We start from the raw sequence: 56,728 nt of genomic DNA on the forward strand, positions 1-56,728 counted from the left end.
GTCCACACGGGACGCCAACCCATCCGAAATGCCCGATTGACGCCTTCCGGATCGTTTCTGTAGGTCCGTGAAGGGCCCCTTGAGGGAATCTGATTCCCTCAAGGGGTCCTTCACGGACTTGAAAGCGACGCCGCTCCCCTGCGGGGCAATGCCCTGCGCCACCCGGAGGAAAGTTCGGCGGCCGAACGATGCGCCGCCCGTCGCGACCCGCGTAGGCAAGCGGCCAATACTGTCTCACTAGGAGTCCGAAGGACGGGAAAGACCAGGCAGATCGCCTGGCTAATGCACATCCGGGGCGGTTTCGCACCGCTGGAGTGAGCCTTCTCCCACGATCCGGACGCCCTTGGACCAGGTTCGGCTCGCGTGGCAATCTGAGCCGGTGAGTCCTGCCGGTGTCCTTCTCGTGGCGCGCCGCCACGTCGACCTTCTCCGGGTCGCGAGCGCGCTCTGCCGGCCTGTTCGCTGACTCCCGCCGAAGCCTGCCCAGCCCACCACCTGGACCACCGGCCCGCTCTCGCCCCGCATCGACGCCGCGGCGGAGCCGCCTCGACCACCCCGCCCGGAGGATCTTCATGTCCGCACCCACGCGTGAAACGCCCGCGAAGGGCCGCGCGCCCCGGCCGCGCCAGAAGCGGGGCGAGGGTCAGTGGGCGCTCGGTTACCGGGAGCCGCTGAACCCGAACGAGCGCTCGAAGAAGGACGACAGCCCGCTCAACGTCCGCGCCCGGATCGAAAACATCTACGCGCACCGGGGCTTCGACTCCATCGATCCCGGCGACCTGCGCGGCCGGTTCCGCTGGTTCGGCCTCTACACCCAGCGCAAGCCCGGCATCGACGGCGGCCGCACCGCGCTGCTGGAGCCGGAGGAGCTGGACGACCGCTACTTCATGATGCGCGTCCGCATCGACGGCGGCGCGCTCACCACCGAGCAACTGCGGGTGGTCGGCGAGATCTCGCAGCAGCACGCGCGCGACACCGCCGACATCAGCGACCGGCAGAACATCCAGTACCACTGGATCGAGATCGAGGACGTGCCCTCCATCTGGTCCCGGCTGGAGAACGTCGGCCTGTCCACCACTGAGGCGTGCGGCGACTGCCCGCGCGTCGTGCTCGGCTCCCCGGTCGCCGGCATCGCCGAGAACGAGGTGCTCGACGCCACTCCGGCGATCGACGAGATCCTCAGCCGCTACATCGGCGACCCGCGGTTCGCCAACCTGCCGCGCAAGTTCAAGACCGCGATCTCCGGGCTGCCGGACATCGTGCACGAGATCAACGACATCGCCTTCGTCGGCGTGGACCACCCCGAGCACGGTCCCGGCCTCGACCTGTGGGTCGGCGGCGGGCTGTCCACGAACCCGATGCTCGCGCAGCGGCTCGGCGCGTGGGTGCCGCTGGACGAGGTCCCGGAGGTGTGGGCGGGAGTCGTCTCGATCTTCCGCGACTACGGCTACCGGCGGCTCCGTTCGCGGGCGCGGCTGAAGTTCCTGGTCAAGGACTGGGGCATCGAAAAGTTCCGCGAGGTGCTCGAAACCGAATACCTCAAGCGGAAGCTGATCGACGGCCCGCCGCCGGAAAACCCCGCGACCCCGGTCGACCACGTCGGCGCGCACCGGCAGAAGGACGGCAAGTACTACGTCGGAGCCGCGCCGATCGCCGGGCGGGTGTCGGGCAGCACGCTGGTCGCCGTCGCCGACGCGGCCGAGCGCGCCGGATCGCAGCGGGTGCGGCTGACCCCGCACCAGAAGCTGGTCGTGCTCGACGTCCCCGAGGATAAGCTCCCCGCCTTGGAGGCGGAGCTGAGCGAACTGGGCCTGAAGACCAAGCCGTCGCCGTGGCGGCGCAGCGTGATGGCGTGCACCGGGCTGGAGTTCTGCAAGCTCGCGATCGTCGAGACGAAGGTGCGCGCGCAGCAGCTGGTCGCGGATCTGGAGAAGTCGCTCGCCGACATCAACGCGCAGCTGGAGACGCCGGTGACGGTGCATCTCAACGGCTGCCCGAACTCCTGCGCCCGCGTGCAGACCGCGGACATCGGGCTCAAGGGCCAGATCGTCACCGACGCCGACGGCAACCAGGTCGAGGGCTTCCAGGTGCACCTCGGCGGCGGGCTCGGCCTCGACGCCGGGTTCGGCCGGAAGCTGCGCGGGCACAAGGTCACCGCCGGCGAGCTGGTCGAGTACGTGGAACGCGTGGTGCGCGCGTATGTCGCGGGCCGCGAACCGGGCGAACGTTTCCCGCAGTGGGCGCTGCGGGCGGACGAAGGGGTGCTGCAGTGACCGCGGTGGCGGACTACCGGGCGCTGGCCGAACGCGCCGAGAAGGAACTGGCCGACGCGACCGCCGAGGAGGCGCTGCGCTGGACGGCCGAGACCTTCGGCGACGACTTCATCGTGGCGTCGAACATGCAGGACGCCGTGCTGATCGATCTCGCCACGAAGGTCAAGCCCGCGGTGGACGTGCTGTTCTTGGAGACCGGCTACCACTTCGCCGAAACCCTCGGGGTGCGCGACGCGGTGCAGACGGTGTACCCGGAGGTGCGGATCGTCAACGCCCAAGCCGAGCAGAGCGTCGCCGAACAGGACGCGGAGTACGGGCCGAAGCTGCACGAACGCGACCCTGGCCAATGCTGCTTCCTGCGCAAGGTGGTTCCGCTGCGGCAGACGCTCGGCAAGTACTCGGCGTGGGTCACCGGCGTGCGCCGGGTCGACGCGCCGACCCGCGCGAACACGCCGATCGTCACCTGGGACGACCGCAACGGGCTGGTGAAGATCAACCCGATCGCGGCGTGGACCGACGACGAGTTCACCGGCTACCTGCACGAGAACGGGATCCTGGAGAACCCGCTGGTGTCGATCGGCTATCTCTCGATCGGCTGCGCGCCCTGCACCGCGAAGGTCGAACCGGGCCAGGATCCGCGCAGCGGCCGGTGGGCGGGGCAGTCGAAAACCGAGTGCGGTTTGCATGGCTGAGGAAGGAAACATGACGACTTTGGAGCCAGCGGCCGATGCCGCGGTGGACAATCTCGCCGCCCTCGAATCCGAGGCCATCCACATCTTCCGCGAGGTCGCGGGCGAGTTCGACCGGCCGGTGATCCTGTTCTCCGGCGGCAAGGACTCGACGCTGATGCTGCACCTGGCGATCAAGGCCTTCTGGCCCGCGCCGGTGCCGTTCCCGCTGCTGCACGTGGACACCGGGCACAACTTCGACGAGGTCCTGGAATTCCGCGACCGCGTGGTCGAAAAGCACGGCCTGCGGCTGGTCGTCGCGAAGGTGCAGGACTGGATCGACGACGGCAGGCTCGAGGAGCGCGCCGACGGCCTGCGCAACCCGCTGCAGACCACGCCGCTGCTGGAAACCATCGCGGAGAACAAGTTCGACGCGGTCTTCGGCGGCGGTCGCCGCGACGAGGAGCGGGCACGGGCGAAGGAGCGAATCTTCAGCCTGCGCAACGCTTTCGGCCAGTGGGAGCCGCGCCGGCAGCGGCCGGAGCTGTGGAACCTCTACAACGGACGGCACCGCCCCGGCGAGCAGGTCCGCGTGTTCCCGCTGTCCAACTGGACCGAGGCCGACGTGTGGAACTACATCGCGCGGGAGAAGGTCGAACTGCCTTCGATCTACTACGCCCACCAGCGCGCGGTCTACCAGCGCGACGGCATGTGGCTCAGCGAAGGCCCATGGGGCGGGCCGCGTCCCGGCGAGGACGTGCGCGAGCTGAGCGTGCGCTACCGGACCGTCGGCGACGGTTCGTGCACGGGGGCGATCGAATCCACGGCGTCCACTGTGGAGGAAGTCATCGCCGAGGTGCAGGCTTCGCGGCTCACCGAACGCGGCGCGACCCGCGCCGACGACCGGATGTCCGAGGCGGCCATGGAAGACCGCAAACGGGAGGGCTACTTCTGATGTCGAGCCTGCTGAGGCTGGCCACCGCGGGCAGCGTGGACGACGGGAAGTCCACGCTGGTCGGGCGGCTGCTGTACGACACCAAGTCCGTCCTCGCCGACCAGCTCGACGCGGTCACCCGCGCGTCTGTCGACAAAGGACTGTCCACTCCGGACCTTTCGCTGCTCGTCGACGGCCTGCGCTCGGAGCGCGAGCAGGGCATCACGATCGACGTCGCGTACCGGTATTTCGCGACGCCGAAGCGGTCGTTCGTGCTCGCCGACACCCCGGGACACGTGCAGTACACCCGCAACACGGTCACCGGCGCGTCCACCGCGCAGCTCGCCGTGCTGCTGGTCGACGCGCGCAACGGCGTGGTCGAGCAGACCCGGCGGCACGCGGCCGTGCTCGCGCTGCTCGGCGTTCCGCGGCTGGTGCTGGCGGTGAACAAGATCGACCTCGTCGGCTACGACGAGAACACCTTCGGCGTCATCGCCAAGGAGTTCACCGCGCACGCGGAATCCCTCGGCTACGACGCGGCGTCCGTCGTCGCCATCCCGGTTTCGGCGCTAGTCGGCGACAACGTCGCCAGCCGGTCCGAGCGAACCCCTTGGTACAACGGCCCGTCACTGCTGGAGCACCTCGAAAACGTGCCGGTGGCACCGGATCCGCACGATTCCGCACTGCGGTTCCCGGTGCAGTACGTGATCCGCCCGCGCACCCCGGAGTACCCGGACTACCGCGGCTACGCCGGTCAGATCGCCGCCGGCACGGTGCGTCCTGGCGACGAGATCGTCGTGCAGCCGCAAGGGATCCGCAGCCGGGTCGAGCGGATCGACACCGCCGACGGGCCGTTGGAGGAAGCGGGAGCCGGAACCTCGGTGACCCTGCTGCTCGCCGACGACATCGACATCAGCCGCGGCGACCTCATCGCGGCCGCCGACTCGCCGCCGGAGGTGAGCGACGAGATCACCGGCACGCTGTGCTGGCTGTCGTCGAAGCCGCTCAAGACCGGCGCGCGGGTGCTGGTCAAGCACGGCACCCGGACCGTGCAGGCGCTGACCGCCGAGTTGCACGCCCGGTTCGACGAGCAGACACTGTCCAGTGTGGAGTCCCCGGAAAGCCTGGAGCTGAACGACATCGGCAGCGTCACCCTGCAGCTGGCCGAGCCGCTGCCGGTGGACGACTACGGCGTCAGCCCGCGCACCGGCGCGTTCCTGGTGATCGACCCGAAGGACGGCGACACCCTCGCCGCCGGTCTCGTCGGAGAGCGGTTCTCGTGACGCCTCCCCTGGTCGCCGTCGCGCACGGCAGTCGTGATCCCCGCTCCGCCGCGACCGTGCGGGCGCTGGTCGACGTCGTCCGTGCGCAGGCACCGGGGCTGGACGTGCACGAGTCGTTTCTCGACCTGTCGGAGCCGCGCGTCACCGACGTGCTCCGCAAGCTCTACGCCGATGGGCACCGCTCCGCGGTCGTGGTGCCGTTGTTGCTGGGCAGCGCTTTCCATGCCCGGGTCGACCTGCCCGCGCTGGTCGACGAGGTGACCGCGGAGTGCCCCGGGTTCCGGATCCAGGTGTCGGACGTGCTCGGCGCGGACCCGGCGCTCGAAGCCGTCGCCCTCGAAAGGCTCGCCGGAGCCCGCCGCCGCGCCGGGACTGGGATCCTGCTGAGCGCGGTCGGCTCCTCCAACCCTGACGCCAACGCGGTCGTCGCCGGCTTGGCCGCGCGCTGGGAAAAGCAGCTCGGGCTTCCGGTGAGCGAGGCGTTCGCCAGCGCGACCCAGCCGGACATCCCGGCCGCCGCCGCCCGCCTGCGCGACCGCGGCGTCCGGCATCTCGTGGTGGCGTCGTGGTTCCTGGCCCCCGGCCTGCTGCCGGACCGGATCGCCTCGCTGGCCCGCGACGCCGACCCGGACGCGTTCATCGCCGAGCCGCTGGCGGACGACCCGCGCGTGGCGGACGTCGTGATCGGCCGGTATGCCGCCGCGATCTCCGGCCTGCTGCGGACCGCCGCCTGACCTTCACACCGGGCAGACCGCCCCGGTCGCCCGCAGCGATGCTTCCCACAACCGGCGTTGCAGGTCGTCGTCGTGCGAACGCGGGCTGGACTTGACCCGCTCCGGACAGCCGCGGATCTCGAAAAGCCCGCCGGGACCGTAGTACTCGCCGTTGCGCGCGCCGGGATCGGTGGCCGCTCGCAGGGTCGGCAGCGCGCCCATCGCGGGCGTCCGCCCGAGCAGCCGGGCGATCGCCAAGTTCACACCCCGGAAAACTGGCGACGAGTATCGGAAGATGTCGGTAGTCGCCCCGCCGGGATGCGCGGCGAGCGAGACGGTTTCGGTGCCGCGCAAGCGTTTCGCGAGTTCGTAGGCGAACAGCAGATTGGCCAGTTTCGACGCCGGATAGCCGCTGGCCGCCCGCAGGTCTTCAGGGTCGATCCGGCCGAACCGGTGCGCGATGCTGCTGACCGTCACCACCCGGGAGCCCGGCACCTCGAGCAGCAGTGCCGTCCACGCGAAGTGGCCGAGGTGATTCACCCCGAACTGCGTTTCGAATCCGTCGGCGGTCCGGCCGGACACGCCGGTCACCCCGGCGTTGTTGATCAGCAGGTCGATCCGGTCGTGCCGGGCGCGCAGCTCGCCGGCCGCCTCCCGCACGGAATCCAGCGACGCCAGATCCAGCCGGACGACCTCCGCCCCCGGGCCGATCCGGCGCACCGCGTCGTGTGCTTTCCGCTCGTCCCGGCAGGCCAGCACGACCCGGGCCCCGCGCTCAGCCAGCGCGCGGGCCGCCTCGAAGCCGATCCCCGTGTTCGCACCGGTGACCACCGCGACCCGGCCGTGCTGCTCGCCCTCTAACCTGAACCACTCGTTCATGTTGTATAGTGAACCATCAGTTCACCTTTATCGGCAAGGAGCGGCAGTGCGAGCGGACGCGGCACGAAACCGGGCGGCGATCCTCACCGCCGCGCGAACCCTGCTGATCGCGCGCGGGCCCGAGGCCGGAATGGACGAGATCGCCGCCGAGGCAGGGGTCGCCGTCGGCACTCTCTACCGGCATTTCCCGGCCAAACAGGACCTGATAAGCGAGATCGCCGAAGACCTCGGCACCGCGATCACCGACCTGCTCGACACTGCCGCTGCCCGGGTCTCCGCAGGCAAGACCACCGCAGCGGACGAACTTCTCGACCTGATCCGCCGAGTCGTCGTCGACCTCGGCGAAGCGCGCCTGCTCCGCGCCGCGCTCTCGAACCTCTCGCCCGAGCCGCTGCGAGCGATGCGCGAGCACGCGACCAACGCGATCGAATCCCTCATCGACTCCGCGCACCGAGACCGCGCCTTGCGCCCGGGGATCTCTGCCGACGACGTCGGACTGCTCCTGGCCGCTTCGCCCGGCGCCGACGTTCCGGAACCCGCCCGGCAGCGCTGGGTCGAATTGGCCTGGCTCGCCCTGTCGGACCACCGTCAGTAGGCCCGAACGGCCGATCGGACCGCCCCTACCGCCACGAGGTGAGCGATATTCACATTTTCCGTTACGGTACGCGCCTGTGAACGGTCAATCCTTGACGCACTGCTTAACTTGCCGGTAACTCTCTAATCGCTGCGCAGCTTTCTCTCTCCCCCGTGAAACCCGCAGGTAGGAGCACACAGATGAAAGCACCTCACTTTTACCGGCTGGCCGCGCTGACGGCAGTCGCCGCCCTTCCGCTCGCCCTCGCCGCCCCGGCGTCCGCCGCGGCCGCGGTCACCTTCGACTGTCAGGCCGACGCGCCGGTGGTCGGCCCGCAGCAGGTTTCGCTGACCCAGAACGCCGACGTCACCGCGCCCGCGACGGTCGCGCCCGGCGGCGCGTTCGACGTCGTCATCGACCCCGCCCCCAACACCGTCCCGAGCGACGTGGGCGGCAACAAAGTCAAGAACATCAACACCTTCGCGCTGAAATTCCCGATCCCGGCCAACTCGACCTACGTCAGCGCCGACCTCACCGGCGGCTCCGGCCTCGGCGACACCGCGCCGACGATCAGCGTTGCCGACGGCGTCGCGACACTAAGCTTCCCCGGCCCGATCGCCGGCGGTTCGACCTTCGAACTGCCGACCATCACCGCGCACCTCAAGGCGGGCGACTCCGGCAAGATCGAAACGAAACTGTCCGGCACCAGCTACAGCGACCCCGGCCTGACCTTCAAGGCCGTGGCCAGCAGCATCATCGGCGACGTGACCGCGCCGACGGCGTGCTTCCCGAACCCGAGCCCGGTCTTCACGACCACGACCATCGGCTGATCCGCACCGCGGCCACCCCCTGCGCCCGGGTGGCCGCGGTCCGGTTCACGGCAGCAGCAATCCCCAGTAGACCGCCCACGGAACGAACACCAGCCCGGCTGCGAGCGGCGCGATCGCCCCGCGCCGCCGGTCCGGTTTCCGCAACCCCGCAACGGTTATTGCCAACGCCACCACCGTCGCCACCGCCAGCGTTTGCACCGCGAGCCACGGCAACGGCCGCCCGGCGAGCACCGGCCCGAAATCCTTCATCCCGGACAACTGCGCCCAGCCCAGCAATCCGACGAAGCCAGCGACAGTCGCCGTCCCCAACCCGGCCAGCCACCGCGACGACCTGGTCCCCCGGCGACGCACCAGCGAAACCACGCCGCCGACCGCGAACCCGCCGAGCAGCAAGGCAAGCGCAATCGCTTGCACCCCAACAGATTCCCACCAGGCAAGCGGCTGCAGCGCTTCGGTCGGCCGCTGCGTGAAGGCCGCGGTCTCGACGTGCACGCCCCGCCGGTCCGCCAGCCATTCCCCGACGACTGCCGGATAGCCGGGCACAACTCGAGGCAGCCGGTCGAACCCGGCGTCGCTGGTCGCGTACAGATCCGGCCCGCCGCCCGCGACGAACCGGATCGTGTGGTCCGGTTTTCCGGCCAGCGCGTCCGCGAAAATCCGGGAGCTCTCCACCGGCGCGTGGTTGATGTCGAGGTCGCCCCACAACGCCAGGATCGGCTGTTTCAGCCGCCGCAACACCGGCACCGGGTCGTAATCGGCCTCGGGAAACAGTCCGGCCCCGATCGCGAACCGGGTGCCTTGGACCGGCAAGGTCGTCAGCAGCGAACCGGAAATCCCTTGGTGGCGAAGGACATTCCCCCAATACCACGAGGTCTGCCTCGCTCCACCCAACCCGGATCCGCCGACCGTGATCACGTACGAGATGTCGGCCGTCCGCGTCGCGGCGAGCGGCGCGACCCACGCACCCTCGCTGACGCCCCAGACGCCGACGTCCTTGGCTCCCGACTGTGCCCGCAACGCGCGCACCGCCGAGACCAGATCGTCCGCCAGCACGCCGTAATTGCGCTGGGTTTTCGAATAACCGCTGGTACGCCGGTCGTACACGAGTGTCGTGACGCCGAGCCGCGTGAACATCTCAGCCTGCAACCGCAGGTCGTCCCGGGTCCGCCAGTCCGACCCGCCTTGCAGGACGATCGCGGACTTCGCTGGTCCTTCCGGCCGGAATACCGTGCCGTGCAAGGCAATCCCGCCAGAGCCAGTGAAACTGAGGTCAGCGGACGGTGGTGCTTGTACTGGCTGGGCGGTCGGCAAGACCGAGCCCAGCGCGAGGATCGCGGCAGCGAGCCGCGATTTGCCCCAGGGCAGCATGAAGTGTTCTCCTTGCTTCGGGAGATCGTGCGCGTTTTCCCTTATTCCTGGGTGCCGAGTGGCCGCTCGGCACCCAGGGCCTTTCTTGAGGTCAGTCCTGGCCTGCCTCCTCTCCGGCCGACGCCGGGAACGCGATCATCCGCGTCTCGACCCGGCGCGCCCCCTCCGGCGTCTCGTCGTCCGGCCGTTGGTACCGCCGCAGCAAGGCGAGATACGCCTCGAAGAAATCGCCCAGCTCGTCCAGCGTCACGGTGATCGCGCCGCGCGAGTACGGAACCGCGTCCGCCCACTCCCCGAGCTGCGGCCGGTCGCGCTCGAACCGTTCGTACAGCTCGGTGTCGCCCGCGAGCCACAACCGGTGCAGCTCGCCGATCGCAGCCTTGGCCGGATCGTCCCGCTCGTCCGCGGGCGGCAACCGCAGGTCGTAATCCGTCACGCGCCACCAGCGCTCCCGCCCGCGCGCGCGTTCGGGAAGCTCCTCGACGAACCCGTTCTCCGCCAGGATCCGCAGGTTGTAACTGGTCCCGCCGCTGGTGACGCCCAGCCGCTCGGCGAGCGTCGTCGACGTCGCCGGCCCGGACGCGGCGAGCGCCTCGAGAATCCGCTGCCGCAACGGGCTCGCGAGCGCTTTGAGGGCTTTCAGATCAGCGCGACGAGGTTCTGCCATGCTTCCAAAGTAGCGGTGCACGAGTTTTCATGCACGCTTTTTCGTGCATGAACTTCACACCCGCTCCCGGACCGCCGGTATGCGAAAGTGTCAGGCATGGCTGACGAACTGGTGCACTACGAGGTGGCGGTCGGCATCGCCACGATCACCCTGGACTCCCCGCACAACCGCAACGCGCTGTCGGCGCAGCTGCGAAGGGAACTGAGCGAGTCGCTGACCAAGGCTCGCGAGGACGACGCGGTGCGCGTGGTGCAGCTGACCCACACCGGCCCGGTCTTCTGCGCGGGCATGGATTTGAAGGAAGCCCGCGGGGCAGGCTCGTCCGACCAGGGCGTGAACGAGTTCCCGCAGATCCTGGACCAGCTGTGGACGAGCCCGAAACCGGTCGTCGCCCGGCTGGCCGGCCCGGCTCGCGCGGGCGGCATCGGCATGGTCGCCGCCTGCGACATCGCGGTCGCGGTCCCGGAAGCGACCTTCGCCTTCTCGGAGGTCCGGATCGGCGTCGTCCCGGCGGTTATCAGCCTGACGGTGCTCCCGAGGCTGAACGCCCGGGCCGCGCACGAACTCTTCCTGACCGGCGACGTGTTCGACGCGAAGCGCGCGGTGGAAATCGGTCTCCTGAACGCCTGCGTCCCGGCGGAAGACCTGGACAAGACCGTCGAGGGCTACCTCAAGTCGCTGACCCTGGGCGGCCCGAAAGCCCTGGCCGCCACCAAGGAACTGCTGGCCCGCCCGCGTCCGGCCACCCCGGCCGAGGGCTTCGCCGACATGAACGCCCTCTCCGCCGGGTTCTTCGCGAGCGAAGAAGGCCAGGAAGGCATCCTGGCCTTCGCTCAGAAGCGGAAGCCGAACTGGGTCCCGCAGGACTGACGGCGCCGGTGAGGGGACTCCTCCGGGAGTTCCCTCACGGACCGCTTCAGGAATCCACCAGCACCAAGGTCAGCCGCCGCGCACCGGAGCCCATCGCGCGCTGCGCGTCCGACAGCACGCTCCGCACCGCCAGATAAGCCTTGGGTTCGGCGGCCTTCAATCCGTCCGAGCCGACCCAGATCAGCACGTGCTCGCCGGTCGGCAACCACGACAAATCCGTGAGCATGTCGTACAGCGCGTCCAGATTCCGCCCGAAGTAAGACGGAAAAGACAGCGCCTCGCCGATCGCGTCCAGCGCCGACAGCTTGTCCAGCGTCCGCGCCCCGTCGATCCGGTGCGGATAAGCCCCGCGCGCGAAAGCCGCGTCCGCCGCGGCCTGCGCCGTTTCCCCGCTCACCGCGCGGGGTCCACAACGACGAACGACGCGTAATGATCCGCTGTGTAATACAACTCTTTCCCCGCCCCTGTGATCAGCCGGCGTGCCCCTCGGTCCGGGCTTCCTGGCGTCTTCACGGTGTACTCGTGGTAGTAGCCGTTCTTCTCCGCCGGCAGCACCTTTTCCCGGTTCTGGAACACGACGTCGTCGTTGCGCGGGTACGGATAGGGCCCGCCCTTCTGGATCAGGTTCCAGGTGTCCTTCGCCTGCGACGGCAGCGACGACAACGGCTTCACCGGCAGCTTCGAATCCGCCCCCGGCACCTTCCCGGAGGCGGCGGCCGGGGCGCCCGACGAGGACGCGGGCGCCGGCGAATCCGGGGACCCGGCGGTTTCCTTGACGAGCCACCCGCCGAGCACCAGCACGAGGAGACCGACGAGCGCAGCGGTGATCCGCCTACGGTTGACCATGGTGTGCCAGCTTAGGAGCGGCCGGGACCGTCGTCGTCACGGGCCGTGCCGAACCGGCGGCCGAAGCGTTCGACCAGCTTGTCGATGGCCCACGCGGCGAGCAGGCACAGCGGCACGAGCACCGCCATCACCAGCACGAATTGCACGGGGAACCAGGCTTGGGCGAGCCACAGCTCGACCCCGTCCCACCAGTTGGCCAGGCCGTCAAACACGAGTGTGAGCCTACGCGCGCTCGACTGCGCCGGGCCGGGCAGGGCGGGTAGGTTGCTGCCATGTTCGCCGTATACGCGCAGGAACCCAACGCCGAGTCCCCGCTCGATTCGCTGGTCGTCGGCGAGCGGCCGGAACCCGAAGTGCCCGAAGGCTGGGTGCGGGTGCACGTCAAAGCCGCCAGCCTGAACATGCACGACCTGTGGACCTTGCGCGGCGTCGGCATCAAGGCAGACCAGTTCCCGATGATCCTCGGCTGCGACGGGGCGGGCACGCTCGACGACGGCACCGAGGTCGTGCTGCATTCGGTGATCAACGCGCCGGGCTGGCAGGGCGACGACACGCTCGACCCGAAGCGCACTCTGCTCACCGAGAAGCACCAGGGCACGTTCGCGGACCAGGTCGTGGTCCCGGCCCGCAACGCGGTGCCGAAGCCGGCCGGGCTGAGCTTCGCCGAGGGCGCGACGATGGGCACCGCGTGGCTCACCGCGTACCGGATGCTGTTCGTGAAATCGGGCCTGCGCCCCGGCCAGACGATGCTGGTCCAGGGCGCGTCCGGCGGGGTGTCGACCGCGCTGATCGCGCTCGGCCGCGCCGCCGGGTTCCGGGTGTGGGTCACCGGGCGGACCGAGGAGAAGCGCGCGCTGGCCGAGAGCATCGGCGCGCACCAGGCGTTCGAGTCCGGCGCGCGGCTGCCCGAGCGGGTGGACGCGGTGTTCGAGACCGTCGGCAAGGCGACCTGGGGGCACACGCTCAAATCGCTCAAGCCGGGCGGCGTGGTCGTGGTGTCCGGTTCGACCAGCGGCCCGGACCCGTCGGCCGATCTGCAGCGGGTGTTCTTCCTGCAGCTGCGGGTCCTCGGCTCGACGATGGGCACCCGCGACGAGCTGGCCGACCTGCTCGCCTACCTCGATCTGAAGGGCATCAAGCCGCAGATCGGCACGGAGCTCCCCCTGACGGAGGCCCCCGCGGGATTCGCCGCGATGGCCGCCGGGGAGACCGCGGGAAAGATCGTCTTCACTCGCTGATCCCGATCGAAGCGCGTTGACCTGGGCTTTCGCCTTTCGAGCGAGTCCAGGTCAACGCTTTTACCTGCTTTCCGGTGAATCGTCAACACCCCAGCTTCGCAATCAGATAGTGACCCCCGAAGTTCCACCAGAAGTCAACCTTGGGCGGTTAACCTGGAGAACATGACCGCGACGCAGCGGCCAGTCCCGGTCGCCCGGGGCGGCCAGGACCCCGCCGAACCGGAGGCGATCCGGGAATCGTTCCGGCGCTTCGCCGGCATGCGCACGCGCGTGCTGGAGGTCGGGCCGCCCGTCGCCGAGGCGTCCGCACCCAAGCGCACGCGCCGCAAGGGCGCGGAGAAACCCCGCGCGCCCCGGCTCGTGTTGCTCCACGGGTATTGCGACAGTGCCGACACGTGGCGTCCGGTACTCGGAGAACTAGCCGCGGCGGGCATCGCCGCGGTCGCGGTCGATCTTCCCGGCTTCGGAGACGCGCAGCCGCTGCGCCCCGGCGCGATGCTGCCGCAGCTCGACGCGTTCACCGCCGCGGTGGTGCGCGAGCAGGCCGTGCTCGGCCCGGTGGTGCTCGCGGGCAACTCGCTCGGCGGCACGATGAGCCTGCGCGCGGCGCAGAATCGCCGGCTGCCGACCACGGGCGTGGTGTCGATCGCAGCGCCCGGTTTCGTCGACTCGTGGCTGGTGCGCACCGTCGGGCGCAACCCGCTGCCGCTGCGGCTGTACTCCTCGCTTCCGTTGCCGGTCCCGGGTTTCCTGGTCCGCGCGGTCGCCGAACAGCTCGTGCCGCGGATCCTCTACGCCGACTCGCGGCAGGCGGACGCCGGCCAGGTCCGGCGGTTCACCACGCTCTTCCCCGACTACCGGGCCACCACGTCCCGGCTCGAACAGGCGCGGCAGCTCGTCGCGGAGCTGGCCGACGCCTACCGGCTCGACCAGATCCGGATCCCGCTGCTCGCGGTCGCGTGCGGCAAGGACAAGCTCGTGACGGCCGCGTCCGGGCGGAAGCTGCACACCCTGGTGCCGCACAGCAGGCTCGTCGTCCGGGAGGACTGGGGCCACTGCCCGCAGCTGGACGCCCCGCCCGAGGTCGCGGAGCTGCTCGCCTTCTTCGCCGCGGGCGCGGTCCGCACGGCCGCCCGCCCGGCGCCCACGGTCAGCGACGTCGAGGACGACTCGGCGACCGGGTGACTCAGGCTGCCAAGATCGTCACACTGCGGAGTCGGTGACAGGCGCGGCGCCTCCGGGTACGGTGCCCTGCCAGGGCCCGGAACCCGGGTCCGGCGAACCACCAGTCTGAGGAGACATCGATGTCAGCTCCGCGCGGCGGCCCTAACCTGGGCTCCGGGTCCGGGATCTTCCGGCGGAAGCCGATCGAAACCATCGAGCAGGCGGGCGAAAGCGGCCTGCAGCGCACACTCGGCTTGCGGCAGCTGACCGCGATCGGCGTCGGCGGCATCATCGGCGCGGGCATCTTCTCGCTCGCCGGGGCGGTCGCGAACAAGACCGCCGGCCCGGCCGTGCTGATCTCATTCCTGATCGCGGGCATCGCGAGCGCCGCGGCGGCGTTCTCCTACGCCGAGTTCGCCGGGCTCATCCCGCGCGCGGGCTCCGCCTACACCTACGGGTACGCGGTGCTCGGCGAGATCGTCGGCTGGTTCATCGGCTGGGACCTGCTGCTGGAGTACACCGCGATCGTGTCCGTGGTGGCGATCGGGATCTCCGGGTACTTCAACGACCTGCTGGGCTTCCTGCACGTGTCGCTGCCGCACTGGATGTCCGGCGCGCCCGGCACCGAACCGGCGGGCGTGGAACCGGGGTCGTACAAGGTCAACCTGTTCGCGGTGCTGCTGTGCCTGTTGATCGCCTTCATCCTCAACCAGGGCATGAAGAACGCCGCGCGGTTCGAGACGCTGCTGGTGTACCTGAAGGTCGGCCTGGTGCTGCTGGTGATCGTCGTCGGCGCCTTCCACATCCAGAGCGGCAACTACAGCAACTTCTTCCCGTTCGGCCTCAGCGGCGCTTTCACCGGCGCGGCAACGGTGTTCTTCGCGGTCTTCGGCTACGACGCCATGTCCACCGCGGCGGAAGAGTCGCAGGACTCGCAGAAGCACATGCCGAAGGCGATCATCTACTCGCTGGCGATCTCGATGGTGCTGTACGTGCTGGCCTGCCTGGTGCTGACCGGCATGGTGAAGTACACCGACATCAACCCGGAAGCCGCGTTCTCGAGCGCTTTCGCGAAGGTGGGCCTCGGCTGGCTGGGCGCGATCATCGCGGTAGGCGCGATCATCGGCATCCTGACGGTGCTGTTCACCTTCCTGCTCGGCGCGACGCGTGTGGGCTACTCGATGAGCCGCGACGGCCTGCTGCCCAAGTGGTTCGCGAAGACCCACCCGGTGCGCAAGGTGCCGTCGCGCATCACCTGGATCCTGGGCGCCGCGTCCGCGCTGATCGCCGGGGTGCTGCCGATCGGAGAGGCCGCGGAGCTGACGAACATCGGCATCCTGCTCGCGTTCGTGGTCGTGTGCATCGCGGTGATCGTGCTGCGCTACAAGCGCCCCGAACTGCCGCGCACGTTCAAGACGCCCGGCATGCCGGTCGTGCCGATCATCGGGGTCGTGTTCTCGATCTGGCTGATCACGTTCCTGAAGCCGGAAACGTGGCTGCGCTTCGCGATCTGGTTCGCGATCGGGATGGTGATCTACTTCGCCTACAGCAAACGCCACTCCGCGATGGAACGCGGCGCCGAGGCCGGAGACGGGGATTCCGGCGGGGTTAAGTCCACTTCGGACTGATCCGTTGGCGGGTTCGTTCGGTTTATTGCGGGGGACGCTTTGGCGGCGTCCCCCGCATTTTCTTGTGCGGGCTTTCGCTGGAGCGCGCAGGGTCGGGATTGCCTGAGGCGACGCTCCTGGCTTGCCTTTGCTGCATAATCGGGCACCATCTCGGTCCGCCCGCGCAGATCGTTCTCTCCGGAGGCCGCGGCGGGAGCGCGCTCTTCGATACCGCGCGCAACTGGGTCACTTGTAGCTTGCCTGGGCTGCGTCTGTTCGGGGCGGCACACGAGCGCCTTCCGACCCGCCGGAAGTCTCAGCGCAGCCGGTCAAACTGTTCTGGTTCTGTGGTTTCAGGGAAATCTCGTTCGCCTGGATCGCGGTCAGCGCGCCGCGGCCATCGAGGCTTCCCGCCGCCGCGAACTCGTCGGGAAGGCTCGCACTGCCGCGCCCACTCACCGCAACCGTCAAGCTATTGCGCCACTGCGAGTTCAGCAGGCCTTCCCGCCCAATACCCCGCGTCCAGAAGACCGGAACCAGCCGAGCCGTCGTCGTCTCTGCCCTCGCCGCTCCGGGTTCTCAGCGCAACCGGTCGAGCCGTTCCACCGCAGCCTTCGCCTCGGCGCGCAACCGGGCCACGATCGAGGCCGCTGAACCGTCACCAGCGAGCGGATACGTCTGCCCCGCCCACAATGACATCGCCTCCGGGTCACCAGCTTTGGCAGCCGCCGCGCGGACCGGTTTGCTCAGGTGGTGCAGCTGCGGGTACGCGGCGGGCGCGTCCGCGGAAAGGTCGCTCAGGACGCGGTTCACCATGCCGCGCGCCGGGCGTCCGCTGAACGCGCGCGTGAACGCCGTCGTCCGGCCAGCTTCGGCGAGCGCACGCCGCTGGGTCTCGCCGGTGCCAGCTTCCGTCGCGAGCAGGAAAGCCGTGCCCAGCTGCGCCGCCGACGCACCGGCAGCCAGCACCGCCGCGACGTCGGCACCGTTGACCAGTCCCCCGGCCGCGATCAAGGGCAGGCTCGTGCGCGCGCCGAGCAAACGCAGCAGCGCGAGCAGGCCGTACTCCTCGCCGCCAGCCGGTTTGCCCGGGTCGTCGGTGAAGAGACCGCGATGACCGCCGGCTTCGAAGCCCTGCACGACCAGCGCGTCGGCTCCGCGCGCGGCGGCGAGGTCCGCCTCCTCCGGGTTCGTGACGGTGACCGCGACCTTGCCGCCGGCTTCGTGGATCCGCTGCACCTCGGCGGACGTCGGCGCGCCGAAGGTGAACGACACCACCGGAACCCGGTGCCGCACGACGAGGTCGAGTTTCGCCGGGTACTCGTCGTCGTCCCAGACCGGATCGCCGAGTTCGACGCCGTAACGGACGGCTTCGGCGAGCAACCGCTCGCGGTGCGCGTCGAGGTCCGCCACAGACCGGCCGCCGGGGACGAACAGGTTGGTGCCGAACCGGCCGCCGGTGAGGTCGGCGGTGTGCGCGATCCGGGCGTCCAGCGTCTCCGGGCTGAGGTAGCCCGCGGCGAGGAACCCGAACCCGCCCGCGCCCGTGACGGCGCCGACCAGCTGCGGAGTCGTGGGCCCGCCCGCCATCGGCGCCACGATCACCGGGAACTCGAGATCATCGAACATGCCCCCGAGCCTAGTGCCGGATCGGAAATGCGCCGGGCCGCCGCCGCGTTGCAGGAGAGCATGACGGCAACCCTGGAACAGCTCCGCGCGCTGTCGGTGGAGGAGAACGGCCTCGCGACCGTGGCCACGACCCGCGCCGACGGCACCGTGCACGCGTCCGTGGTGAACGCGGGCATCCTGGACGACCCCGTGACCGGCAAGCCGAGCGTGGGCTTCGTCGCCGTCGGCGGTGCGCACAAGCTCACGCTGCTGCGCCGCAACAGCCACGCGACCGTGACCTTCCGCCGCGGCTGGCGCTGGCTCTCGGTGACCGGCCCGGTCCGCCTGATCGGCCCGGACGACCCCGACCCCGCCTTCCCCGCCGACGGCCTCCCGCCCCTGCTGCGCGACGTGTTCCGCGCCGCCACCGGCACCCACGACGACTGGGCGGAGTACGACCGGGTGATGGCCGCCGAACGCCGGGCCGCGGTGTTCGTGGAGGTGGGCAAGATCATCGGGAACGGCTGACCGAGCCCTTCGCCCGCGCGACGTCCTGGCGGCTTAACCGGAACCGCTCAGCTCCTTCCGATCAGTTCCTCGGGCACCACCCGGACCGAGAACGGCCGTTGTGCTTCGAAAACCTCGGCACCCGCCGCCTTGGCGACCTGGCGATAGCGACCGTCCTCGTCCAGTTCGAACACGGCCAGTTCGGCAGTCACCGGATCGATCACCCAGTAGCTCGGGACGCCCAGCCTTTCGTAGAGCGCCTTCTTGGTGTTCAGGTCGTGAATCGACGTGCTCGGCGACAGCACTTCGACCGCGAGCACCGGCGGCACGGGCAGATCCTTGGCAGTGAAATCCTCGGTCCTTCCGACCAGCACATCCGGCTGCAGCTCTATTCGATCGCCCACGTGCACCGCGAACGGCGCGCCGACGACGAACATTTCTTCCGGGCAAGCCGCGTCGAGCACGCCGTACAGCCGGTAGCCGATGGTCTGGTGTCTCAGACCCGGCGCGGGGCTCACGAGGAGCGTCCCGTCGATGAGTTCGTAACGACGGCCGTCATCCGGCATCCCCTCGAGGTCGTGCACCGTCATGGGTCCCGACCCGGGAGGATTCTGGATTTCCGCCATGACCGTCATGGTGCTCTCCTTTCCCTGTTCGCGCCAGAGAGTCCCTGTCCGCAATTGAGAACACCAGACCCCACCGACAAAAAACGGCGGCTCCGGGAAACCCGGAGCCGCCGTTCACCCGAAGGTGGACCTACTTCTTGTTCTTCCCGTTGTCCTCAGTGGACAGTGCCGCGACGAAGGCCTCCTGCGGCACCTCCACCCGGCCGACGGTCTTCATCCGCTTCTTGCCTTCCTTCTGCTTCTCCAGCAGTTTCCGCTTACGCGAGATGTCGCCGCCGTAACACTTGGCGAGCACGTCCTTGCGGATGGCGCGGATCGTTTCGCGCGCGATGATGCGCGAGCCGATCGCGGCCTGGATCGGCACCTCGAACTGCTGACGCGGAATCAGCTCGCGCAGGCGCGTCGCCATCCGGTTTCCGTAGGTATACGCGGCGTCCTTGTGCACGATCGCGGAGAACGCGTCCACTGTCTCGCCCTGCAGCAGGATGTCGACCTTCACCAGGTCGGCCACCTGCTCGCCGGACTCCTCGTAGTCGAGCGACGCGTAACCGCGCGTGCGCGACTTCAGCGTGTCGAAGAAGTCGAAGATGATCTCCGCGAGCGGGATCGTGTAGCGCAGTTCGACCCGGTCCTCGGACAGGTAGTCCATGCCCAGCAGGTTGCCGCGTTTCGCCTGGCACAGCTCCATGATCGTGCCCACGAACTCCGACGGCGCAAGGATGCTCACCTTCGAGACCGGCTCGTGCACCTCGGAGATCTTGAGCCCGCTCGGCCAGTCCGACGGGTTCGTCACGACGACCTCGCTGCGGTCCTCCAGCACCACGCGGTACACCACGTTCGGCGCGGTGGAAATCAGGTCCAGCCCGAACTCGCGCTCCAGCCGGTCCCGGGTGATCTCCAGGTGCAGCAGGCCGAGGAAGCCGCAGCGGAAGCCGAAGCCCAGCGCGACCGACGTCTCCGGCTCGTAGGTCAGCGCCGCGTCGTTGAGCTGCAGCTTCTCCAGCGCTTCGCGCAGTTCCGGGTAGTCCGAACCGTCCACCGGGTACAGGCCGGAGAACACCATCGGCTTCGGTTCGCGGTAGCCGGCCAGCGGCTCCGTCGCGCCGTGCCGCTCGGACGTCACGGTGTCGCCGACCTTCGACTGGCGCACGTCCTTCACGCCGGTGATCAGGTAGCCGACCTCGCCGACGCCGAGTCCCTTGCTGGCCTTCGGCTCCGGCGAGATGATCCCGACCTCGAGCAGTTCGTGCGTCGCGCCGGTGGACATCATCTTGATCTTCTCGCGCGGGGTGATCTTGCCGTCCACCACGCGGATGTAGGTGACGACGCCGCGGTAGGTGTCGTAGACCGAGTCGAAGATCATCGCGCGGGCGGGCGCGTCCGCGTCGCCGACCGGCGGCGGGACCTGGCGCACGCATTCGTCCAGCAGCTCGGTCACGCCCATGCCGGTCTTCGCCGACACGCGCAGCACGTCCGAGGGCTCGCAGCCGATGATGTGCGCGATCTCCGCCGCGTACTTCTCCGGGTCCGCCGAGGGCAGGTCGATCTTGTTCAGCACCGGGATGATGTGCAGGTCGTTCTCGAGCGCGAGGTACAGGTTCGCGAGCGTCTGCGCCTCGATCCCCTGCGCGGCGTCGACCAGCAGGATCGCGCCCTCGCACGCCTCGAGCGCGCGCGAGACCTCGTAGGTGAAGTCGACGTGGCCGGGGGTGTCGATCAGGTGCAGGACGTGGTCCTTGCCGTCGACCTGCCACGGCAGCCGGACGTTCTGGGCCTTGATCGTGATGCCGCGTTCCCGCTCGATGTCCATGCGGTCGAGGTACTGCGCGCGCATGGCCCGCTCCTCGACGACGCCGGTGAGCTGCAGCATCCGGTCCGCCAGCGTCGACTTGCCGTGGTCGATGTGGGCGATGATGCAGAAGTTGCGGATCAACTCCGGCGGCGTGAAGGTGGTGTCGGCGAACGTCTTGGGCGCTGTCACTCGGGCTGTCCTCGGGATGGTGGGGGATGTCCGTACCCCATCGTCCCATGGACCTCCGGGTGCGGGTGGGGGTCATCCCCGATGCGGCCCGGCGCGTCTCGTGATGACCTCGAAGCATGACCACTTCACCCTCCCCCTCGCCGCCCGGCCCCGGCGTCCTGGACGCCGCGCTCGACCGGGCTTTCGGCCATCCCAGCGGCCTGCTGGGCAGGCTCGGCGGCAAGCTGATGGCGGCCGGCAACGCCGCGACCGAGCACCGGATCGTCGACCTCGCCCGCCTGGAACCCGACGAAACCGTCCTCGTCGTCGGGCCCGGGCCCGGGGTCGGCCTCGACGCGGCGAGCAAACTCGCCGGCGAGGTGATCGGCGTCGAGCCTTCGCCGGAGATGCGGGACCTCTGCACGGACCGCTGCGGCGACCGCGCCGAGGTGCGCGCGGGCGACGCGGCCCGCACCGGCTGCGCGGACGATTCCGCGGACGTCGTGCTGACCGTGAACAACGTCCAGCTCTGGGAAGACCGCGCGGCAGGCTTCGCCGAGTTGTTCCGGGTGTTGCGGCCTGGCGGACGGCTGCTGCTCTCGGCGCACGAGAAATGGCTTCCGGTCACGCGGCACGAGCTGGCCGACGAAGCCGCCGCGGCAGGATTCACCGACCTGCAGACCTGGACCTGGGACCCGCCCGGGTTCGCTGCGCTCGCAGCCCAGCTCCGGGCGGTGAAACCCAGCTAGCGCTTGTCGCGGCGCAGCGGGTGGTCTTCCGGGACCTCGACGAGGACGATCCGCAGCCCGTCCGGGTCGGCGATCCACGCCTCGTCGGTGCCCCACGGTTCGCGACGGGCCTCGCGCACCGGCTCGACCCCGCGCCCGGCCAGTTCCGCCAGCGTCGCCGGAAGATCGCGGACTTGCAGGAACAGATTGACGTCCGGCCCGGGCCCGGCCTCGCCCGTGCCGACCACTTCGATCGACCCGCCGCCGGCGAAAAACCGTGTGCCGCCGGGGAACTCGCGTTCGATCGCCAGGCCAAGAGCGTCGCGGTAGAACGCGGTCGACACCTCGTGGTCGCGGGGGTGGATCAGCACCCGGCTGCTCAGTACGTCCATGGCTCCTGCCTACCCGAGCCGCTCAGGCGACCGCAATCGCAGCGATCCCGGCCAGCACCACCAGCGATCCGGCGAGCCGGCGGACCGCGTTGCGCTCACGCAGCACGAGCCAGGCGGCGACCCCGCCGAAGACGATCGACAGCTCGCGCGCCGGAGCGACGAGGCTGACCGGCGCGATCCGCAGGGCATACAGGACCAGCAGATAGCTGGCCGGCGAGGCGAGCCCGACGATCAGCACCTCGCGCCGGTGGTCGCGCCACAGCCGCTTGATCTCGGACCGGCCGCGGACGGCGGTCGGCGCGAGCAGGATGCTCTGGCCCAGCGCTCCGCCGCCGAAGTAAACGAGCGGAGGCACGCCGAGCGACGTGACCGAATGCGCGTCCCAGAGCGTGTAAGCCGCGATCACCACGCCGGTGGCGATGCCGTAGAACACTCCGGCGCGGCGGGCCCGGGCGTCGCCGGAGTTGCCGCCGAGGCTGATCACCAGGACACCGCCGACCACGAGGAAGGCTCCGACCAGCCCGAGCACTCCCGGCCGTTCTCCCAGCACTGTGACGGCCACGAGCACCGACACCAGGGGGCCGGTGCCGCGGGCCAGAGGGTAGACGATCGACAGGTCGCCGACCTCGTATCCGCGCTGCAGCACGATCCCGTACGCCACGTGCAGGACCGCGGTGCCCGCGGCGGCGAACAGCCAAGTCCACTGTGGACGTTCCGGTTCGACGGCCAGCGCGACCGCGATCACCGGAAGCATCGCGACCGCCGAGACCGTGTAGTACAGCCAGACGAACCGCGGACCGCCGGAAACCCGTTTGGCGGCGAGGTTCCACACGGCGTGCACGACCGCGGCGACGAGGACCATGGCAAGGGCAGTGGTGTTCATCCGGACCCCTTCAGGTTTTCAGCGCACGCTGAAGACCGGGTCCTCCAGGCTTTTGTCCCGTCAGATGAACGGCAGGGCTCGGTGTCCCGCCGAAGGTGCCGCTCGGACCAGGCCCGCCCGCCCTCGTTGTCTTCGCGACCCGCTGTGCGGGAGCACGGGCAGGCGACGGAACCCTAGGCACTACCGGAGCCCACCGTAACGGAGCCGCCGGACGAATGCCGGACGGTCAGCGGCCCCGGGGCCCTCTCCAGGCCCGCGAACAGGGCTGTTAAGATTTTCGACTGTTGCCGTGCGGCATTCCGTCAGGGAGGAAACCCGGCTGTCCCCTCGGGGCCGGCCTGGAGCCACACGAACGCGGCAGCGACCTTCACCGAGTGAAAGAGGAACGCCTCCATGGCCAACATCAAGTCGCAGGTCAAGCGCATCACCACGAACGAGAAGGCGCGGCAGCGCAACCTGGCGATCCGGTCCTCGGTGAAGACCGCGATCCGCAAGTTCCGCGAGGCCGCCGAAGCCGGTGACAAGGACAAGGCCCTCGAACTGCAGCGCGAGGCCGCTCGCAAGCTCGACAAGGCCGTCACCAAGGGCGTCATCCACGCCAACCAGGCCGCGAACAAGAAGTCGGCTCTCGCGAAGCGCGCGAACCAGCTCTGAGCGCAGTCTTTCCGGAAGGCCCGGCGGCTTCGGCTGCCGGGCCTTTTCCGTGTCCTGGCTCTGGTTGAACGATTGCCGCGGGGATCGCCGCGGCAACGGGTGCGGCAATTCGTTAAGGCAACGCCGCCTCGGCGTCAGCGGTCGCCCTTGGCCGCGACCACGTCGAGGACCGCGCGCTGCAGGGCGTAGTTCGAATCCGCTGCCGCGCCCTTGACCTCGGCGTTCAGCCGAGCCACGATGCGCATCGCGGTCGCCAGCCCGTCCTGTCCCCAGCCGCGGGACTGGCCCTGCGCCTTCCGGATTTTCCACGGCGGCATGCCCAGTTCGCCCGCCATCTGGTTCGGGTTGCCGCGACCGGCCGCGGACACGCGGGCGATCGTGCGGACCGCGTCGGCGAGCGCGTCGGCCACCAGGACGTGCGGGACGCCCAGCTGCATCGCCCATTGCAGCGATTCCATCGCTGCGGCCCGGTCGCCCGCGACCGCCTTTTCCGCGACCGCGAAGCCGGTCACGTCGGCGCGTCCGGTGTGGTAGCGGCGGACCGCCTGCTCGTCGACGGCTCCCCCGGTGTCGGCGACCAGCTGCGTCGCCGCCGAGGACAGTTCGCGCAAGTCCGAGCCGACCGAGTCGAGCAGCGCCATCAAACCGCCGGCGTCGATCTTGCCGCCCACCCGGCGCACCTCGTTGCGGACGAACGCCTCGCGCTCGGCAGGCTTGGTGAGCTTGGGGCATTCGGTGATTTCCGCGCCCGCTTTTTTCAACGCGCCCGGCAGCGCCTTCGCGGCTTTGCTCCGCCCGCCGCCGCTGTGCACGACCACGAGGACGATGCCGTCGGCCGGCGCCTTCAGGTATGCGAGCACCGCGTCGGACAGCTCCTGCGAGATGTCCTGCGCCGACTCCAGCACGATCACGCGCCCCTCGGCGAACAACGACGGGCTGACCAGCTCGGCCAGCAGGGGCGGTGTGAGATCGGACACCCGCATCCGCGTGAGGTCGGCTGTCGGGTCCGCGGCCTTGGCCGCGTCGAGGGAAGCTCGCACAGCCCGTTCGATGAGCAGTTCTTCCTCGCCCGTGACGAGGTGCAGCGGCGCGGGTGCGGTGGTCACCCGGCCATCTTCTCACCCTGCTGCCGGGCCGTCCGCTCCGGTGATGTGGGCCGCCTCCGTGGCACGAGCTGATCGGGATGTCGTACGGTGTAGCCGAGGACGCGCCCCGCGGGCGCTCCGACAACCGAATACCGCTCATCCAGAGGGGCAGAGGGAACGGCCCGACGAAGCCCCGGCAACCGGCGTACAGCCTGTCATCCCGCGATCGCGGGGTAGCTGACGACCACGGTGCCAATTCCGGCCCGCTTCGGCGGGGCAGATGAGGAAAGGAACCTCGCGATGACTGCAGCCCTCACCGCCACCTCCGCCAACAAGACGATCGACCTCGGTCCGGCCGTCGAACTGGTGTCGAAGGAAGAAGGGCACCGGCAGCCGCTCGCTCCGGAATTCGTCTCCGCCGAAGACTTCTCGCCGCTCGAGGTCGCCTACGACTTCGGCCGTGTCCGCCGCGAGGACATCGAGGCGGGCCCGCGCAACATCTGGCGTTACAAGAAGCTCCTTCCCGTCCCCTCGACCGTCGAGGAGACCCCGAACACCGAACCCGGCTGCACCCGGCTCGTGCGCGCCGACCGGCTCGCGAAGGAGCTCGGCCTCAAGAACCTGTGGGTCAAGGACGACACCGGCAACCCGACGCACTCGTTCAAGGACCGCGTGGTCGCCGTCGCGCTCGCCGCGGCCCGCGAGTTCGGCTTCGAGGTCCTCGCGTGTCCCTCGACCGGCAACCTGGCCAACGCGACCGCCGCGGCGGCGGCGCGCGCGGGCTGGCGGTCGGTCGTGCTGATCCCGAAGAGCCTCGAACGCGCGAAGATCCTCACCACCGCGGTCTACGACGGCGACCTGATCGCCGTCGACGGCAACTACGACGACGTGAACCGGCTCGCCACCGAACTGGCCGCCGAGCACCCGAAGTGGGCGTTCGTGAACGTCAACGTCCGCCCGTACTACTCCGAGGGTTCGAAGACGCTCGCCTACGAGGTCGCCGAGCAGCTCGGCTGGCGCATCCCCGAGCAGATCGTCGTGCCGATCGCCTCCGGTTCCCAGCTCACCAAGGTGGACAAGGGTTTCCGCGAACTGGGCCAGCTCGGTCTCGTGGACGCCAGCCCGTACAAGGTGTTCGGCGCGCAGGCCACCGGCTGCTCGCCGGTCTCCGCCGCGTACCGCAACGGCCACGACGTGGTCCAGCCGGTGAAGCCGGACACCATCGCCCGCTCGCTCGCGATCGGCAACCCGGCCGACGGCCCGTACGTGCTCGACGTGGTCAACCGCACCGGCGGCGCGATCGAGGACGTCACCGACGAAGAGGTCGTCGAAGGCATCCGGCTGCTCGCGCGCACCGAAGGCATCTTCACCGAGACCGCGGGCGGCGTCACCGTGGCGACCGCGAAGAAGCTCGTCGAAACCGGCAAGCTCGACCCGGACGCCGAAACCGTCCTCCTCATCACCGGCGACGGCCTGAAGACCCTCGACGCGGTCGAGAACCACGTCGGCCCGAAGGCCACCGTCCCGCCGTCCGCCGCAGCCGTCGCCAAGGCGCTCGGCTACTGACGCGCCCGCCCGGGGTCCGCCGCACTACCGCGGCGGACCCCGCGGCTCGCCCCGGCGCGCGATCGCCGGTCCGCTTCCTCCGGGCAGAACAGCGGTGTCACCGTCCACATCGGTGCGCGTGACCAGCACTCCCATCGTGCCTAGAACGTCCACTGTGGACTTGCTCGGATGTCCGTATCCGTTGCCCGCGCCGACACTGATCAGCGCCGTCCGCGGCCGCACCGCCGCGAGGAACTGCGGCAGCGAATACCTCGAGCCGTGATGCGGCACCTTCAGCACGTCCGCCCGCAAGTCGACGCCCTCGGCGAGCAAATCCGCCTGCGCGGCCAGTTCCACGTCTCCGGTCAGCAAAACCCGGCCGGCGGAAGTGTCCGCGCGCAGGACCACTGAGCTGTTGTTGATCATCGTGCCGTCCTGCAACGCAGGCGACCGAGTGGTGGCGTAGCGCGGACCGAGCACATCCAGCGACAGCCCCGGCCACTCCAGCCGCTGGCCCTCGCTCAGCTGCGCCAACGGCACGCCACGACGCCGCGCTTCGCCGGAAACCGACTGCCACGCCCACGCCGGAGCACGCCCTGGTCCCACGGCGATCGCGCCGACCGCCCGTCCGTCGAACACCGAGGCGAGACCACCGATGTGGTCCGCGTGCAGGTGGCTCAATACGAGCAACGGCACCCGCTCGACGCCCAGCCTCCGCAGGCATTCGTCGACCGGCCCTGGTTCTGGCCCGGTATCGACGACCACCGCACGACCAGGCTCGGCGGTGGCCAAAACGACCGCATCCCCTTGCCCAACATCGCATTCCACCATCGCCCAGCCGTCCGGCGGCCAGCCAGGTGCCAAGACTTTGGCGGGCACGACCGTCAACAGCACGACTACCAGCCCGATCGCCACCAGTAGGCGGAGCCGGCGAAACCGCGCAGCTAGCACCATCACGACCAGCAGGGCTGCCGCGCACAATCCGCCCAGCCAGCCACCGGGCCAGTACAGCGCCGCGCCAGGCGCTCTCGCGCCGTGACGGGCGACAGTGATCAGCCAACGGGCTTCCGGATCTGCCAAACGGATCAGCAAATGCCCGGCACCCGGCCACCATGGACCGACGACTGTCGCGAGCACGCCCAGCACGGTGACCGGCGCGACCACTGGTGCCGCAAGGACATTGGTGACCACCGAGACGAGGCTGACCGTGCCCGCCATACCGGCGATCACCGGCGCGGTGACTACGAACGCGGCCAGCGGTACGGCAAGGCCTTCGGCATAGCCCGGCGGTACTCCCCGTCGTACCAACGAATCGGCCCATCGTGGCGCGAGCAGCACCAGCCCTGCCGTCGCGAGCACCGACAATGCGAACCCGAAATTTCCCGCCATCGTCGGATCCCACGCCACGAGAACGCATACCGCGAAGGCCAATGCGGGCAACGCTGAACCGCGCCGTCCGAGTGCCAGCGCGAGCAGGCCGATGCCACCCATGACGCCAGCCCGCACGACACTCGGTTCCGGACCCACCAGCACGAGGAATCCCGCCAGGCAGGCACCCGCAGCGGTCGCGGAAAACCTCGGACCGGCTCGAACTAGCCGGCACAGCAGCAGGACGGCTCCGCCGATGATGACGAGATTTCCTCCGCTGACCGCCATCAAGTGGGTGAGCCCGGAGGCGGTGAATTCGCTCTCGACCCGTTGCGGCAACGCGCTCGTGTCGCCCAGAACCAGCCCGGGCAGGAGTCCCGCCGGTTCCTCAGGCAGGATCTCGCACAGCGAGTGCAAACTGTTCCGCAGGGCCGCGGCCGCGCGCTGCCACCACGGTGCTGGCCCGACGTCGGCTGGCGCGGCACGGACAGAGAGCACTGCGGCGGTCAGTTCGCCGCCGCGTGCGGGCATGAGCCGACCGGACGTCGTCACTTCCTGGCCGGGCAGGAGGCCGCTCCATCCCGCGACCGGTGCCAGCAGCAAAACCCGGCCTGCCGATTCGAGTGGCTGACCGTCCACTGTGGCCGTTGTGACTCGAGCGGGGATCGCCACCGACCGGGTGCCCGCCCGCTGATCGGCGTAGCCAGCTTGGTGAATCGGCCGTGGGCGCTCGCTGATCTCGACCCGCAGCGTCGCTGTGCCGCCATGTGCGGCAGCGGCTCCCAGCGGGTCGGTGGCTGCGTCGTGAATGCGCAGGGCTGTGGGTACTGCGGCAACGAGCCCCACTAGCAGCAGCGCTCCCCCGGCACCGAGGTATCGGGAACGGCCGCGAGCCAGAAGTGCCATGGCGGCGACGACTGCTACGGCACCGATCACGGTCGCGACCCACCAGCCGAGCTGCAGCCCGGCGAGAGTGGCCGCCCATCCGGCGACGGCAGCGGGAACGAGGCGGAAATCGTGGTCCCGCCGGGGCTGTTCCTCGGTGTCCAGTTTCATCCGACGGTCACCTGCTCGCGGAGCTTCTCGAATTTGCTCTCGCCGATGCCGTCGACGTCGCGGAGTTGCTCGACGCTTGAGAATCCGCCGTGCTGCGTGCGCCAGTCGGCGATGCGCCGGGCGGTGACCTCGCCGACGCCCGGGAGGCTGTCGAGTTGTTCGGCGGTCGCGGAGTTCAGGTCGATTTTGCTGGCTGCCGCTCCTGATCCGGCCGGTGCTTGGGCGGCGGGGACGCCGACTGCCAGCTGCTCGCCGTCGGTGAGTTTGCGGGCCAGGTTCAGTGCGGTCAGATCGACGCCTGGGTCGGCACCTCCGGCTGCGCGGAGGGCGTCGGCGACACGGGAACCCGAGGGCACGGTGACGAGCCCTGGGGAACGCACATGGCCGACGACGCTGATCACCAGGTTCTCGCTGGCTTTCGGCGCGTGCGGCACTTGCGCCCGGGCTGTCGGGAGCGGCGGGGCGATCTCGGCCGCGGGTGAACGCCCGAAGATCGCCAAGCCGCCAGCGATGACGGCGGTGGCTGCCAGCAAGGCCAGGGCGAAGATCACTCCTCGGCGGCCCAGGAATCCGGGCGGGCCGGTGGTGCCCGGGAGCCAGCGGCGGGCCAGGCGGTGTTCGCTGTGTTCGGGCAGCCAGCTGCGGACCAGCTTGCCGCCGGGCAGTTGGCTTTCCGGAGACGGTGGGGTATCAGCAAGCGCAGACAGCCGGGGTTTCCGGGAGGGTGGCCGCGAGAGCGGCACGGAGCCGGGCAGCAGACTGTCCGCGGCAGCTGCCGACTGACCGTCCGGAAGCGGAGAACCGTCAGCACTTGCAGACAGCCGAGCCTTCCGGGACCTTGGCCGCAAGAGCGGCACGGAGCCAAGCAGCGAACCATCCGCCGCGACTGCCGACTGACCATCCAGAAGCGGAGAACCGTCAGCACTCGCAGACAGCCGAGCCTTCCGGGACGGTGTTCGCGAGTCCGACGCGGAGTCAGTCACCACGCTGTCGGCACCTGCAGACAGTCGAGGCTTCGCTCCCCGGTCCCGAGCGCGCGGAGCCGAATCTTCGCCAGGCGCGCCCGTGCGCAGGTGGCTGTCTGCAGTTGCCGACAACCGATCCTCCCCGCTCTCCCGGCGGCTGTGCACCGGCCGGGCCGTGCGGCCGGCGGGCAGCCAGCGACGAGCCGGCCGGGTGCCGGGTCCGGCGGCGGGCGGAATCGCGGCCAGCTGATCGGCCAGCCAGGTGAGCCTGACGTTGACGGGAGTGCCCGGATCCCGGGCGGACTGCTCGAACACACGATCGACGCTAGGCGTCGGCCGGGCCGGCGGCGAGAGGGTTCCGCGCGCTCTGTGGACAACCCGCCCCTTGGGGACAACTCAGCGGTTGCCGCAGGAGAAGCGCCGGGGTTTGTCAGGGTGCGCGGTCATACTGACGGGTTTGACCTCCGGCACCGGTGCGCGAAAAACGTTCGCCCCTGCCGCTGCCGTCCGCTAGACCTGGTAGTCCGCCGTCGAACGGGAGCCTGTGGACCGCACCGATCTCATCCTGCGTCCGATCAGCGGGCCTGAAGAACTCGATCTCTTCTGCCAGCTCAGCTACGCCCTGGACCACGAACTGGCCGACGACCTCGCCACCGGCCGCCGCAGGCCGGGCTGGATGTGGGTCGCACTGCGCGGCGGAGAACTCGTGGCGCGGGCCGCGTGGTGGGGTCGAGCCGGGGAATCTGTCCCGTTTCTGCTGGACTTTTTCGATCTTCAGGACGTGACCGCCGGCGCGCTGCTCCTGCGAACCGCGATGACCGAGATCCTGCCCGCAGGCACCCGGCCTCCGGTCTACCACAGGATGATTCCCGCTGACTGGCGCGAAAAAGCCGAAACCCGAAGCGTTGTCGAGGACCGGATGTCCGCGCTCGAAAAGACCGGTGCTCGGCTGCTCGCCGAGCGGCTGCGCTTCGAGTGGCGGCCCGGAACTCCGGCCGCCACGCCGCAGAACCGCCTGCTCTTCCGTCCGATCCGCGACGAGGACGAGATCCTCGACCTGATGACCCGCGTCTTGGACGGAACTCTCGACGCCCACAGCCGCGCCGACCTGACCCGGATGTCCGCCCGCGAAGCGGCGATCCGGCACTACGAGGACGAACTGGCGCATTACCGCAGTCCGCGGGACTGGTGGCGAGTCGCCATGCTGCCCGACGGCAGGCCGGTCGGTTTCGTGACTCCAGCCCGCAACGACTACAACCCGATCATCGGGTATCTCGCCGTCCTGCCCGAGCACCGCGGCAACGGCTACATCGACGACATTCTCGCCGAGGGGACCCGAATCCTTGCCGCACAGGAGGTTCCGCGCATCCGGGCGGCGACGGATCTCGGCAATCTCCCGATGGCGAACGCGTTCCGGCGTGCCGGGTATGTCAACTTCGAGCGCACGATCACGATGGCCTGGCCGTGATGTGTCTTCGATCCGACGTCTTTTGGAGCCGCCACGCGTCGGACACCTGCTACGGCCAGGAATTCAGCTAGCGCGCTGCACGACCACGCCGAGCACCCCGGGACCGGTGTGCGCGCCGATGACCGCGCCGATCTCCGACACCACGCATCCCCCGGCGCAACCCGGGATCGCTTCTTCCAGCCGGTTCGCCAATTCGACGGCCCGTTCCGGCGAGGAGAGATGGTGCACCGCCAGTTCGACCGGTCCGGTGCCCGCCGCCTGCACGGACAGCTCGACCAACCGGCCGATCGCGCGGTTCATCGTGCGTACCTTCTCGAGCGGCAGGATCCGGCCGTCGGACATGTGCAGCACCGGTTTCACCGCCAGCGCGGTGCCGAGCAACGCTGCGGCCGAGCCGATCCGGCCGCCTCGGCGCAGGTGTTCCAGGGTCTCGACCACGAACAAAGTCGACGACCGTTCGGCCGCTTCCGTTGCGACAGCTTCGACTTCGGCCGGGCTGGCTCCGGAAGCGGCGGCGTCCGCGGCGTGCAGGGCGGCGAAGCCCAAACCCATCGCCGTGGTGCGGGAATCGACGACGCGGACGCGGTCCGAGCCGACTTCTTCCGCTGCCAGCACCGCGGCTTCCCAGGTGCCCGAAAGCTCGCTCGACAAATGCACTGACACCACCGCGTCCGCGCCCGCGTCGAGCGCGGACCGGAATTCGGTGGCGAACTCCGCCGGAGTGGGCCGGGAAGTCGTGACGATCTTGCGCTCCCCCAGCGCTTCCGCGAGCGCGGCGGGACCCATTTCGACGCCGTCGAGGGAACACACGCCTTCCACCAGGACGTGCAGGGGCACCACCCGCACCGAGTGCCGCTCGGCGAAGCCTTCGGGCAGGTGCGCGGTGGAGTCCGTGACCACGGCGACCGACACGTCGTCAGCCTACGTTGCCGGAGCCGAGGTGCGGCGCAACAAGTTTCGCCATCGCGGTGCCGACAGCTTCGTGCCCAGCCCATCCCCAGTGCATGCCGTCGGGATTTCCCGCGCCGCTCAAGACATGTTCGCCAACTACGCCGGGCGTGTCGAGCAACGGCACTTCACGTCGCTCGGCCCACGAAGCGATCGCGGCGGCTGCTTCGGCGCGTCCCGTGTGTACGCGTCCGTACGCATCAGCGCGGTGCACCGAAGGCAGCATTCCGAACACAGGCAACTCAGGCCGCAACGCGCGCAACGCTTCGACAGACTGGTCCAGATAGCTCACGCTCAGCCGCGCAGGAAGCACTCGAGGACGTCCACGCATCACGACAGACAACCGTGGCTGCGCGGCGAGATAGGCACCGCGCACAACGCGACGCATACCGTCGGGGCGAAGGTAGCGAAGTCCCTGACGCAAATACGTCGGCAACGGCGACGGCAGTGTGTCCATGTGACCAACGGCGAACACGACAGCGTCGACGCGACGCAGATCAGCCCACACGCGCGGGTCTCCAGTAAGCGACCACCACAGGTCGCGTGCGGTCCAGCCGATGCCGGCGACGAGATCGGCTTGTCCGGACAACGCGTTCGCGGCGACGTTGGGCCACAGGCGCGGATCGTCGGCCGCGCAAGGGCCTTCAGGGCCGTGGAAACAGAGTGAATCGCCGAAGACGAGCAGCTGCGGGCTCATCGGGTCAGCCGGTGATGCCCGCGTTGTACGCGTGCAACCGCCACTTTCCTTCGCGGTGGCCGAGTTCGACCCAGTGGCAGTTCATGATCCCGCCGAGCGACGGCCAGACCTCGACCGGAAGGCCGAGCAGCTTCGCGGTCAGCGCGAGGATCAGCCCGCCGTGCGAGGCGAGCAGGACCGACTCCCCGGCGTCGGAGTTCGGCTGCATCAGGTCGTCGACCACCTCGGCGGCGCGTTCGGCCACCTCGACCCGGGATTCGCCGCCCGGCGGGGCCCACGCGGCGTCAGCGCGCCACAGCTGGCGGTCTCCGGGATAGCCCTCGTCGACTTCGGCCCCGGTCAGACCCTGCCATTCGCCGAGGTGCGTTTCGCGCAGCCGCTTGTCGATCTGCAGCGGCACGCCGATCGCTTCGGTGAGCACCGTCGCGGTGTCGGTGGCGCGGCGCAGATCGGACGCGATCACCAGTTCCGGCGCGAACCGCGCGAGCGCGGGCACGGCGAAGCGCGCCTGGTTCCAGCCGACCGGGGTCAGCGCTGAATCGAGGTGTCCCTGCATGCGGCCGGCGGCGTTGTAGTCCGTCTCGCCGTGCCGCCAGAGCAGCAGCCGCCGCGGGCTCACGCCTCCGGACCGTCCGCGTCGTCGCTGTCGGTGGCGGGGACTGTCGCCAGCCCTTCGACCTCGATCCGCGGGCAGTCCTTCCACAGCCGCTCGAGGCCGTAGAACGAGCGCTCGTCCGCGTGCTGGACGTGGACGACGACGTCGACGTAGTCGAGCAGCACCCAGCGGCCCTCGCGCGCGCCTTCGCGCCGGACCGGCTTGTGGCCGTCCAGGCGGAGCTTCTCTTCCACGTTGTCGACGATCGCGCCGACCTGCCGCTCGTTCGCCGCGGACGCGATCACGAACGCGTCGGTGATCACGAGCTGCTCGGACACGTCCAGGACGACCACGTCGCTGGCCAGCTTGTCCGCCGCCGCGTGCGCGGCCGCCACCGCCAGGTCCCGTGCCTCGGACGTCGCTGCCACAGTGCTCCTTCAGATTCGGGGTACGCCCGGACGAGGGTACCCGGTCAGTCCTCGGCGTCCTTGCGGTAGAGGTCCTTCTTGGCGATGTAGCGCACAACGCCGTCCGGCACGAGGTACCAGACCGGCTCGCCGCGCTCGACGCGTTCGCGGCATCCGGTGGACGAGATGGACATGGCGGTGACCTCGACGAGGCTCACCTTGCCGCTCGGCAGATGGTGCGAGTTGAGCCGGTAACCCGGGCGGGTGACGCCGATGAAATGCGCGAAGTCGAACAGCTCGTCGGCCTTGTGCCAGGTCAGGATCTGCTCGAGCGCGTCGGCCCCGGTGATGAAGAACAGCTCGTCGTCCGGGTACTCCTCGTGCAGGTCCCGCAGCGTGTCGACGGTGTAGGTCTGCCCGCCGCGGTCGATGTCGACCCGGCTCACCGAGAAGACCGGGTTGGACGCGGTGGCGATGACCGTCATCAGGTAGCGGTCCTCGGCGCGCGTGACGCGGCGGCCGGACTTCTGCCACGGCTGCCCGGTCGGCACGAAGATGACCTCGTCGAGCGCGAACCGCGACTGGACCTCGCTGGCCGCGACGAGGTGGCCGTGGTGCACGGGGTCGAAGGTGCCGCCCATGACCCCGATCCGGCGTGGTGACATAGCCGGTGAGCCTATACGCGCGGGCACGCGAGGGCTTCCCGTCCCGGCTGCGACCTAGGTTACTGTTGTGACATGAGTCACATAACTCTGCGTTTTCGACTGGAAACTCTCCGTTCGGGTCCGGGCGGCTCCGGGATTGTCGGGGGCATGGGGTAGACCGGGGGACGTGGACACCACCGAAGCTTTGCGGACCCGCGCCGAAGCCCTGCTCCGCGCGCTCGCCGGAGACAACGCAGCCCTCCGAGAGGACCAGTGGACCGCCATCGAGGCGCTGGTCGCGCACCACCGGCGCGCGCTCGTCGTGCAGCGCACCGGCTGGGGCAAGTCGGCTGTCTACTTCCTGGCCACCGCGCTGCTGCGGGAACAGGGAGCGGGGCCGACGGTCATCGTGTCGCCGCTGCTCGCACTGATGCGCAACCAGATCTCCGCCGCCGCCAGGGCGGGGATCCACGCGGCCACCATCAACTCGGCGAACGCGCAGGAGTGGGACCAGGTCCAGGCGTCGGTGGCCGCGGGCGAGGTGGACGTGCTGCTGGTCAGCCCGGAACGGCTCAACAACCCGGACTTCCGCGACAGCGTGCTGCCGAAGCTCACCGCCAGCGCCGGCCTGCTGGTGGTGGACGAGGCGCACTGCATTTCCGACTGGGGCCACGATTTCCGGCCGGACTACCGGCGGCTGCGCACGCTGCTGGGCGACCTGCCGGAAGGCGTGCCGGTGCTGGCCACCACCGCGACCGCGAACGACCGGGTGGCCACCGACGTCGCCGAGCAGCTCGGCATCGGCGGCGGGACGGACACGCTCGTCCTGCGCGGCCCGCTCGACCGGGAAAGCCTGCGGCTGGCCGTGGCCGAGCTGCCCAGTGACGAGGCGCGGCTGGCCTGGCTCGCCGAGCACCTGGCGGAGCTGCCGGGGTCGGGCATCATCTACACGCTCACCGTCGCCGCCGCGCACGACGTCACCGCGCTGCTGTCCGATCGCGGGTATCCGGTGGCCGCCTACACCGGGAAGACCGATCCGGCCGACCGCCAGGCCGCCGAGGACGACCTGCTGGCCAACCGGGTCAAGGCGCTCGTGGCGACGTCGGCGCTCGGGATGGGATTCGACAAGCCGGACCTCGGGTTCGTGGTGCACCTGGGCGCGCCCTCGTCACCGATCGCCTACTACCAGCAGGTCGGACGTGCCGGACGCGGCGTCGAGCGGGCCGAGGTGGTGCTGCTGCCCGGACGGGAGGACAAGGCGATCTGGGCGTACTTCGGGTCGCTGGCGTTCCCGGACGAGCTGCGCGTCACGCAGGTGCTCAACGCGCTCGCCTACGCCGACCGTCCACTTTCGACAGCCGCGCTGGAGCCGTCGGTCGAGCTTTCCCGGTCCCGGCTGGAGATGGTGCTGAAGGTGCTCGATGTGGACGGTGCGGTGCGCCGGGTGCGCGGCGGCTGGGAAAGCACCGGGCAGCCGTGGGAGTACGACCGGGAACGGTACGAACGCGTCGGTGTCGCGCGGGCGGCCGAGCAGGAGGCGATGGTCGGGTACATCCGCACCGCCGGGTGCCGGATGGAGTATCTGCGGCGGCAGCTCGACGATCCGGAGGCAGCACCGTGCGGCCGGTGCGACAACTGCACTGGCGAGCATTGGAATACGGCGGTGTCCGATGAGATCGCCGGTGCCACTCGGGAACGGCTGGACCGGCCTGGGGTCACGGTGGCTCCGCGCAAGCAGTGGCCGAGCGGGATGAGCGGGCTCGACGTGCCGCTGTCCGGCCGGATCAAAACCGGCGAACAAGCCGAGCCGGGCCAGGTGCTGGGGCGGCTCACGGACGTGGGCTGGGGCGGGCGGCTGCGCGAACTGCTCGGCCCGGGCGCGACGGACACCGAGGTCCCCGACTCGGTTTTCGACGCGTGCGTGAAGGTGCTCGCGGGATGGCAGTGGGCGCAACGTCCAGTGGCGGTGGTGGCGATCCCGTCGGCGACCCGGCCGCAACTGGTGGACAGCCTCGCGCTGCGGCTGTCGGCGATCGGCCGGCTCGACTACCTGGGAGAGCTGGCGTCGGCCGGGCCGCCTCCGCGGCAGGCGAACAGCGCGCAGCGGCTGGCCGATTTGTGGCGGAGGCTGAGCCTGCCGGAGGAGGTGGCGGCGAGCGTCGCGCAGACGCGCGGGCCGGTGCTGCTGGTGGACGATCTGATCGACACCGGCTGGACGATGACGCTGGCGGCGCGGCTGCTGCGCCAGGCCGGGGCGGAGGGGGTGTTGCCGTTCGCGTTGGCCAGTACTGCTTGAGGCGCGCTGGGGCCTGGGTGGCTGGGCGGGAGCGGGTTGAGGAGACGGGGACTGCGCGGTTTTCGTGAGGCGACGGTCCGCATCGGCCGGGTTTGCCGAAGCGGAGCGTTGGGCGGAAGCAGCCGTTCGCATCGGCCGGGTTGCCAGAGATGCATCGGGTGAGCGCTGAGCGGAAGTGGCTTGCGTGGCCGAGGACTGCGCGATCCATGTGGCGACCGTCCGCGGCGGCCAGCACAGCCTGAAAGCACCGGAGGTGACTGCTCGGCGGAAGCGGCTTGGGCGAACTGGAGTTGCGGCTGAGCGGCAGGCGCGCTGGGCGGGTCGGCCAGGTCGGCTTGGTCGAGACCGGTGCACGACGAGCCAGTGCGCAGACAGGGCCTGGCTGGCGGGCCGGGGTCGGGCGACTGGTCGGCGCGGCGCTGGGCGAGCCAGCAGCCAGACACCGTCTGGTTCAGGCAGGACGAGCCGAACCAAAACCGGTGGGCGGAAACCAGCGCGGCCAGAATCCCGGAGCCAACCCGGGCAACCGCGTCGCCGGACACCGGCCCGGCAGGACAGCCGAGCGCCTGCCGCAAAGCCAGCCCTCCGGCCACGACCGCCCTCGCCGCGGCATGATCCCCTTGCGGCAAAGGCAATCCCGCGTCACGGAACGCAGTGGGACAAGCACCAACCGCCACTCTGGGCGGAGATCTACCGATCTCCGGGCATTTCTGGCAAAGTCCCGTTCCACCCGTGCGGACGTGTGGAGGTTGCCGATGGCCGGTCCTGCGACCGAAGGCGTCACCCGGCATCGGTTGCCGGTGCGGAAGTTGTTCGCGGCCAGTGCGGGCAATGCGCTCGAGTGGTTCGACTGGACGATCTACGCGACCTTCAGCATCTACTTCGCCGGCGCGTTCTTCCCTCCTGGCAACGAAACGCTCGCGTTGATCAACACGTTCGCCACGTACGCGCTCGCGTTCTTCTTCCGGCCGCTCGGCGGCATGCTGCTGGGACGGTTCGCCGACCTGCACGGGCGCAAGCCCGCCATGCTGCTCACCATCTCGCTGATGGCGGGCGGGTCGGTCGCGATCGGGGTCCTTCCGACGTTCGCGCAGGTCGGCTGGCTGGCTCCGATCCTCCTTCTGCTCGCGCGGATCGCGCAGGGGCTTTCGCTCGGCGGGGAGGTGTCCAACGCTTCCGCGTACCTCGGCGAGGTCGCGCCCAAGGAGCGGCGGGGACGCTATTCCTCCTTCTTCTACATTTCCACCGGGTCCGCGGTGCTCATCGCGACGGTGCTCGGGTTCGTCCTCGCCCGCACGATGGACAAGGCGCATCTCACCTCGTTCGGCTGGCGGATTCCGTTCCTGCTCGGCGGGGTGCTCGGACTGGTCGGGCTGTGGCTGCGGCGCAGCCTCGAAGAAACCGAGCTATACCACGAGAAAAAGGAAGCGGCGCGACGGGTTGAGCGGCCGTTGCTCACGACCGTCACCCAGCATCCGCGGGCGGTCGGGCAGCTCATCGGGTTCTCGATGCTCAACACGCTCTGCTACTACACCTTCTTCAGCGCCCTCACGTCCTTCGCGGTCAAGGGACGCGGCGCGAACGACGTCGACACCTTCCTCGCGCTTTCCGTCGCGACCGCCCTTTTCGTCGTCCTCCAGTACCCGATGGGGGCGCTCTCCGACCGGTACGGGCGACGTCCGCAGCTGCTGATCTGGTCCGGGGCGACCGCACTGGTGATCGTGCCGCTCTCCTACCTCGTGCGGCCCGGGTTCGGGAATCTGCTCATCGTGTTCTGCGTCGGGCTCGCGCTCTACACCGCGATGACCTCGCTGGCTCCGGCGATCATGAGCGAGCTTTTCCCCACCGAACTCCGCGGGCTCGGCATCGGCGCCTGGTACAACCTGACCGTCGCCGTGTTCGGCGGGACCGCGCCGCTCGTGCTCAGCGCGCTGTCCGCGGCGGGACACGCGACCGCCTTCTTCTGGTACGTCGCCGCCGGGGCGGCGATCGCATTCGTCGTGATCCTCCGGATGCCCGAAACGAAGGGCAGCGAACTGCGGTAAACCCGCTCGCGCGCGGTCGGTAGGCTTTCACGATCGACTACGCGAAGGAGGGACACCGTGCGCAAGCCCGAGGTTAGTGAGGAACTGGCCCGACGCGTGGTGGCAGCGCTCCGCCGCGCGTTCGACATCGACCTCGACCCGTCCGCGGCGCTCATCGCGGTGTCCACTCGCGACGGTGTCGACTACCAGTGCAACCTGGCGATGAGCCTCGGCAAGCGGCTCGGCAAACCGCCGCGCGAGGTCGCGGCCGGGATCGTCGGGAACCTGGAGCTGGACGGGATCGCCGACGAGCCCGGGATCGCCGGGCCGGGATTCCTGAACTTCGTGCTGCGCCGCGAATGGCTCGAGAAGCGCGTCGCCGAGCAGGCGCGAGACGACCGGCTCGGCGTCGCCGAAGCAGAGCAGCCGCGCCGGGTCGCGCTCGACTACAGCAGTCCCAACGTCGCCAAGGAAATGCACGTCGGGCACCTGCGTTCCACGGTGATCGGCGACGCGATCAGCAGGCTGCTGCGCTTCGTCGGGCACGAAGTGCTGCCGCACAACCACCTCGGCGACTGGGGCACGCCGTTCGGCATGCTCATCGAGCACCATCTGGACGAACCGTCCGGCGACCGCAGCGACCTCAACGCGTTCTACCAGGCGGCGCGGCGGAAATTCGACGCCGACGAGGCGTTCGCGACCCGCGCCCGCGAGCGCGTGGTGAAACTCCAGGGCGGCGACCCGGAAACGCTCGCCTTCTGGCAGGAACTAGTCGACGAGTCGACACGGCACTTCAACGCGGCCTACCGCCAGCTCGGCGTCACGCTCACCGACGAGGACATCTACGGCGAGAGTTTCTACAACCCGTACCTGGGCGAGGTCGTCGACGAACTCGAAGCCGACGGGCTCACCGAGATCAGCGACGGCGCGGTCTGCGTGTTCCCGGAAGGCTTCACCAACCGCGAGGGCGACCGGCTCCCGCTGATCGTCCGCAAGCGCGACGGCGGCTACGGCTACGCGGCCACCGACCTCGCCACCATCCGCTACTGGACCGCCGAGCGCGGCGCGACCGATCTGCTGTACGTCGTCGGCACCCCGCAGGCTCAGCACTTCGCGATGATCTTCGCGGTGGCGCGTGCGGCCGGCTGGCTCGACGGCGTGCACGCCGAGCACATCGGGTTCGGCTCGATCCTCGGCGCGGACGGCAAGGTGATGCGCACCCGTGCCGGCGAGACGATCAAGCTCGCCAATCTGCTCGACGAAGCGGTGGCGCAGGCCGCGGAAGTCGTTGCCGAGCGCAGTGAACTCAGCAAGGAAGAGCAGCGGGAGGTCGCGCGCGCAGTCGGGATCGGCGCGGTGAAGTACGCCGACCTCTCCAGCGACCGCGAACGCGACTACGTGTTCGACTGGGACCGCATGCTCGCCAAGGACGGCAACACGTCCGTCTACCTGCAGTACGCGCACGCGCGGATCGAGTCGATCCTCGCCAAGGCGGGCGACGCCGTTGAAAACGCACCCGTTCTGCTTCAAGAACCAGCGGAACGCGCGCTCGCTCTGACGCTGCTGCGGTTCAGCGAAGCGATCAGCGCGGCGACGTCCGCGTACGCGCCGCACAAGCTCTGTACGTACCTGTACGACACAGCGGTCACGTTTTCGCGCTTCTACGAACAGTGCCCGGTGCTGACCGCCGAAACGCCGGAGCTGCGCGCTTCGCGGGTACAGCTGGCCACGCTTACGTCGCGCACGCTGGTTCAGGGCTTGGCTCTGCTCGGCATCGAGGCCCCGCGCCGCCTCTAGGTCACTGTCCGATGTGGACGATCGCCGTCAAGGTATCGCCCACCGCTTCCCCTGTGTGGCGGGCGGCAGTTCACCGCGCCACGTCGATGTGACGGTGAACTCGCCGCTCGCCAAGCCTTCTTCGAGCAGCGCAGACTGTTTCCGGAACTCCCCCGGGCCGCCAGCGGCAAATCCAAAAGTTCCAGCTCCGTACGCGAAGGGAAAAGGAAAGCGGGACCGGTCCCCAGCCGTTTCAGTAGCTTCGGGCGCGAGAGAGGGGAGAATCTCGTGTCCCGCAACGATCCCGATTACGCCCGCGCCCTCGCGCTGGTCGACGAAGCGCTGTCCCGGCTGCGCGGTCCGATCCGCCGCGAACGATGGCGGCTGCGCTGGGAGCAGTGGCGCAGGCGCCCGTATTACCGTTTCGAATCCGACGGCAAGAAACCGCAGCTCGTCCACCTGGCCGGACTCCGCGTCACTCCGCTGTGGACCACGGTCGGAACCGGGATTTCCGACGTCGACGTGCGGTACCCGGTGACCGCGCGCCGCCGGTTCACGGTCGGGTGGCGCTGGCTCGTGCGGCACGACTACGACGAGTTCCGGGTGCCGATCTCACTGGTCGCCGACGCGAGCGGCCAGGCCGTGCTGATCGCGCCGGGCGGCCGGACGTTCGCCGCGGACGAAACCGGCTGGCAAACTCTGTCCGCGCTTCTGTACACGGAGTACGCCATGCCGCCGGGCGGTCGCTGGTACGGCGCGGGCTGACCTCAGCCTCGCAGCTTCCGCCGCAACGAGATGCCCGCCCCGAGCGCGGCCATCGACGCGCGCATCGCGCCGCGGCTGAACCGGCTCTCCGTCACGAACTGCCCGGCGCTGCGCAGCGAACCACGCACCTGCGGATACGCGTACTTCCGCATTTGCCGCTCGTAGTCGGCGACCGCGGCCGTTACGTCGCCGCCGCGGGAAAGGTTGCGGCACAACACTTGTGCGTCGCGCAGGGCGATGTTCGCGCCGATGCCGCGAAACGGCGTCATGCTGTGCGCGGCGTCTCCGAGCAGGGTGACCGGTCCGGTCTCCCACGCGCGGACCGGGACCGACGTGCGGATCGGCAGCATGCTCACCGTGCCGTCCGGCGAATCCCGCACCAACCGGCTGAACGACGGGTGCCACTCGCGGATCCGGTCCAGTATCAGCGAACGGAGCGCGGGCCCGTCCAGCTCGGCGAGGTCGGCCGGGAAGTGCGCGGCCTTCGCGCCGTAGGACCACATTACGTAGCTGCCGGTGTTGTCGAACAGCACCGGGTCGACCGCCGCGGTCTCGTCGTTCACCGACGCCGCCGGAAACTCGTGCGGCGCGGTGAACATCCCGCAGCCCGGCGGGGGCAGCACGAGCGTCGGCGCCGTCGCCAGCTGCTGCGGAAGCTGGGCGCGAGACTCTTCGGTCAACGGGAATTTGCCGATGACGGTGCGGATTCCGGTGTCCACCCGCTTCGCGTGCGGCAACAGTTGCGTGCGGACCCGGGAGCTCGCGCCGTCCGCGCCGACCACCAGGTCCGCTTCGGCGGTGGTGCCGTCCGCGAAGTGCAGGCCGACCCCTTTGCCGCCGGTCTCGTAGCGCACGAATTCCTTGTCGTACCAGAGGATCCCGTCCAGTCCGGACGACAGCACCTGGTGCATCGAGATCCGGCTGACCGAATGGTGCGCGGCGACCGGATCGGCAGGGGGCGGAACGGTGAAGATCGCCAGCTCGCGCATGCGCTCGGTGACAAAACCGAACGCGCCGCCGCTTACCCCGGTGGTGGCCAAAAACTGTTCCCACGCCGCCGACGGGAGGCACTCGTGCAACGCGGCCGAGCCCATCGGCGCGATGTGCACGCGGTAGCCCTGCAGACGTTCCGTTCGCGTGCGGCTGCGCTCGTATACCGCCACCTCGACTCCGGCTCGCGCCAAGCCGTGCGCCAGGCACAACCCGCCGGTGCCGCCGCCCACCACCGCCACCTTGATCTTCTTCATGGCTGTTCCCCTCTTCAGTCGCCTGCGACCATAATTACCCGTGCGGATGATTGTGTCAACCTCCAGGATGATTAATGCGTCGGTTAGGCTGACCAGGTGTCCGAGACGACCCCGCGCCGCGCGCCGCGCTCAGGCGAGCGTCAGCGTGATCCCGAACGCACGAAGGCCCGCATCTTCGCGGCGGCGAAAGCCGAGTTCGCCAGCAAGGGGTACGCCGCCGCGCGGGTCAGCGACATCGCGCAGCGCGCGGGAGTGAACAAACAGCTGATCTCGTACTACTTCGGCGGCAAGGAAGGCCTGTACGCCGAGGTCGCCAGCGAACCGTTCGCCGGGTTCGCCGCGATGACCACACCGGACCGGCCGCTCGCGGACGTGCTCGCGGACTTCGCCAGGGGCGGGCTCGCCGACCAGGACCAGGCCCGGCTGTTCCTGCGGGAGAACATGGCCGAGGACACCCCGGACGAGGCCGGTGCGGAATCCCAGCGCGAGTTCCTGCAGGGACAGCTCAAATACATGCGGGCCCGCCAGGAAGCAGGCGATTTTCCGCCCGATGTGGACCCGGAAACGCTGCTGCTGATGCTGATGGCGGCGGCGAGCGCACCGATGTCGCTGCCCCGGATCGCGAAGGCGCTCACCGGGGAGGATCCGTCGTCAGAAACATTCGTCGAGCGCTACGCGGAGCAGCTCGCTCGCATCGCCCGGCATCTCGCAGGCTCTTAACGACGCAGCGGAACCAGGTCGTCCGCGTGCACGACCTCCCGGCGGTGCTCCACCGGGACCTCGTGGCTCGACCGGCCGATCAACGCCGGCAGCTCCCCCGCGTCGAACCCGACCACCCCGCGCGCCACCGGGACGTCCGCGGAATCCACCAGGTCGACCACGTCGCCCGCCTCGAAATCCCCGTCCAGCCCGGTGATCCCGGCCGCCAGCAGGGACCGGCGGCGCAGGATCGCCCGCACCGCGCCGTCGTCGAGACGGAGACGGCCGGACGTGTCGGCGGCGTAGCCGAGCCAGAACCGGCGGGCGGACAGCCGGGTGTCGGCGGGCGCGAACGCGGTGCCGACGCTCGCGGCGCGCAGCGCGTCCCCGGCGTCGGCGGCAGCGGCCAGCAGCACCGGGATTCCCGCTCCGGCCGCGGTGCGCGCGGCGGAGAGCTTCGAGACCATGCCGCCGGTGCCGAGCCCGGAGGACGACATCCCGACCGCGATGCCCTCCACATCGGACTCTCCGCGCACCTCGGTGATCTTGCGGGTCGCGCCGTCGCGCGGGTCGCCGTCGTACAGACCGTCCACATCGGACAGCAGGACGAGCGCGTCCGCGCCGACGAGGTGCGCCACGAGCGCGGCGAGCCGGTCGTTGTCGCCGAAGCGGATCTCTTGCGTGGCAACGGTGTCGTTCTCGTTCACGACCGGCACCGCGCCGAGCGCGAGCAGCCGGGAGAACGTGCGCTGCGCGTTGCGGTAGTGCGAGCGGCGGACGACATCGTCCGAAGTGAGCAGCACCTGGCCGACGGTCAGGGAGTAGCGGCCGAACGATTCCGCGTACGCGTGCGCCAGCGCGAGCTGTCCGACACTCGCCGCGGCCTGCTGGGTGGCCAGGTCGCGCGGACGCTTGCCCAGTTTCAGCGGAGACAGCCCGGCGCCGATCGCGCCCGAGGACACCAGCACGATCTGCGCGTCGCGAGCCACGCGGTCCGCGATGGCGTCGACGAGAGCGTCGAGGCGGGACACGTCGAGGCCGCTGCCCGCGGTGGTCAGCGCCGAGGAACCGACCTTGACGACCAGCCGGCGCGCCTGAGCGATCTCCTGGCGCGTGCCGCTCACCGGTCGCGCTCCGCCTGCTCCTCGTCCTTCCACACGTCGTCCAGTTCGGCATCGACAGACGAGACGGTCTCTTCTTCGACCAGATCCTCGTCCTCGTCGGTGCCGTCGCGGCGGACCCGGCGGGCTTCCTTGCGCTCGGACGCGCTGACGCGGTCGGTGCGCTCCAGCCGGACGTCCGTGCCGCGTCCGGACAGGTGCACCGCGACGCCCGGAGTGGAGGGCTGCCATTCGAACTGGATGTCGCCGATGGTGACCGGGCTGCCCGGCCGTGCGCCGTTCTTCGCCAGCGCTTCCTCGACGCCGAGCCGGTTGAGCCGGTCCGCGAGGTAGCCGACGGCCTCGTCGTTGGCGAAGTTCGTCTGCCGGATCCACCGTTCCGGGCGCGGGCCGCGGACGATGAACCCGCCTTCTTCCTCCGGGTCGCGCTCGACGGTGAACCCGCTGTCGTCGATCGCGAGCGGGCGCAGCACGATCTTCTCCGGCTCCAGCACCGGCTGCGCCTCGCGGTAGGCCTCGACGACCTCCGCCAGCGCGAAGCTCAGCTCCTTCAAGCCCTTGCGCGACGCGGTGGACACCTCGAACACCCGCAGCCCGCGAGCCTCCAGGTCCGGACGCACGAACTCGGCCAGCTCGGCCGCTTCCGGGATGTCGATCTTGTTCAGCACCACCACGCGCGGGCGTTCCTCGAGCTTGCCGCCGAGCCCCGGGGTGTAGCGGGCCAGCTCGTTCTCGAGAGCGTCCACATCGGACAGCGGATCGCGGCCCGGCTCCAGCGTCGCGCAGTCGACCACGTGCACCAGCACGGCGCAGCGTTCGATGTGGCGCAGGAAGTCCAGGCCGAGGCCGCGGCCCTCGGACGCGCCCGGGATCAGGCCCGGCACGTCGGCCATCGTGAACACCGACGAGCCCGCGGTGATGACGCCGAGGTTCGGCACGAGGGTGGTGAACGGGTAGTCGGCGATCTTCGGCTTCGCCGCGGACAGCACGGAAATCAGCGACGACTTGCCCGCGGACGGGAAGCCGAGCAGGCCGACGTCGGCGACCGAACGCAGCTCCAGCACGAGGTTGCGGCTTTCGCCGGGCTCGCCGAGCAGCGCGAACCCCGGCGCCTTGCGGGCCTTCGACGCGAGCGCGGCGTTGCCGAGCCCGCCGCGGCCGCCCTGCGCGGCGACGAACCGGGTGCCGGGGCTGGTGAGGTCGGCGACGAGTTCGCCGTCCTCGGTGAACACCACGGTGCCCGGCGGGACCTTCATTTCCAGGCCCTCGCCGGCGGCGCCGTTGCGGTTGCTGCCCATGCCCATTTTGCCGTTGCCGGCGCGGGCGTGCGGGCGGAAGTGGAAGTCGAGGAGGGTGTGCACGTTGGCGTCGACGACGAGGGTGACGTCACCGCCGTTGCCGCCGTTGCCGCCGTCCGGGCCGCCGAGCGGCTTGAACTTCTCGCGGTGCACCGAGGCACAGCCGTTTCCCCCGTCCCCGGCGGTCAGATGGATGACCGCGCGGTCCACGAACCGGGACGCCATGGGTTTGCCTCACTTCACGTGCGAAAAAAGTATCCGGACAAAAACAAACGAGGGGTGGTGCCGGAGTTATTCCGGTCCCACCCCTCGCTTGGAGGTTCTGACGCTGCCGAGACCGAAAATCAGGCCTCGACTGGCACGATGTTGACCGTCTTGCGGCCGCGCTTCGAGCCGAACTCGACCGCACCGGCGGCGAGCGCGAACAGCGTGTCGTCGCCACCGCGGCCGACGTTCACGCCGGGGTGGAACTTGGTGCCCCGCTGGCGGATCAGGATCTCGCCCGCGTTCACCTCCTGGCCGCCGAAGCGCTTCACGCCCAGTCGCTGGGCGTTCGAATCACGACCGTTGCGGGAGCTGGACGCACCCTTCTTGTGAGCCATCGCTCAAGCCCCTTCTCGAAAAGGTTTCAGTCTCGAAAGTTCGAAGAACTACTTGGAGATTCCGGTGACCTCGACGCGGGTCAGCTTCTGCCGGTGACCCTGGCGCTTGTGGTAGCCGGTCTTGTTCTTGAACTTGTGGATCCGGATCTTCGGACCCTTGGTCTGCTCGACGACCTTGCCGGTGACCGAGACCTTCGCCAACGCGTCGGCGTCCGTGGTGACCTCGCCACCGTCCACGAACAGCACGGCGGGGAAGGTGTGCTCGGTGCCCGGCTCGCCCTCGAGCTTCTCGACCTCGACGACGTCGCCAACGGCAACCTTGTACTGCTTGCCGCCGGTCTTGACGATCGCGTACGCCGACACGGATGTCTCCTGCATTACTCGACAATGGGTTAGGGGGCTGGCGCGGCCGGCCCGCCCTAAGACGGTCCAGGTGCTCGCGCAGCGGCTCATGCTTGCGATGAGCCGTACTACAGGTTACGGGAGGCCCCGGGCACTGCTGCACCCGGGGTACCCGTGGTGGATCAACTCTGGTCCGAAGCCTTCACCGGCGGCCCTGCCGGACGCGAAGCGGCGCGGCGCGGGCGGCGCCGGGTGCTGCGCACGGCCGGGGCCGGGACGTCGACTTCGGGTTCCTCGTCCGGGGCCGCCGAAGCGGTCTCGGGCTGCTTGGCTTCCGCCTCCGGCGCGGCCTGGCCTGCCGCGGGCTCCGGCTGCTGGACGGCGGCCGGGGCCTCCGTCTCGTTCTCGGCCTTCTCAGACCTTTCGGGCTGCCCGAACTGCTCGGACTGCCCGGCCTGCTCAGACTTCTCAGCCTGCTCGGGCTTTCCGGGCACAGCGTCCTGCTCCGCGGGCTTCCCGGCCTCGGCCGCCTCCGGAGCGTGGTGCTCGTGCTTCGCCTTGGACGCGTTGGCCACGGCCTGCACCGCCGACACCACCGACTCGCGTTGCACCGGAGTCGGAGCCGGGGCGGACTGCTCCGGCTTGGGCTCGTAGTGCTGCTCCTCGCCCTTGCCGCGGCCGCGGGACCGCCGCGAGCTCTTGGTGTCGCCGCCGTGGTTGTGGCCGTTGTGCCCGTTGCCGCCGTTGTGGCCGTTCCCGCCGCCCCCGTTGTGGCCGCCGCCGGTGCGCTGCGGTTCGGTGGACACGACGACGCCGCGGCCCTTGCAGTGCTCGCACGGCGTGGAGAACGCCTCGAGCAGCCCGGTGCCGATCTTCTTGCGCGTCATCTGCACGAGGCCCAGCGACGTGACTTCGGCCACCTGGTGGCGCGTGCGGTCGCGGCCGAGGCATTCGGTCAGCCTGCGCAGCACCAGCTCGCGGTTGGACTCGAGCACCATGTCGATGAAGTCGATGACGATGATGCCGCCGATGTCCCGCAGCCGCAGCTGGCGGACGATCTCCTCCGCCGACTCCAGGTTGTTGCGGGTCACCGTCTCCTCGAGGTTGCCGCCCGAGCCGGTGAACTTGCCGGTGTTGACGTCGATCACGGTCATCGCCTCGGTGCGGTCGATGACCAGGTAGCCGCCCGAGGGCAGCCAGACCTTGCGGTCGAGCGCCTTCGTGATCTGCTCGTCGATCCGGTGGTCGGCGAACGCGTCGCCGGTGCCGGTGTAGCGCTTGAGCCGGTCGGCCAGGTCGGGCGCGACGTGCCGGACGTAGTCGTTGATCGTGTCCCACGGCCTGCTGCCCTGGACCTCGAGCTTGGCGAAGTCCTCGGTGAAGAGATCGCGCACGACCTTGACCAGCAGGTCCGGCTCTTCGTAGAGCATGGTCGGCGCGCTGCCCTTCTTGCCGGAAGCGGCGGCGGCCTTCTCCTTGATGACGTCCCACTGCGCCTTGAGGCGGTCGACGTCGCGGCCCAGCTCCTCCTCGCCGATGCCCTCCGACGCGGTGCGGATGATGACGCCCGCGTCCTCCGGGACGATCCGCTTGAGGATGTCCTTGAGCCTGCGGCGCTCGTTCTCCGGCAGCTTGCGGGAGATGCCGGTGGCCCCGCCCGCGGGGACGTAGACGAGGAAGCGGCCGGGCAGCGAGATCTGCGTGGTGAGCCGGGCGCCCTTGTGCCCGACCGGGTCCTTGGTGACCTGCACCAGGACGCTGTCGCCGGTGGAGAGCGCCTGCTCGATCTTGCGCGCCTTGCCCTCCAGCCCGGCCGAATCCCAGTCGACCTCGCCGGCGTAGAGCACGGCGTTGCGGCCGCGGCCGATGTCGATGAACGCGGCCTCCATGCTGGGCAGCACGTTCTGGACGCGGCCGAGGTAGACGTTGCCGACGATCGAGCCGGTGCCCGACGACGTCAGGAAGTGCTCGACCAGCACCCCGTCCTCGAGCACGGCGATCTGCGTGGAGTCGCCCTTCTCGGCGACGACCATGGTGCGCTCGACCGACTCGCGGCGGGCGAGGAACTCGGCCTCGGACAGGATCGGGGCGCGGCGGCGGCCCGCCTCGCGGCCGTCGCGGCGGCGCTGGCGCTTGGCCTCCAGCCGCGTCGAACCGCGGACGCTGCGCACCTCGTCGCGCGCCGGGCGCTCGGTCTCGGCGGCCTTCGCCTGGCGGACGTGCGTGACGGTGTTCGGCGGGTCGTCGGTGCCGGTCGTCTCGGCAGCGTCGTCGTCCCCGCCCTTGCGGCGACGGCGACGGCGGCGGCGTTTGCTGCCGCTGTCGGACTCGGCGTCGTCGTCGGAGTCCGCGTCGGCCTCGGCCGCCTCGTCCGGCTTTTCGGTCTTGTCCTTGCCGTCCTTGGGGTCTTTGGTGTCCTTGGCCTGCGGGGCCTGCTGGGCTTGCGAGTCTTCGGAGGTTTCGTCCTCGTTCTCGGACTGGGCCTCGTCGCCGCCCTTGCCGCGGCCGCGGCCGCGGCGGCCGCGGCGGCGCCGGCGACGGCCGCTCGCGTCGTCGCCGTCCTCGTCGGAACGCTCGTCGCGGGCCTCGCCGGAGGTCTCTTCCTCAGCGGTGTCGGCGGTGCGGTCGGGGCGTTCCGCCTGCGCGGGAGCCTCGCCGACGCCGAAGACCGGCTCGGGCTTGGTGCGCGTCTGCTGCGCGGGCTCGGGCGGCAGGAACACCGGCGACGGCGCGGCGAAGACCGGCACGTGCACCGGGCCCCGGGCCGGGGTGGCCTGTTCGGTTTCCTGCTGCTCGGCGGGGATCGCGGGCGCGACGGCCCGGCGGGCGCGACGGGTGCGGGTGCGGCCGGTCTTCTCGGCGGCCTCCGGAGCGGATTCCTGCTCGGCGGCTTCCTGGCCGGTCTCCTGGGTCGCGGCGGGCTCGGCGGCAGCGGTGTCCTGCGCCGCGGCGGATCCCGGAGAAGCGGCGCCGGACTCCGCGGCTTCCGGGGCAGCGCTCTGAGCGGCGGCTTCCGGGATCGCGGTTTCCTGCGCGGCGGCGTCCTGGCCGGCGGCAGTCTGGTCGGCGGCACTGCCCTGGGCGGCGGCTTCCGGGGCGGCCTCGCCGTCCTGGGCTCCGGCGGCCTGCTCGGCAGCGGTGTCCCCGGCGTCGCCGGTCTCGACGGGTTCGCCGGAGGCCTCCGCGTCGAGGATCACCGCCACGCGGTGCGCGACCTCCTTGGTCACGCTCGACTGGGCGCTGCGGGGGCTCTCCCCCAGCTCGGCGAGCTTGCCGAGCAGGTCGCGGCTGCTCAGGCCGAGCAGCTTGGCCAGCGCGTGCACGCGGATGCGCGGCGGCAGCTCGCCCAGCCTGCTGGTCGTGGGTGCGACGGTATTCCCGCCGGTCTGATCGGCGGGTGTGTCCGCGTTCGACATGTGTCTCCTCCGCCCCCGGGCGCGTCAGCCGGTTCGCACCGGTGGTGACGCGGCCGCGCAGGGGCCCTTTCTGTTCCGTGCCCGCCGTGGTGGTGACCAGCGGCGGGAATCCTGCTGGCAGCCGTGCGGTCCGCCGGTCGGCGGCCGCTCGGTTCCTGGTCTGCTCGGCGGGGTGCCGGCCTGCTCGCGACCCCCGGGCCACCCGCCACGACATCGACCTTGGCCCGGCCTCCCGGGGGCGACGCGCGTGGTGCCGGTCCGGCACTCCTCCGGGCCGCTCACGACGCGGGCGGGATGCCCGTCGGCGCAGCGGCCAACGCGAGTATCCCACACCCGGGGGCGCACCCGGTGTAGTCGGTGTCCCGGGGCAGGCGCCCGGGCGTGCCGCGATCATGCGCCCGGGCGAACTTCCGCGCTTCGCTTGTCGCGCCGGGCCCGGGGTGGTTAGCGTGCGGGCTCGGGCGCTCGCGCGGGCGCCCGGCATAGCCCCGCGCGCGGTGGGAGGTCCGGTGTCTCTGCTGGCGCGGCCGCTGCGGGCGGCCGTGTGCTCCCTCCTGGCCCTCGCCGGATGCGCCGCGGTCTCCCCCGGCGCCGCCGCGAGTCCCGGGTGCTCCGCGGACGGGCGGACGGTGCGGTACGTCGTCGCGTTCGACCGCGGCACCCCGGAATCTTCCGCCCGCCAGCAGTCGAACGCGGGCTGCGGGCAGCTCGTCGGCTACTACCCGCAGATTTCCGTGGCGGTCGTCACGTCAGCCGATCGGGGGTTCGCGGACCGGCTCGGCCCGGAACGGGCGTTCAGCGCGCAAGCCACCCGGACGGCCGCCGAACAGCCGGGCGCCGCCGCGCAGCCCGCGCGGGCCGAGCTCCCGCTCAGCGACCCGGTGCGCGTCCCCACCGCGGACCTGTCCGCGCAGCAGTGGGACATGAACTTGATCGGGGCCCCGGCCGCGCACCAGGTCACCGGCGGCAGCCGCGCGGTGGTCGTCGGCGTGCTGGACTCCGGCGTCGACCCGAAGCACCCCGACCTTGCCGCCGCGATCGACCCGGACGACTCGGCGGGCTGTCTCACCGGCGTCCCGGACCCGAGCCCAGCCGCGTGGCAGCCGACGACCTCGGTCCACGGCACGCACGTCGCGGGCATCATCGCCGCCGCCGACGACGGCAAGGGCATCACCGGCGTCGCGCCGGGTGTGCGGATCGCTTCGGTGAAAGTCATCGACGACCGCGGCTACGCCGATCCCGAGGCGGCGGTCTGCGGGATCATGTGGTCGGCCGCGCGGCATCTGCCGGTCGCCAACAGCAGCTGGTTCGTGAACCCGTGGTCCCTGTCCTGTGTGCGCGGCAACGACCGCGGCGTGGTGCACGAGGTGCTGGCGCGGGCCGTGGAGTACGCGACCTCGCAGGGCACGCTGAACGTCGCCGCCGCGACCAACGAGGCCGTCGACCTCACGCCGTCGGCCCGCTCGGGTTCGCCGTCCGCCGCCGGCAAATGCGAGGCGCTGCCTGCCGGGTTGCGGGACGTGGTGACGGCGTCGGCGGTCAGCCCGGACCGGGTGAAGTCGAGCTACAGCTCGTACGGCCTCGGTGTGGTCGATGTCACCGCCCCGGGCGGAGACGACGACCGGTGCGTGGTGTCGACCGTGCCGGGCGGGTACGCGCCGCTGTGCGGGACGTCGATGGCAGCGCCGCACGTCGCCGGAGTGCTGGCGCTGCTCAAGTCGGTGCATCCCACGTGGCCGGCCGCCGAACTGCGCCGCGCGCTCGACTCCCGCGCGACGCCGATGCCGTGCCCGGACAGCTACGACCTCACCGGCGACGGCGCCCAGGACGCCTACTGCTCCGGCTACGACGGATACAACGGCTTCTACGGCCACGGCCTCGTCGACGCCCGGTCCGCGGTGGCACCCGCGGCGCCCGGACTGCCCAGCCCGGCTCGCTGAGCCTCGCCCTCAGGTCAGCAGCAGTTTCGCGATCCTCCTTGTCGCGCCCCAGATCCCGATCGCGGCGAGCACCAGCAGGTACGCGAGGTTGCCCAGCATGCTCCAGGAGAAGATGCCGGTCGCCAGCCCGCGCATCAGCTCGATCCCGTGGTAGAGCGGGAAGCAGCGGACCAGCCACTGCAGCGCTTCCGGATAGACCGTGATCGGGAAGAACGTGGTGGAGAACAGGAACATCGGCATCAGGACGAGCTGGATGTAGTCGAACTGGGACGTCGACTTCAGGAAGCTGACCAGGGTGATGCTGATGGCCGCGAACGCGAACGACACCAGCAGCGCGGCGGGCAGGAGCAGCAGCGCCCACCACGACGTCAGCAGCCCCATCACGCCGGTGACCGCCAGGAACGCGACCGAGTAGAGGCCGCCGCGCATCATCGCCCAGGCGATCTCGCCGAGCGCGACGTCGAGCGGGCCGACCGGGGTGGCCAGCATCGCGTCGTACGTTTTGGCGTAGCGCAGTTTGAAGAACAGGTTGTACGTGCACTCGAAGACCGCGCCGTTCATCGCCGACGACGCCAGCAGCGCGGGCGCGACGAACGCGACGTAGCTCATCGGCTGCCCGTCCGGCCCCGGCACGGTGGTGACCAGCTTGCCGAAGCCGACCTGGAACGCGAGCAGGTAGAACAACGGCTCGAGCGCGCCGGACACGAGGATCGTCCACGACCGCCCGTAGACGGTGAGCGCGCGTTCGATCAACGCGGTCGCGCGGCCGCTGTACATGCCCGCGGGCAGGACGCGGAGCAGAATTCCGCGCCGCTGCGGGAGAATCGGGGCACTGCGCAGGTCGGTCATCACGCCACCAGCCGTCGGTAGAAGCCGCGGTGCGCGATCGCCCAGCCGATCGCGACCAGCGCCGCCAGATACGCGAGGTGCCCGAGCACCGGGAGCAGCTCGCGTCCGCCGAGCGTGGCGGCGCGGGACAGCTCGGTGCCGTGCCACAGCGGGGAAATCCAGGCGAGCCAGCGCAGGTACAGCGGCAGCTGGGAGATCGGGAAGAACGTGCCGGAGAACAGGGTCATCGGGATGACGATGAAGCGGAAGACCAGCCCGAACCGCTGTCCCTCGTCGAAGGTCCACGCCGCCATCGCGGCCATCAGCGATCCGCAGGCGAGCCCGGTGAGGACGCCGACGAGGATCACCAGCAGCGCCCCCGCGTTGGCCCACGCGCCGAACAGCAACGCGATGAGCGCGTAGACCGCGCCGGAGAGGGCGAGCCGCAGGATGGTCCAGATCTGGTGCCCGCCGAGGACCTGTCCCGGGGACACCGGCGTCGCGGTGACCGCCAGATAGTCCTTCTGCCATTTGAATCCGCTGAGCACCGGATAGCTCGACTCGCTGACGCCCTGCTGCGCCGCACCGGCCACGAGCAGCGCCGGGGCGACGTACGCGAGGTACGACACGCCGCCGGTCGCCGGGCCCGCTTTGACCTGCGAGCCGAAGCCGAGCCCCATCGCGGCGAGGAACAGCACCGGTTGCAGGCCGGTGGAGTAGAGCGTGCTGAGCCAGTGCCTGCGGTACCAGGTCCAGTAGCCCTCGACGCGCAGCCAGGCGCCGTGGAACCGGCCGACCACGCGGCCGGTGGCGGGAGCGGTCATCAGTCCACCAACGTCCGGCCGGTGAGGCGGAGGAAGACGTCCTCCAGGGAACTGCGCCGCACCAGGCTCGACAACGGGCGCAGGCCGCGCTCGTGGGCTCGCTCCAGGGTCGCCTCGCCGGTCATCGTGTACAGCAGCACCCGGTCCGGGAGGACTTCGACGCGTTCGGCCAGCCCGTCGAGCCGGTCGGCCGCACCCTGCTGCTCCCCCGGCGCGAACCGCAGCTCGACCACTTCCCGGGTGGAATGCCGGGCGATCAGGTCGGCGGGCGAGCCTTCCGCGGCGATCCGGCCGCCGTCCATGACGACCAAGCGATCGCAGAGCTGTTCTGCTTCGTCCATGTAGTGGGTCGTGACGATCAGCGTGGTGCCGCGCGCCTTGAGGCGGAAAAGCCGGTCCCACAACAGATGCCGCGCCTGCGGGTCGAGACCGGTGGTCGGTTCGTCGAGCAGCAGCAGTTCCGGGTCGTTGACCAGCGACCGGGCGATGGTGAGCCGCCGCTTCATGCCGCCGGACAGGGAATCGACCGGTTTCTCGGCGCGATCGGACAGCTGCGCGAACTCCATCAGCTCGACCGCCTTGCGCCGGACGTGCGCGCGGGAAAGCCCGAAATAGCGCCCGTAGACGTGCAGGTTCTGCCGGACGGTCAGCTCTACGTCGAGGTTGTCCTCCTGCGGCACCACGCCGAGCCGCGCGCGGATCCGCGGCCCGTCGGCATTCGGGTCCATGCCGAGGACGCGCAGATCGCCGTCGGTGCGCGGGGACACGCACGCGATCATCCGCATCGTCGACGACTTCCCGGCGCCGTTCGGCCCGAGGAAGCCGAACGCCTCCCCTGGCCGCACCTCGACGTCGATGCCGCGGACTGCCTCGAATTCTCCGAACCGTTTGACCAGCGCCTTCGCTTGCACGAGCGCTGGTTCCGTCGCCGACTCACCCACGAGGAACGACAGTAGAGGGAGGCACCGACAATTCTCGACCGGTTTCCGCGAGACCCAGGTTGCCCGCACCGGCCTCAGCCCCGCACGCCTGGGACCCACGGTGGCGCCATGGGTGCGTTGAGGCGTGCCGGGCCTCCCGTCAGGGCCGGCGCCAGCGCCGGGGTTTGCGGCCGGTGAGGGGACCCCTGAGGGAATCAGATTCCCATGCCAGGAACTTAAGCTGGCGCTGTGCGTGCCGTTGAGGCTCGTCTGCCCAATTCGAAGGGCTGGCCAGTGCCGGTGCGGCTTGTGGCGGGCTGGCGGACAGCGGGAGCGGGACTGGGTCGTCTGTGAGGGCCTCCTTGAGGGAATCTGATTCCCTCAAGGAGGCCCTCACAGACCGCACACCGCGCTCCCTCCCTCACAGACGAGCAGACTCGGTCAAATGAGTGTGAATCGGTCATTTCACCAAGACTGGCGTCCTATGTGGACTCGCACCGCCCGGCCCAAGCCGGATCAGCGAACCGTCACCGGCACCGAACGGGACACCCCGTTCACCGTCACCGAAATCTCCGCCGTCCCGGGACGCAAGCCCCGGACCGTCCCGGTGGCCGGGTCGAGCGACACCACGTCCCACGGCGCGGGCGGCCAGCTCCCGATGTGCACCCCGCGACCGCCCCAAGCAGCGCTCACCGGGTACGCCACCGGAATCGACCGACCTTCCTGCATCACCGCGGCAGTCACCTTCCCGGTACCGCCCCACGAGAGAGTGCCCGGTCCGGTCACCGTCAGCGCGTCGACATTCGGGCGCGTCTCGAACCGCACCGGCTGGCCGCGGTCCGCCGGGTCGACCCGCACCAGGGTCCAGCCGACGAAACCGCCGTCGCCGGGGCCCGCGGCGGGAGTCTTGCCCGAGTTGCCGTTCACCAGATACGGCACGCCGTCCGTGCGCGACAGGCCGAACACGCCCGCGTGCGAGGCCAGCGAGGCAGCCGGTTTGCCGGACTTCTCCTCGAAACCGGTCAGCCACGTCTGCAGCAAAGCGGCTTCTTTCCGGTCGCCCAGCTGCGAATTGCCGGTCGGGCTCGGATCCTTCACCGGATGGTGCATCGCGACGACCACACCGCGCACCGAGCGGTCCTGCGCGGCGTTGTCGAGCGCCTCGCGCATCATGCGGACCTGGTCGAATCCGCCCGCGCGCAAAGAACCCCGCGACGAATCCATCAGGATCAGCCGTACACCGTGCACGTCGACCACGCGGTGCGTTTCCCCGAAGGCTGCCTGGAAGTTCTTCAGGCCGTCGCCGCCCTCGGCTTCGTGGTTGCCGGGGACGTAGTACCAGGGAACGCGGCCGTCCAGTTCCTCGGTGATGATCTTGCGGGCCAGCACGAAGTCCGGCGCGGTGCCGCGGTCCACGAAGTCGCCGTTGATCAGGACGAGGTCCGGTTTCGCGGCCACTGCCTCGCGCAACGCCCGGCGGGCCTGGGCGACCAGCGGGCCGTCCGGAGCGTCGGAAGTGAACTGGGCGTCGCTGACGACCGCGATCTTCAGTCCGCCCTTGCCGAGCGTGCCGTTGGCGACCAGCGCCGGGTCCGGAACAGCCGGATCGTGCGGCACGGAGGTGGTCGGGGCGACCTCGAAGGTGAGGTCGTTGAAGACCAGTTTGCCCTCGTACTGCTTGGCGGCCACGGTTTCGACGGCGTAGAACCGGGTGAGGCGCTGCCCGTCCGGCAATCCGGCGGGCACCGCGGCGGTCACGTACCGCCAGCCGGTCCAGTCGACGTTGCGCGAAAGGTCCACAATGGACGCAGTGTTGGCTCCGTCGCGAAGTTCCGCGCGGATCCAGGCTCCCTTGCCGTCGCCGTTGATCCACATGCCGATCTTCTGCGTGCCAGCGGGCACCGGAATCGGGTTGGCAGCGTTGACATACGCGGCGCGAGTGGCAGTAGTGCCGGTGAGCCGATAGTCGAGCGCCAGGCCCTTACCGCCATTGCGTCCGTCCGCCGACGACAGCGCTGCGCCGACGACGGCCGGATACACCGTGGCGGACCAACCCTCCGGCCCGGCCAACGGAGCCGCTACGCGCGCTTCGGCACCCACCGAAGCCGCCAGGTGCATGGTCTTCCCGCCCGCGTGCACGGTGACCGCAGTGGCCCCGGACGCGGTCTTCGCGGTGACCGCGAAACCCTTGCCCGACGGTTCGATCTTCACCACAGCGGGGTCGTATTCCAGCTTCACGTCCGACGGTTCGATCCAGGTGCCGTAACCGTCCGCGTCGTAGCCGTAGACCTGGAACTCGCCGCGCGCGTCGGAGCCCGACAGCGCGACCTGCTTGGTGCTCGCGCCGAGACGGACCGGCTTGCCCAGCACGGTCAGCTTCGTGCGGCCGTTCACGAAATTCTGGTGCGCGGTGACAGTCACGTCGGCTCGCGCGTCCGGGTGCAGGAAGTCGGGCTGCGCGGTGAAGACGTTCTTCGTGACAGTGCCGCGGAACGGGTTCGACGTGGTCCAGAACGGCCTGGACGCCACTGCGGCCCCGGTTTCGTCGTGCCCGTTCGGCACGAGCGCGCGGCTCAGGCC

Annotated in this window: 52 protein-coding genes and 1 riboswitch (1 of these 53 cut by a window edge); of the genes, 23 read left to right on the forward strand and 29 right to left on the reverse strand. The window is 70.0% G+C overall.

The features are described from left to right. Positions 1–379 precede the first annotated feature (379 nt). From ACWGIC_RS28990 to ACWGIC_RS29015, 6 genes are all read left to right on the forward strand, one after another. On the forward strand, positions 380–466 hold the full coding sequence (locus ACWGIC_RS28990) for a putative leader peptide (RefSeq protein ID WP_350540000.1): 87 nt from the start codon (positions 380–382) through the stop codon (positions 464–466). 106 nt (positions 467–572) lie between these two features. After that, positions 573–2,273, forward strand: a complete 1,701-nt coding sequence (locus tag ACWGIC_RS28995; RefSeq protein WP_452079092.1) for a nitrite/sulfite reductase — start codon at positions 573–575, stop codon at positions 2,271–2,273. Continuing rightward, the gene (locus ACWGIC_RS29000) at positions 2,270–2,965 is read left to right on the forward strand and encodes a phosphoadenylyl-sulfate reductase (RefSeq protein ID WP_452079093.1); all 696 of its coding nucleotides are present in this window, start codon (positions 2,270–2,272) and stop codon (positions 2,963–2,965) included. The genes ACWGIC_RS28995 and ACWGIC_RS29000 overlap by 4 nt, the downstream gene beginning before the upstream one ends. A gap of 10 nt (positions 2,966–2,975) precedes the next feature. Continuing rightward, a complete protein-coding gene (gene cysD / locus ACWGIC_RS29005; RefSeq protein WP_037813676.1) occupies positions 2,976–3,896 on the forward strand; it encodes a sulfate adenylyltransferase subunit CysD in 921 nt (306 codons plus the stop codon). Next, positions 3,896–5,158 carry a sulfate adenylyltransferase subunit 1 gene (locus tag ACWGIC_RS29010; protein ID WP_452079094.1) on the forward strand — a complete coding sequence of 421 codons (1,263 nt, stop codon included), beginning with the start codon at positions 3,896–3,898 and terminating at the stop codon, positions 5,156–5,158. The genes cysD and ACWGIC_RS29010 overlap by 1 nt, the downstream gene beginning before the upstream one ends. Next, positions 5,155–5,892, forward strand: coding sequence for a sirohydrochlorin chelatase (locus ACWGIC_RS29015; protein WP_452079095.1), 738 nt, complete (start codon positions 5,155–5,157; stop codon positions 5,890–5,892). The genes ACWGIC_RS29010 and ACWGIC_RS29015 overlap by 4 nt, the downstream gene beginning before the upstream one ends. Before the next feature lie 3 nt (positions 5,893–5,895). Here the strand turns inward: ACWGIC_RS29015 and ACWGIC_RS29020 are convergent, their stop codons facing one another. Continuing rightward, positions 5,896–6,750 carry an oxidoreductase gene (locus tag ACWGIC_RS29020; RefSeq protein ID WP_452079096.1) on the reverse strand — a complete coding sequence of 285 codons (855 nt, stop codon included), beginning with the start codon at positions 6,748–6,750 and terminating at the stop codon, positions 5,896–5,898. Between the two features lie 46 nt (positions 6,751–6,796). Here ACWGIC_RS29020 and ACWGIC_RS29025 point away from each other — a divergent pair, with 46 nt between their 5' ends. Continuing rightward, positions 6,797–7,345 carry a TetR/AcrR family transcriptional regulator gene (locus tag ACWGIC_RS29025; RefSeq protein WP_452079097.1) on the forward strand — a complete coding sequence of 183 codons (549 nt, stop codon included), beginning with the start codon at positions 6,797–6,799 and terminating at the stop codon, positions 7,343–7,345. A 179-nt stretch (positions 7,346–7,524) separates the two neighbouring features. Then, the gene (locus tag ACWGIC_RS29030) at positions 7,525–8,154 is read left to right on the forward strand and encodes a cyclase (RefSeq protein WP_452079098.1); all 630 of its coding nucleotides are present in this window, start codon (positions 7,525–7,527) and stop codon (positions 8,152–8,154) included. A gap of 45 nt (positions 8,155–8,199) precedes the next feature. On the opposite strand, the gene ACWGIC_RS29035 is transcribed toward ACWGIC_RS29030, so the two are convergent. Both ACWGIC_RS29035 and ACWGIC_RS29040 read right to left on the reverse strand, forming a co-directional pair. Next, a complete protein-coding gene (locus ACWGIC_RS29035) occupies positions 8,200–9,522 on the reverse strand; it encodes an alpha/beta hydrolase family protein (RefSeq protein ID WP_452079099.1) in 1,323 nt (440 codons plus the stop codon). 91 nt (positions 9,523–9,613) lie between these two features. Then, a complete protein-coding gene (locus ACWGIC_RS29040) occupies positions 9,614–10,189 on the reverse strand; it encodes an ArsR/SmtB family transcription factor (RefSeq protein WP_452079100.1) in 576 nt (191 codons plus the stop codon). A 96-nt stretch (positions 10,190–10,285) separates the two neighbouring features. Here ACWGIC_RS29040 and ACWGIC_RS29045 point away from each other — a divergent pair, with 96 nt between their 5' ends. Further along, complete coding sequence (locus ACWGIC_RS29045; protein WP_452079101.1) at positions 10,286–11,059, forward strand: enoyl-CoA hydratase family protein; 774 nt, start codon at positions 10,286–10,288, stop codon at positions 11,057–11,059. 46 nt (positions 11,060–11,105) lie between these two features. Here the strand turns inward: ACWGIC_RS29045 and ACWGIC_RS29050 are convergent, their stop codons facing one another. From ACWGIC_RS29050 to ACWGIC_RS29060, 3 genes are read right to left on the reverse strand one after another with little or no spacing between them, the layout of a single operon-like run. Continuing rightward, entirely contained in the window at positions 11,106–11,456 is a 351-nt protein-coding gene (locus ACWGIC_RS29050) for a barstar family protein (protein WP_452079102.1), read from the reverse strand. Next, positions 11,453–11,905, reverse strand: a complete 453-nt coding sequence (locus ACWGIC_RS29055) for a ribonuclease domain-containing protein (RefSeq protein ID WP_093573462.1) — start codon at positions 11,903–11,905, stop codon at positions 11,453–11,455. The genes ACWGIC_RS29050 and ACWGIC_RS29055 overlap by 4 nt, the downstream gene beginning before the upstream one ends. Positions 11,906–11,916: 11 nt before the next feature. Next, positions 11,917–12,117 (reverse strand): hypothetical protein, encoded by a 201-nt coding sequence (locus ACWGIC_RS29060; RefSeq protein ID WP_452079103.1) that lies wholly within the window; start codon positions 12,115–12,117, stop codon positions 11,917–11,919. Between the two features lie 60 nt (positions 12,118–12,177). Here ACWGIC_RS29060 and ACWGIC_RS29065 point away from each other — a divergent pair, with 60 nt between their 5' ends. From ACWGIC_RS29065 to ACWGIC_RS29075, 3 genes are all read left to right on the forward strand, one after another. Next, positions 12,178–13,143 carry a zinc-binding dehydrogenase gene (locus ACWGIC_RS29065; RefSeq protein ID WP_452079104.1) on the forward strand — a complete coding sequence of 322 codons (966 nt, stop codon included), beginning with the start codon at positions 12,178–12,180 and terminating at the stop codon, positions 13,141–13,143. A gap of 162 nt (positions 13,144–13,305) precedes the next feature. Beyond that, entirely contained in the window at positions 13,306–14,328 is a 1,023-nt protein-coding gene (locus ACWGIC_RS29070) for an alpha/beta fold hydrolase (protein WP_452079105.1), read from the forward strand. Positions 14,329–14,447: 119 nt separating this feature from the next. Continuing rightward, entirely contained in the window at positions 14,448–15,935 is a 1,488-nt protein-coding gene (locus ACWGIC_RS29075) for an amino acid permease (RefSeq protein WP_452079106.1), read from the forward strand. Positions 15,936–16,493: 558 nt separating this feature from the next. Here ACWGIC_RS29075 and ACWGIC_RS29080 read toward each other — a convergent pair. Further along, positions 16,494–17,543, reverse strand: a complete 1,050-nt coding sequence (locus ACWGIC_RS29080; RefSeq protein WP_452079107.1) for an NAD(P)H-dependent flavin oxidoreductase — start codon at positions 17,541–17,543, stop codon at positions 16,494–16,496. A 60-nt stretch (positions 17,544–17,603) separates the two neighbouring features. Here ACWGIC_RS29080 and ACWGIC_RS29085 point away from each other — a divergent pair, with 60 nt between their 5' ends. Then, entirely contained in the window at positions 17,604–18,050 is a 447-nt protein-coding gene (locus ACWGIC_RS29085) for a pyridoxamine 5'-phosphate oxidase family protein (RefSeq protein ID WP_452079108.1), read from the forward strand. 47 nt (positions 18,051–18,097) lie between these two features. Here ACWGIC_RS29085 and ACWGIC_RS29090 read toward each other — a convergent pair whose 3' ends face one another. Next, positions 18,098–18,664, reverse strand: a complete 567-nt coding sequence (locus ACWGIC_RS29090; protein WP_452079109.1) for a Uma2 family endonuclease — start codon at positions 18,662–18,664, stop codon at positions 18,098–18,100. A gap of 121 nt (positions 18,665–18,785) precedes the next feature. Continuing rightward, the gene (gene lepA, locus ACWGIC_RS29095) at positions 18,786–20,636 is read right to left on the reverse strand and encodes a translation elongation factor 4 (RefSeq protein WP_452079110.1); all 1,851 of its coding nucleotides are present in this window, start codon (positions 20,634–20,636) and stop codon (positions 18,786–18,788) included. 116 nt (positions 20,637–20,752) lie between these two features. Here lepA and ACWGIC_RS29100 point away from each other — a divergent pair, with 116 nt between their 5' ends. Next, positions 20,753–21,364, forward strand: a complete 612-nt coding sequence (locus ACWGIC_RS29100) for a class I SAM-dependent methyltransferase (protein ID WP_452079111.1) — start codon at positions 20,753–20,755, stop codon at positions 21,362–21,364. Here ACWGIC_RS29100 and ACWGIC_RS29105 read toward each other — a convergent pair. Together ACWGIC_RS29105 and ACWGIC_RS29110 are read right to left on the reverse strand one after the other, a co-directional pair. After that, the gene (locus tag ACWGIC_RS29105) at positions 21,361–21,735 is read right to left on the reverse strand and encodes a VOC family protein (RefSeq protein ID WP_116200449.1); all 375 of its coding nucleotides are present in this window, start codon (positions 21,733–21,735) and stop codon (positions 21,361–21,363) included. The two genes, ACWGIC_RS29100 and ACWGIC_RS29105, sit on opposite strands and share 4 nt — an antisense overlap. A 22-nt stretch (positions 21,736–21,757) precedes the next feature. Next, entirely contained in the window at positions 21,758–22,618 is an 861-nt protein-coding gene (locus ACWGIC_RS29110) for a DMT family transporter (RefSeq protein WP_452079112.1), read from the reverse strand. A gap of 393 nt (positions 22,619–23,011) precedes the next feature. Here ACWGIC_RS29110 and rpsT point away from each other — a divergent pair, with 393 nt between their 5' ends. Next, a complete protein-coding gene (rpsT, locus tag ACWGIC_RS29115; RefSeq protein ID WP_452079113.1) occupies positions 23,012–23,272 on the forward strand; it encodes a 30S ribosomal protein S20 in 261 nt (86 codons plus the stop codon). Positions 23,273–23,406: 134 nt separating this feature from the next. On the opposite strand, the gene holA is transcribed toward rpsT, so the two are convergent. After that, on the reverse strand, positions 23,407–24,378 hold the full coding sequence (holA, locus tag ACWGIC_RS29120) for a DNA polymerase III subunit delta (protein WP_452079114.1): 972 nt from the start codon (positions 24,376–24,378) through the stop codon (positions 23,407–23,409). Between the two features lie 132 nt (positions 24,379–24,510). Next, positions 24,511–24,644, forward strand: a riboswitch (SAM riboswitch). Positions 24,645–24,657: 13 nt separating this feature from the next. Between holA and thrC the strand changes: the two genes are divergently transcribed. Next, on the forward strand, positions 24,658–25,923 hold the full coding sequence (gene thrC / locus ACWGIC_RS29125) for a threonine synthase (protein WP_452079115.1): 1,266 nt from the start codon (positions 24,658–24,660) through the stop codon (positions 25,921–25,923). Positions 25,924–25,947: 24 nt separating this feature from the next. Here thrC and ACWGIC_RS29130 read toward each other — a convergent pair whose 3' ends face one another. Both ACWGIC_RS29130 and ACWGIC_RS29135 read right to left on the reverse strand, forming a co-directional pair. Next, positions 25,948–28,326 carry a ComEC/Rec2 family competence protein gene (locus ACWGIC_RS29130; RefSeq protein ID WP_452079116.1) on the reverse strand — a complete coding sequence of 793 codons (2,379 nt, stop codon included), beginning with the start codon at positions 28,324–28,326 and terminating at the stop codon, positions 25,948–25,950. Then, positions 28,323–29,069, reverse strand: a complete 747-nt coding sequence (locus tag ACWGIC_RS29135) for a helix-hairpin-helix domain-containing protein (protein WP_452079117.1) — start codon at positions 29,067–29,069, stop codon at positions 28,323–28,325. Before ACWGIC_RS29135 ends, ACWGIC_RS29130 begins: the two co-directional genes overlap by 4 nt. Positions 29,070–29,835: 766 nt before the next feature. Between ACWGIC_RS29135 and ACWGIC_RS29140 the strand changes: the two genes are divergently transcribed. Further along, a complete protein-coding gene (locus tag ACWGIC_RS29140) occupies positions 29,836–30,759 on the forward strand; it encodes a GNAT family N-acetyltransferase (RefSeq protein WP_452079118.1) in 924 nt (307 codons plus the stop codon). A gap of 63 nt (positions 30,760–30,822) precedes the next feature. Here ACWGIC_RS29140 and ACWGIC_RS29145 read toward each other — a convergent pair whose 3' ends face one another. From ACWGIC_RS29145 to nadD, 5 genes are read right to left on the reverse strand one after another with little or no spacing between them, the layout of a single operon-like run. Beyond that, positions 30,823–31,671, reverse strand: a complete 849-nt coding sequence (locus ACWGIC_RS29145; protein ID WP_452079119.1) for a DegV family protein — start codon at positions 31,669–31,671, stop codon at positions 30,823–30,825. A 4-nt stretch (positions 31,672–31,675) separates the two neighbouring features. Next, the gene (gene octT, locus ACWGIC_RS29150; RefSeq protein WP_452079120.1) at positions 31,676–32,404 is read right to left on the reverse strand and encodes a diglucosylglycerate octanoyltransferase; all 729 of its coding nucleotides are present in this window, start codon (positions 32,402–32,404) and stop codon (positions 31,676–31,678) included. 4 nt (positions 32,405–32,408) lie between these two features. Next, a complete protein-coding gene (locus tag ACWGIC_RS29155) occupies positions 32,409–33,023 on the reverse strand; it encodes a histidine phosphatase family protein (protein ID WP_452079121.1) in 615 nt (204 codons plus the stop codon). Beyond that, the gene (rsfS, locus tag ACWGIC_RS29160; protein ID WP_452079122.1) at positions 33,020–33,427 is read right to left on the reverse strand and encodes a ribosome silencing factor; all 408 of its coding nucleotides are present in this window, start codon (positions 33,425–33,427) and stop codon (positions 33,020–33,022) included. The genes ACWGIC_RS29155 and rsfS overlap by 4 nt, the downstream gene beginning before the upstream one ends. 44 nt (positions 33,428–33,471) lie before the next feature. Continuing rightward, on the reverse strand, positions 33,472–34,071 hold the full coding sequence (gene nadD, locus ACWGIC_RS29165; protein ID WP_452079123.1) for a nicotinate-nucleotide adenylyltransferase: 600 nt from the start codon (positions 34,069–34,071) through the stop codon (positions 33,472–33,474). A gap of 166 nt (positions 34,072–34,237) precedes the next feature. On the opposite strand from nadD, the gene ACWGIC_RS29170 reads away from it, so the two are divergent. The 4 genes from ACWGIC_RS29170 (at position 34,238) to ACWGIC_RS29185 (ending at position 40,911) form a co-directional block, all read left to right on the forward strand. Continuing rightward, positions 34,238–36,346 carry a RecQ family ATP-dependent DNA helicase gene (locus ACWGIC_RS29170; protein ID WP_452079124.1) on the forward strand — a complete coding sequence of 703 codons (2,109 nt, stop codon included), beginning with the start codon at positions 34,238–34,240 and terminating at the stop codon, positions 36,344–36,346. Positions 36,347–37,101: 755 nt separating this feature from the next. Then, complete coding sequence (locus ACWGIC_RS29175) at positions 37,102–38,391, forward strand: MFS transporter (protein WP_452079125.1); 1,290 nt, start codon at positions 37,102–37,104, stop codon at positions 38,389–38,391. 57 nt (positions 38,392–38,448) lie between these two features. Next, the gene (gene argS / locus ACWGIC_RS29180) at positions 38,449–40,167 is read left to right on the forward strand and encodes an arginine--tRNA ligase (protein WP_452079126.1); all 1,719 of its coding nucleotides are present in this window, start codon (positions 38,449–38,451) and stop codon (positions 40,165–40,167) included. Positions 40,168–40,434: 267 nt separating this feature from the next. After that, positions 40,435–40,911: a hypothetical protein gene (locus ACWGIC_RS29185; RefSeq protein WP_452079127.1), complete on the forward strand. Its 477-nt coding sequence runs from the start codon at positions 40,435–40,437 to the stop codon at positions 40,909–40,911. 2 nt (positions 40,912–40,913) lie between these two features. On the opposite strand, the gene ACWGIC_RS29190 is transcribed toward ACWGIC_RS29185, so the two are convergent. Beyond that, positions 40,914–42,158, reverse strand: coding sequence for an FAD-dependent oxidoreductase (locus ACWGIC_RS29190; RefSeq protein ID WP_452079128.1), 1,245 nt, complete (start codon positions 42,156–42,158; stop codon positions 40,914–40,916). Between the two features lie 96 nt (positions 42,159–42,254). On the opposite strand from ACWGIC_RS29190, the gene ACWGIC_RS29195 reads away from it, so the two are divergent. Further along, positions 42,255–42,878 carry a TetR/AcrR family transcriptional regulator gene (locus tag ACWGIC_RS29195; protein WP_452079129.1) on the forward strand — a complete coding sequence of 208 codons (624 nt, stop codon included), beginning with the start codon at positions 42,255–42,257 and terminating at the stop codon, positions 42,876–42,878. On the opposite strand, the gene proB is transcribed toward ACWGIC_RS29195, so the two are convergent. From proB to ACWGIC_RS29220, 5 genes are all read right to left on the reverse strand, one after another. Continuing rightward, entirely contained in the window at positions 42,875–43,981 is a 1,107-nt protein-coding gene (gene proB / locus ACWGIC_RS29200) for a glutamate 5-kinase (RefSeq protein ID WP_452079130.1), read from the reverse strand. The two genes, ACWGIC_RS29195 and proB, sit on opposite strands and share 4 nt — an antisense overlap. Continuing rightward, positions 43,978–45,501, reverse strand: coding sequence for a GTPase ObgE (obgE, locus tag ACWGIC_RS29205; RefSeq protein ID WP_452079131.1), 1,524 nt, complete (start codon positions 45,499–45,501; stop codon positions 43,978–43,980). Before obgE ends, proB begins: the two co-directional genes overlap by 4 nt. Before the next feature lie 119 nt (positions 45,502–45,620). Further along, complete coding sequence (rpmA, locus tag ACWGIC_RS29210) at positions 45,621–45,878, reverse strand: 50S ribosomal protein L27 (protein ID WP_009081082.1); 258 nt, start codon at positions 45,876–45,878, stop codon at positions 45,621–45,623. A gap of 48 nt (positions 45,879–45,926) precedes the next feature. Beyond that, positions 45,927–46,241 (reverse strand): 50S ribosomal protein L21, encoded by a 315-nt coding sequence (gene rplU / locus ACWGIC_RS29215; protein ID WP_009081084.1) that lies wholly within the window; start codon positions 46,239–46,241, stop codon positions 45,927–45,929. 161 nt (positions 46,242–46,402) lie between these two features. Further along, a complete protein-coding gene (locus ACWGIC_RS29220) occupies positions 46,403–49,636 on the reverse strand; it encodes a translation initiation factor IF-2 N-terminal domain-containing protein (protein WP_452079132.1) in 3,234 nt (1,077 codons plus the stop codon). A 509-nt stretch (positions 49,637–50,145) separates the two neighbouring features. Between ACWGIC_RS29220 and ACWGIC_RS29225 the strand changes: the two genes are divergently transcribed. Beyond that, positions 50,146–51,576: a S8 family peptidase gene (locus tag ACWGIC_RS29225; protein WP_452079133.1), complete on the forward strand. Its 1,431-nt coding sequence runs from the start codon at positions 50,146–50,148 to the stop codon at positions 51,574–51,576. Positions 51,577–51,585: 9 nt separating this feature from the next. Here the strand turns inward: ACWGIC_RS29225 and ACWGIC_RS29230 are convergent, their stop codons facing one another. The 4 genes from ACWGIC_RS29230 to ACWGIC_RS29245 all read right to left on the reverse strand — a co-directional run. Next, positions 51,586–52,425, reverse strand: a complete 840-nt coding sequence (locus ACWGIC_RS29230; RefSeq protein ID WP_452079134.1) for an ABC transporter permease — start codon at positions 52,423–52,425, stop codon at positions 51,586–51,588. Continuing rightward, complete coding sequence (locus tag ACWGIC_RS29235; RefSeq protein ID WP_452079135.1) at positions 52,425–53,228, reverse strand: ABC transporter permease; 804 nt, start codon at positions 53,226–53,228, stop codon at positions 52,425–52,427. The genes ACWGIC_RS29230 and ACWGIC_RS29235 overlap by 1 nt, the downstream gene beginning before the upstream one ends. Beyond that, a complete protein-coding gene (locus ACWGIC_RS29240; protein WP_452079136.1) occupies positions 53,228–54,169 on the reverse strand; it encodes an ABC transporter ATP-binding protein in 942 nt (313 codons plus the stop codon). The genes ACWGIC_RS29235 and ACWGIC_RS29240 overlap by 1 nt, the downstream gene beginning before the upstream one ends. A 495-nt stretch (positions 54,170–54,664) precedes the next feature. Next, positions 54,665–56,728, reverse strand: the 3' portion of a protein-coding gene (locus ACWGIC_RS29245) for a phosphodiester glycosidase family protein (protein WP_452079137.1). The gene runs 1,272 nt beyond the window's last position; the window shows 2,064 of its 3,336 coding nt (coding positions 1,273–3,336); its start codon lies beyond the right edge, outside the window — the gene reads right to left on this strand; its stop codon occupies positions 54,665–54,667.

Source organism: Amycolatopsis sp. NPDC054798, from assembly GCF_053611505.1.

Excerpts from the sequence above, each read along its gene's own strand:
- ACWGIC_RS28995 (WP_452079092.1), top strand. The coding sequence starts at position 573 with ATGTCCGCACCCACGCGTGAAACGCCCGCGAAGGGCCGCGCGCCCCGG.
- cysD (WP_037813676.1), top strand. The coding sequence starts at position 2,976 with ATGACGACTTTGGAGCCAGCGGCCGATGCCGCGGTGGACAATCTCGCC.
- ACWGIC_RS29010 (WP_452079094.1), top strand. The coding sequence starts at position 3,896 with ATGTCGAGCCTGCTGAGGCTGGCCACCGCGGGCAGCGTGGACGACGGG.
- ACWGIC_RS29020 (WP_452079096.1), bottom strand. The coding sequence starts at position 6,750 with ATGAACGAGTGGTTCAGGTTAGAGGGCGAGCAGCACGGCCGGGTCGCG.
- ACWGIC_RS29030 (WP_452079098.1), top strand. The coding sequence starts at position 7,525 with ATGAAAGCACCTCACTTTTACCGGCTGGCCGCGCTGACGGCAGTCGCC.
- ACWGIC_RS29035 (WP_452079099.1), bottom strand. The coding sequence starts at position 9,522 with ATGCTGCCCTGGGGCAAATCGCGGCTCGCTGCCGCGATCCTCGCGCTG.
- ACWGIC_RS29040 (WP_452079100.1), bottom strand. The coding sequence starts at position 10,189 with ATGGCAGAACCTCGTCGCGCTGATCTGAAAGCCCTCAAAGCGCTCGCG.
- ACWGIC_RS29045 (WP_452079101.1), top strand. The coding sequence starts at position 10,286 with ATGGCTGACGAACTGGTGCACTACGAGGTGGCGGTCGGCATCGCCACG.
- ACWGIC_RS29055 (WP_093573462.1), bottom strand. The coding sequence starts at position 11,905 with ATGGTCAACCGTAGGCGGATCACCGCTGCGCTCGTCGGTCTCCTCGTG.
- ACWGIC_RS29065 (WP_452079104.1), top strand. The coding sequence starts at position 12,178 with ATGTTCGCCGTATACGCGCAGGAACCCAACGCCGAGTCCCCGCTCGAT.
- ACWGIC_RS29070 (WP_452079105.1), top strand. The coding sequence starts at position 13,306 with ATGACCGCGACGCAGCGGCCAGTCCCGGTCGCCCGGGGCGGCCAGGAC.
- ACWGIC_RS29075 (WP_452079106.1), top strand. The coding sequence starts at position 14,448 with ATGTCAGCTCCGCGCGGCGGCCCTAACCTGGGCTCCGGGTCCGGGATC.
- ACWGIC_RS29080 (WP_452079107.1), bottom strand. The coding sequence starts at position 17,543 with ATGTTCGATGATCTCGAGTTCCCGGTGATCGTGGCGCCGATGGCGGGC.
- ACWGIC_RS29085 (WP_452079108.1), top strand. The coding sequence starts at position 17,604 with ATGACGGCAACCCTGGAACAGCTCCGCGCGCTGTCGGTGGAGGAGAAC.
- ACWGIC_RS29090 (WP_452079109.1), bottom strand. The coding sequence starts at position 18,664 with ATGACGGTCATGGCGGAAATCCAGAATCCTCCCGGGTCGGGACCCATG.
- ACWGIC_RS29100 (WP_452079111.1), top strand. The coding sequence starts at position 20,753 with ATGACCACTTCACCCTCCCCCTCGCCGCCCGGCCCCGGCGTCCTGGAC.
- ACWGIC_RS29105 (WP_116200449.1), bottom strand. The coding sequence starts at position 21,735 with ATGGACGTACTGAGCAGCCGGGTGCTGATCCACCCCCGCGACCACGAG.
- ACWGIC_RS29110 (WP_452079112.1), bottom strand. The coding sequence starts at position 22,618 with ATGAACACCACTGCCCTTGCCATGGTCCTCGTCGCCGCGGTCGTGCAC.
- rpsT (WP_452079113.1), top strand. The coding sequence starts at position 23,012 with ATGGCCAACATCAAGTCGCAGGTCAAGCGCATCACCACGAACGAGAAG.
- thrC (WP_452079115.1), top strand. The coding sequence starts at position 24,658 with ATGACTGCAGCCCTCACCGCCACCTCCGCCAACAAGACGATCGACCTC.
- ACWGIC_RS29130 (WP_452079116.1), bottom strand. The coding sequence starts at position 28,326 with ATGAAACTGGACACCGAGGAACAGCCCCGGCGGGACCACGATTTCCGC.
- octT (WP_452079120.1), bottom strand. The coding sequence starts at position 32,404 with ATGAGCCCGCAGCTGCTCGTCTTCGGCGATTCACTCTGTTTCCACGGC.
- nadD (WP_452079123.1), bottom strand. The coding sequence starts at position 34,071 with ATGTCACCACGCCGGATCGGGGTCATGGGCGGCACCTTCGACCCCGTG.
- ACWGIC_RS29175 (WP_452079125.1), top strand. The coding sequence starts at position 37,102 with ATGGCCGGTCCTGCGACCGAAGGCGTCACCCGGCATCGGTTGCCGGTG.
- ACWGIC_RS29190 (WP_452079128.1), bottom strand. The coding sequence starts at position 42,158 with ATGAAGAAGATCAAGGTGGCGGTGGTGGGCGGCGGCACCGGCGGGTTG.
- obgE (WP_452079131.1), bottom strand. The coding sequence starts at position 45,501 with ATGGCGTCCCGGTTCGTGGACCGCGCGGTCATCCATCTGACCGCCGGG.
- rpmA (WP_009081082.1), bottom strand. The coding sequence starts at position 45,878 with ATGGCTCACAAGAAGGGTGCGTCCAGCTCCCGCAACGGTCGTGATTCG.
- ACWGIC_RS29220 (WP_452079132.1), bottom strand. The coding sequence starts at position 49,636 with ATGTCGAACGCGGACACACCCGCCGATCAGACCGGCGGGAATACCGTC.
- ACWGIC_RS29230 (WP_452079134.1), bottom strand. The coding sequence starts at position 52,425 with ATGACCGACCTGCGCAGTGCCCCGATTCTCCCGCAGCGGCGCGGAATT.
- ACWGIC_RS29235 (WP_452079135.1), bottom strand. The coding sequence starts at position 53,228 with ATGACCGCTCCCGCCACCGGCCGCGTGGTCGGCCGGTTCCACGGCGCC.